Origin of the sequence: Spirosoma sp. SC4-14 (assembly GCF_037201965.1) — a bacterium.
Lineage (GTDB): Bacteria > Bacteroidota > Bacteroidia > Cytophagales > Spirosomataceae > Spirosoma.
Genome location: NZ_CP147518.1, coordinates 2,780,215 through 2,837,885, shown reverse-complemented (window position 1 = coordinate 2,837,885; position 57,671 = coordinate 2,780,215). Strand labels below are relative to the sequence as shown.

At 47.9% G+C, this 57,671-nt stretch carries 48 protein-coding genes (2 of these 48 only partly in view); 30 read left to right on the top strand and 18 right to left on the bottom strand.

What is annotated here, in order from left to right:
• On the top strand, positions 1–407 hold the 3' portion of the coding sequence (locus WBJ53_RS11420) for a cob(I)yrinic acid a,c-diamide adenosyltransferase (RefSeq protein ID WP_338876251.1). 145 nt of this gene lie to the left of the window's left edge; 407 of the gene's 552 nt are visible here — the last part of the coding sequence; its start codon lies off the left edge, out of view; the stop codon is at positions 405–407.
• A 164-nt stretch (positions 408–571) separates the two neighbouring features.
• On the top strand, positions 572–1,642 hold the full coding sequence (locus tag WBJ53_RS11415; protein ID WP_338876250.1) for a branched-chain amino acid aminotransferase: 1,071 nt from the start codon (positions 572–574) through the stop codon (positions 1,640–1,642).
• Between the two features lie 152 nt (positions 1,643–1,794).
• On the opposite strand, the gene WBJ53_RS11410 is transcribed toward WBJ53_RS11415, so the two are convergent.
• Positions 1,795–2,145, bottom strand: coding sequence for a hypothetical protein (locus WBJ53_RS11410; RefSeq protein ID WP_338876249.1), 351 nt, complete (start codon positions 2,143–2,145; stop codon positions 1,795–1,797).
• A gap of 243 nt (positions 2,146–2,388) precedes the next feature.
• Here WBJ53_RS11410 and WBJ53_RS11405 point away from each other — a divergent pair, with 243 nt between their 5' ends.
• The 3 genes from WBJ53_RS11405 to WBJ53_RS11395 are packed head-to-tail and all read left to right on the top strand — an operon-like array spanning position 2,389 to position 5,598.
• Entirely contained in the window at positions 2,389–2,982 is a 594-nt protein-coding gene (locus tag WBJ53_RS11405) for a hypothetical protein (RefSeq protein WP_338876248.1), read from the top strand.
• A gap of 25 nt (positions 2,983–3,007) precedes the next feature.
• Positions 3,008–4,411 carry an erythromycin esterase family protein gene (locus WBJ53_RS11400; protein ID WP_338876247.1) on the top strand — a complete coding sequence of 468 codons (1,404 nt, stop codon included), beginning with the start codon at positions 3,008–3,010 and terminating at the stop codon, positions 4,409–4,411.
• Positions 4,412–4,449: 38 nt separating this feature from the next.
• Positions 4,450–5,598 carry a hypothetical protein gene (locus WBJ53_RS11395; protein ID WP_338876246.1) on the top strand — a complete coding sequence of 383 codons (1,149 nt, stop codon included), beginning with the start codon at positions 4,450–4,452 and terminating at the stop codon, positions 5,596–5,598.
• Between the two features lie 5 nt (positions 5,599–5,603).
• Here the strand turns inward: WBJ53_RS11395 and WBJ53_RS11390 are convergent, their stop codons facing one another.
• Positions 5,604–6,179 carry a hypothetical protein gene (locus WBJ53_RS11390; RefSeq protein WP_338876245.1) on the bottom strand — a complete coding sequence of 192 codons (576 nt, stop codon included), beginning with the start codon at positions 6,177–6,179 and terminating at the stop codon, positions 5,604–5,606.
• Positions 6,180–6,401: 222 nt separating this feature from the next.
• Here WBJ53_RS11390 and WBJ53_RS11385 point away from each other — a divergent pair, with 222 nt between their 5' ends.
• Positions 6,402–7,334, top strand: a complete 933-nt coding sequence (locus WBJ53_RS11385; protein WP_338876244.1) for a sterol desaturase family protein — start codon at positions 6,402–6,404, stop codon at positions 7,332–7,334.
• A gap of 57 nt (positions 7,335–7,391) precedes the next feature.
• On the opposite strand, the gene WBJ53_RS11380 is transcribed toward WBJ53_RS11385, so the two are convergent.
• On the bottom strand, positions 7,392–9,155 hold the full coding sequence (locus tag WBJ53_RS11380; protein WP_338876243.1) for an ABC transporter ATP-binding protein: 1,764 nt from the start codon (positions 9,153–9,155) through the stop codon (positions 7,392–7,394).
• Positions 9,139–10,893: an ABC transporter ATP-binding protein gene (locus tag WBJ53_RS11375; protein ID WP_338876242.1), complete on the bottom strand. Its 1,755-nt coding sequence runs from the start codon at positions 10,891–10,893 to the stop codon at positions 9,139–9,141. The genes WBJ53_RS11380 and WBJ53_RS11375 overlap by 17 nt, the downstream gene beginning before the upstream one ends.
• A 286-nt stretch (positions 10,894–11,179) precedes the next feature.
• Between WBJ53_RS11375 and WBJ53_RS11370 the strand changes: the two genes are divergently transcribed.
• A complete protein-coding gene (locus WBJ53_RS11370) occupies positions 11,180–12,496 on the top strand; it encodes an MFS transporter (protein ID WP_338876241.1) in 1,317 nt (438 codons plus the stop codon).
• A 66-nt stretch (positions 12,497–12,562) separates the two neighbouring features.
• Here WBJ53_RS11370 and WBJ53_RS11365 read toward each other — a convergent pair whose 3' ends face one another.
• Both WBJ53_RS11365 and WBJ53_RS11360 read right to left on the bottom strand, forming a co-directional pair.
• Complete coding sequence (locus tag WBJ53_RS11365; RefSeq protein ID WP_338876240.1) at positions 12,563–14,527, bottom strand: SPFH domain-containing protein; 1,965 nt, start codon at positions 14,525–14,527, stop codon at positions 12,563–12,565.
• 278 nt (positions 14,528–14,805) lie between these two features.
• On the bottom strand, positions 14,806–16,242 hold the full coding sequence (locus tag WBJ53_RS11360) for a BamA/TamA family outer membrane protein (RefSeq protein WP_338876239.1): 1,437 nt from the start codon (positions 16,240–16,242) through the stop codon (positions 14,806–14,808).
• Between the two features lie 119 nt (positions 16,243–16,361).
• Between WBJ53_RS11360 and WBJ53_RS11355 the strand changes: the two genes are divergently transcribed.
• Positions 16,362–17,891, top strand: a complete 1,530-nt coding sequence (locus WBJ53_RS11355) for an MFS transporter (RefSeq protein WP_338876238.1) — start codon at positions 16,362–16,364, stop codon at positions 17,889–17,891.
• A 63-nt stretch (positions 17,892–17,954) separates the two neighbouring features.
• On the top strand, positions 17,955–18,896 hold the full coding sequence (locus WBJ53_RS11350; RefSeq protein WP_338876237.1) for a carbohydrate kinase: 942 nt from the start codon (positions 17,955–17,957) through the stop codon (positions 18,894–18,896).
• 79 nt (positions 18,897–18,975) lie between these two features.
• On the opposite strand, the gene mtgA is transcribed toward WBJ53_RS11350, so the two are convergent.
• Positions 18,976–19,806, bottom strand: coding sequence for a monofunctional biosynthetic peptidoglycan transglycosylase (gene mtgA / locus WBJ53_RS11345; protein WP_338876236.1), 831 nt, complete (start codon positions 19,804–19,806; stop codon positions 18,976–18,978).
• Between the two features lie 357 nt (positions 19,807–20,163).
• Here mtgA and WBJ53_RS11340 point away from each other — a divergent pair, with 357 nt between their 5' ends.
• Entirely contained in the window at positions 20,164–21,864 is a 1,701-nt protein-coding gene (locus WBJ53_RS11340) for a hypothetical protein (RefSeq protein WP_338876235.1), read from the top strand.
• A gap of 105 nt (positions 21,865–21,969) precedes the next feature.
• Complete coding sequence (locus WBJ53_RS11335) at positions 21,970–23,496, top strand: malate:quinone oxidoreductase (RefSeq protein WP_338876234.1); 1,527 nt, start codon at positions 21,970–21,972, stop codon at positions 23,494–23,496.
• Between the two features lie 82 nt (positions 23,497–23,578).
• On the opposite strand, the gene WBJ53_RS11330 is transcribed toward WBJ53_RS11335, so the two are convergent.
• Together WBJ53_RS11330 and WBJ53_RS11325 are read right to left on the bottom strand one after the other, a co-directional pair.
• Positions 23,579–24,652, bottom strand: a complete 1,074-nt coding sequence (locus WBJ53_RS11330; protein ID WP_338876233.1) for a hypothetical protein — start codon at positions 24,650–24,652, stop codon at positions 23,579–23,581.
• A gap of 89 nt (positions 24,653–24,741) precedes the next feature.
• The gene (locus tag WBJ53_RS11325; RefSeq protein ID WP_338876232.1) at positions 24,742–25,494 is read right to left on the bottom strand and encodes a LytTR family DNA-binding domain-containing protein; all 753 of its coding nucleotides are present in this window, start codon (positions 25,492–25,494) and stop codon (positions 24,742–24,744) included.
• 259 nt (positions 25,495–25,753) lie between these two features.
• Between WBJ53_RS11325 and WBJ53_RS11320 the strand changes: the two genes are divergently transcribed.
• Complete coding sequence (locus WBJ53_RS11320) at positions 25,754–26,404, top strand: hypothetical protein (protein ID WP_338876231.1); 651 nt, start codon at positions 25,754–25,756, stop codon at positions 26,402–26,404.
• Positions 26,405–26,552: 148 nt separating this feature from the next.
• Positions 26,553–27,188 (top strand): DUF2306 domain-containing protein, encoded by a 636-nt coding sequence (locus WBJ53_RS11315; RefSeq protein ID WP_338876230.1) that lies wholly within the window; start codon positions 26,553–26,555, stop codon positions 27,186–27,188.
• Between the two features lie 128 nt (positions 27,189–27,316).
• Here WBJ53_RS11315 and WBJ53_RS11310 read toward each other — a convergent pair whose 3' ends face one another.
• From WBJ53_RS11310 to ygiD, 5 genes are all read right to left on the bottom strand, one after another.
• Positions 27,317–28,873, bottom strand: a complete 1,557-nt coding sequence (locus WBJ53_RS11310; RefSeq protein ID WP_338876229.1) for a DHA2 family efflux MFS transporter permease subunit — start codon at positions 28,871–28,873, stop codon at positions 27,317–27,319.
• A gap of 105 nt (positions 28,874–28,978) precedes the next feature.
• Complete coding sequence (locus WBJ53_RS11305; protein ID WP_338876228.1) at positions 28,979–30,088, bottom strand: HlyD family secretion protein; 1,110 nt, start codon at positions 30,086–30,088, stop codon at positions 28,979–28,981.
• A gap of 20 nt (positions 30,089–30,108) precedes the next feature.
• Positions 30,109–31,440 carry a TolC family protein gene (locus tag WBJ53_RS11300; protein WP_338876227.1) on the bottom strand — a complete coding sequence of 444 codons (1,332 nt, stop codon included), beginning with the start codon at positions 31,438–31,440 and terminating at the stop codon, positions 30,109–30,111.
• Between the two features lies 1 nt (position 31,441).
• Positions 31,442–31,867, bottom strand: a complete 426-nt coding sequence (locus tag WBJ53_RS11295; protein WP_338876226.1) for a MarR family transcriptional regulator — start codon at positions 31,865–31,867, stop codon at positions 31,442–31,444.
• A 384-nt stretch (positions 31,868–32,251) separates the two neighbouring features.
• Entirely contained in the window at positions 32,252–33,133 is an 882-nt protein-coding gene (ygiD, locus tag WBJ53_RS11290) for a 4,5-DOPA dioxygenase extradiol (protein WP_338876225.1), read from the bottom strand.
• Positions 33,134–33,421: 288 nt separating this feature from the next.
• Between ygiD and WBJ53_RS11285 the strand changes: the two genes are divergently transcribed.
• The gene (locus WBJ53_RS11285) at positions 33,422–35,761 is read left to right on the top strand and encodes a glycoside hydrolase family 3 N-terminal domain-containing protein (RefSeq protein WP_338877183.1); all 2,340 of its coding nucleotides are present in this window, start codon (positions 33,422–33,424) and stop codon (positions 35,759–35,761) included.
• 77 nt (positions 35,762–35,838) lie between these two features.
• Here WBJ53_RS11285 and WBJ53_RS11280 read toward each other — a convergent pair whose 3' ends face one another.
• Both WBJ53_RS11280 and fumC read right to left on the bottom strand, forming a co-directional pair.
• Entirely contained in the window at positions 35,839–36,501 is a 663-nt protein-coding gene (locus WBJ53_RS11280; protein WP_338876224.1) for a hypothetical protein, read from the bottom strand.
• 71 nt (positions 36,502–36,572) lie between these two features.
• Positions 36,573–37,973, bottom strand: a complete 1,401-nt coding sequence (gene fumC / locus WBJ53_RS11275; protein ID WP_338876223.1) for a class II fumarate hydratase — start codon at positions 37,971–37,973, stop codon at positions 36,573–36,575.
• Between the two features lie 190 nt (positions 37,974–38,163).
• Between fumC and WBJ53_RS11270 the strand changes: the two genes are divergently transcribed.
• The 14 genes from WBJ53_RS11270 (at position 38,164) to WBJ53_RS11205 (ending at position 49,583) form a co-directional block, all read left to right on the top strand.
• Positions 38,164–38,580 (top strand): AraC family transcriptional regulator, encoded by a 417-nt coding sequence (locus WBJ53_RS11270; protein WP_338876222.1) that lies wholly within the window; start codon positions 38,164–38,166, stop codon positions 38,578–38,580.
• 70 nt (positions 38,581–38,650) lie between these two features.
• Positions 38,651–39,415 (top strand): SDR family oxidoreductase, encoded by a 765-nt coding sequence (locus WBJ53_RS11265; protein ID WP_338876221.1) that lies wholly within the window; start codon positions 38,651–38,653, stop codon positions 39,413–39,415.
• A gap of 143 nt (positions 39,416–39,558) precedes the next feature.
• On the top strand, positions 39,559–39,759 hold the full coding sequence (locus WBJ53_RS11260; RefSeq protein ID WP_338876220.1) for a hypothetical protein: 201 nt from the start codon (positions 39,559–39,561) through the stop codon (positions 39,757–39,759).
• Positions 39,760–39,977: 218 nt separating this feature from the next.
• Complete coding sequence (locus tag WBJ53_RS11255) at positions 39,978–41,354, top strand: histidine kinase (RefSeq protein ID WP_338876219.1); 1,377 nt, start codon at positions 39,978–39,980, stop codon at positions 41,352–41,354.
• Positions 41,355–41,518: 164 nt separating this feature from the next.
• Positions 41,519–41,761 (top strand): LuxR C-terminal-related transcriptional regulator, encoded by a 243-nt coding sequence (locus WBJ53_RS11250; protein ID WP_338876218.1) that lies wholly within the window; start codon positions 41,519–41,521, stop codon positions 41,759–41,761.
• A 114-nt stretch (positions 41,762–41,875) separates the two neighbouring features.
• Positions 41,876–42,790, top strand: coding sequence for a sugar phosphate isomerase/epimerase family protein (locus WBJ53_RS11245; RefSeq protein ID WP_338876217.1), 915 nt, complete (start codon positions 41,876–41,878; stop codon positions 42,788–42,790).
• 84 nt (positions 42,791–42,874) lie between these two features.
• The gene (locus tag WBJ53_RS11240; protein WP_338876216.1) at positions 42,875–43,450 is read left to right on the top strand and encodes a phosphatase PAP2 family protein; all 576 of its coding nucleotides are present in this window, start codon (positions 42,875–42,877) and stop codon (positions 43,448–43,450) included.
• A gap of 188 nt (positions 43,451–43,638) precedes the next feature.
• Positions 43,639–44,580, top strand: coding sequence for a ribose-phosphate pyrophosphokinase (locus tag WBJ53_RS11235; protein WP_338877182.1), 942 nt, complete (start codon positions 43,639–43,641; stop codon positions 44,578–44,580).
• A 90-nt stretch (positions 44,581–44,670) separates the two neighbouring features.
• Positions 44,671–45,240 carry a 50S ribosomal protein L25/general stress protein Ctc gene (locus WBJ53_RS11230; protein WP_338876215.1) on the top strand — a complete coding sequence of 190 codons (570 nt, stop codon included), beginning with the start codon at positions 44,671–44,673 and terminating at the stop codon, positions 45,238–45,240.
• Between the two features lie 243 nt (positions 45,241–45,483).
• On the top strand, positions 45,484–45,843 hold the full coding sequence (locus WBJ53_RS11225) for a DoxX family protein (RefSeq protein ID WP_338876214.1): 360 nt from the start codon (positions 45,484–45,486) through the stop codon (positions 45,841–45,843).
• A 13-nt stretch (positions 45,844–45,856) separates the two neighbouring features.
• Positions 45,857–46,381 (top strand): class I SAM-dependent methyltransferase, encoded by a 525-nt coding sequence (locus WBJ53_RS11220; RefSeq protein WP_338876213.1) that lies wholly within the window; start codon positions 45,857–45,859, stop codon positions 46,379–46,381.
• A gap of 21 nt (positions 46,382–46,402) precedes the next feature.
• Complete coding sequence (locus WBJ53_RS11215; RefSeq protein ID WP_338876212.1) at positions 46,403–47,038, top strand: TMEM175 family protein; 636 nt, start codon at positions 46,403–46,405, stop codon at positions 47,036–47,038.
• Positions 47,039–47,041: 3 nt separating this feature from the next.
• Positions 47,042–48,052 carry a bestrophin family ion channel gene (locus tag WBJ53_RS11210; RefSeq protein ID WP_338876211.1) on the top strand — a complete coding sequence of 337 codons (1,011 nt, stop codon included), beginning with the start codon at positions 47,042–47,044 and terminating at the stop codon, positions 48,050–48,052.
• Positions 48,053–48,212: 160 nt separating this feature from the next.
• Positions 48,213–49,583: a hypothetical protein gene (locus tag WBJ53_RS11205; RefSeq protein WP_338876210.1), complete on the top strand. Its 1,371-nt coding sequence runs from the start codon at positions 48,213–48,215 to the stop codon at positions 49,581–49,583.
• 84 nt (positions 49,584–49,667) lie between these two features.
• On the opposite strand, the gene WBJ53_RS11200 is transcribed toward WBJ53_RS11205, so the two are convergent.
• Positions 49,668–52,343 carry a sodium-translocating pyrophosphatase gene (locus WBJ53_RS11200; RefSeq protein WP_338876209.1) on the bottom strand — a complete coding sequence of 892 codons (2,676 nt, stop codon included), beginning with the start codon at positions 52,341–52,343 and terminating at the stop codon, positions 49,668–49,670.
• A gap of 268 nt (positions 52,344–52,611) precedes the next feature.
• Between WBJ53_RS11200 and WBJ53_RS11195 the strand changes: the two genes are divergently transcribed.
• A complete protein-coding gene (locus tag WBJ53_RS11195; RefSeq protein ID WP_338876208.1) occupies positions 52,612–55,638 on the top strand; it encodes an amidohydrolase family protein in 3,027 nt (1,008 codons plus the stop codon).
• Between the two features lie 82 nt (positions 55,639–55,720).
• Here WBJ53_RS11195 and ggt read toward each other — a convergent pair whose 3' ends face one another.
• Positions 55,721–57,424: a gamma-glutamyltransferase gene (gene ggt / locus WBJ53_RS11190; RefSeq protein WP_338876207.1), complete on the bottom strand. Its 1,704-nt coding sequence runs from the start codon at positions 57,422–57,424 to the stop codon at positions 55,721–55,723.
• 216 nt (positions 57,425–57,640) lie between these two features.
• Between ggt and WBJ53_RS11185 the strand changes: the two genes are divergently transcribed.
• Positions 57,641–57,671, top strand: partial view of an FAD-dependent oxidoreductase gene (locus WBJ53_RS11185; RefSeq protein WP_338876206.1) — the beginning only. Its footprint extends 1,631 nt past the window's final position; only the first 31 of its 1,662 coding nucleotides appear in the window; its start codon is at positions 57,641–57,643; its stop codon lies off the right edge, out of view.

Genomic DNA, 57,671 nt, shown 5'->3' with positions numbered 1-57,671 from the left:
TTAATGTTGATCGAAAAGCGTTTCTGAAAGAAATTCAGGACCGGCTCTTTACAGTTGGGGCAGAACTGGCCACCGATCCTGATAAAACCGTTAAACGAGCAATGCCAGCCATTATTCCGCAAGACGTGACATTGCTGGAAGAAGCAATGGATTCGATGGATACTGAATTGCCTGAGCTGCGGGCATTTGTGTTGCCGGGTGGTCACCAAGCCGTATCGTTCTGCCATCTGGCCCGAACCGTGTGTCGCCGTGCCGAACGGCTGATAATCGCCCTAAACAACGAATCGACAGTTGATGATCTGGTAGTACAATACATTAATCGACTGTCGGATTATTTATTTGTCCTGAGCCGAAAAATGGCACAGGAACTGGATGCCGAAGAAGTAGCCTGGAAACCACGCACCTAACTCCAAAACCAACTGCCAGTAGCGCGTTTAGGCGCAATAGTCAGCCCGCAAAATAAGGCTCACAAAAAAAAGTTGTCTTGACAACTAAATTAACTCAATCTAATTTTTTAGCTTTGTCGCAGGTGGTAGTAAAAGCCCCTAAGTCATTAGCCAATACCCTGATTATGACGACAGACGTCTTACAAATTGAATTACGGAAAGCGGAACGCTCCCGGATTCAGGAGGTAGATTTTAATCATCTGCCTTTCGGAAAACATTTCTCGGATCACATGTTTGTGGCCGACTTTATAGACGGTCAATGGCAGAATCTAATGATTGTGCCGTTCGACAACTTTACGCTAAGCCCCGCTCTGTCGTCGCTACACTACGGTCAGTCTATTTTTGAAGGCATGAAAGCCTTCAAAAATGATGCAGGCGAGGTAATGCTGTTTCGGCCCTATTCCAACTTCGAACGGATGAATGAGTCGGCCAAACGGATGTGCATGGCCACCCTGCCCGAAGAAGTATTTATGGGTGGCTTGGAGGCCCTGCTTCGCGTTGATGCAGACTGGGTGCCTAACACGCCCGACAGCTCATTGTATGTACGGCCCTATATGTTTGCTACAGACACATATCTGGGTGTAGCTCCGTCGAAAACCTATCGGTTCTGCATTTTCACCTGTCCGGTTGGTGCCTACTATTCAAACCCACCGAAGCTTAAGGTCGAAACCGAATACATTCGGTCGGCTCCGGGTGGTGTGGGTTATGCGAAATGTGCCGGCAACTACGCAGGGTCGCTGTATCCAACTCTGCTGGCTCAGCAACAAGGCTACGATCAGCTGATCTGGACCGATGCCCGCGAGCACAAATACATTGAAGAATCAGGCACGATGAATATCATGTTCATTATCGATGGTAAGCTGGTAACGCCAGCTACGTCGGACTCGATTCTGAAAGGTGTTACCCGTGATTCGATTTTGCAGATTGCCCGTAGCTGGGGCATGACCGTTGAAGAGCGGTTGGTCTCGATTGAGGAAGTGATCAATGGTATTGAAAGTGGTCGTTTAACCGAAGCCTTCGGTGCCGGAACGGCCGTGGGTTCATCGCCCTATTCACTGATTGGCTACAACGGCAAAGATTATATGCTACCTGAATTTGCACCGGAAGATTCTTTCGCTATTCGGGTCAGAAATTATTTGTCAGATCTGCGCACCGGTAAAATCGAAGATAGCTTCGGTTGGATGTATAAAGTGTAGTTTTTAGGGCTTTTCTACTAAAACAAACCCATTTAGGCATAGCAGAGTCCGTATAAAAACACAGCACAGGCTTTGTGTTTTTATACGGACTCTGCTTGTTTCTTTTGTAGCTCGACACATTACGGCTTCCTGTAGGAGCCCAATATCAGCAATTATTTTCTTCTGATGGCTAGCACTTCGAGTTTGGGCATATAATTCCAGTCGCCATAGTTGCAGACAGCCCGTAGATTACCACTTACAAAAACAGTATCTATATCATTTACTTTTCCTGTCAAAAATTCAGGATTGCAGTACGTTGCTACACCTGACACCTCACCCCGCTTAATCTCATCCACATTCAATAGCTGAATTATCCCTTGATTATGGATTGCCAAAGCATTGGTAAGCACTAGCCTGGGTGTACCCTGACAATCACAACCATAATTCACAGCCGCTTCCGGCTCCGGCTTATGGCATGAAAATGTGGTAACAATCAAAATCACCAGATAGACAACTGTCTTCACAACTTCAATTCGTATGCGATCCTGTACCAAAGTAGTACCAATACTTTAATTTGTCAATCGTGAAATTCCAGACCTTCATAGAGCTTATTCGAGGACTTTGTAGACCAGAATCAATCCAGATTGATGTCAAACAGCTGCCTCAAATTTAATTTAATAACTATTTAATTGTCTTTTTCCAGACTAAGTAAATATTCATATAATTTAGCCACATCAATAGGTAGCTACAACCAAATTGATGTGGCCATGAAAAATACTACACTACTCCTATCCCTGATCGTTATTGTTACGTTGTTCAACTCCTGCAAAAAGAACGATGTTCAGCCTCAGCTTAATCTTATCCAAAATGGTGATATGGAAGCCAGTCCATGGAATGATTGGGGTTTCGGTTTTGGAAGCAACCTGAATTCAAACCCCAATAATTATACGACAGAATACACAACAGAAGCGGCCAGCTCGCCTACCCACTCTATTAAACTAAAGTGTGACGCAGTCAAAAATGACACCACATTTTCTTATCTCTATCAGCGCCTTTTAGGCGGCACTATTTCCACCGGGGCCAAACTAACCCTAAAAATTAAAATCAAAACTGTAAATGTTCAAGGCAACGGAATTTCTGTAGCCATGCGGGGAGACAACATTGCGGCAGGCAAATCAACTTTTTTTACAACCACTCAAGGGACAACCGTAATTTCAGGGAGTAGCGATGCATTTACCGAATACACTGTTAGGTTAGATTCATTTCCTGCTAACACTGATTACCTATACATATTCTTAGTTTTTCTACCGAAAACAACAGGGACAGCTTACATGGATGATGCCTCTCTGATCGTCAATTAATCCCTGGAATAGCGTTTTTCCACCTATGACAGTTAACCAACGTTTTACCGTTAACCTCATCTGTGCAATGTATAACTATATCAATAATGCACGAGTGACAACAATTTGCTGTTTTCTTAGCTATTGCCTGCTATTAATCGGCTGCAAATCAACAACTCCTGACCCACTTCAAGATCTATCTACAGATCAAATTGCTACCGTTCAAGCTTTAAACAATGTTATTTTTCCTATTCAGGATGCTAACCCGTCCAGAGATTTTACAGACCTATCGCCACTGGACACGCTTTTAGCTAAAGCTCAGCTTGTCGGTATGGGCGAAGGCACTCACGGCACCCGCGAGTTTTTTCAAATGAAAGATCGCCTGTTCCGGTATCTGGTACAAAAACATGGCTTTCAGACAATCGCTTTTGAAGCTAATTTCGGACGCTCGGTTATTGTTAACCGATTTCTTCACGGCCAAACCTCAAACCTAGCGTCGGCTACAGATGCCGCTAAAAGTATGTATTTCTGGACGTGGTCTACTGATGAAGTTCGTGAGCTTCTTCAGTGGATGAAGGAGTATAACATGACTAAATCGGCTAATCAGCAATTATCGTTCTATGGCTTTGATTGCCAATATGCCGATGATGAATTTCCCCTGATTAGAGAGTTTCTGAGCAAAGTTGATCCTCTTTCCTTACCAAAAGCTGATTCATTGTCCAGCTTGTATAAACTTACGGCTAACAGCTCAGCCACTGATTCAATTCGACAACAGTATGGTCAGCAGATACAAAGTCTCTATAATTCATTTGTAAGAAATGAGAACAAATGGGCTAGCCAGGGAGGCCAACAAGACTACGAAATAGCCAGGCAGGCCGCTCGTATCCTGATCCAGCTACAAGATTTGACGAGTGGAGACAACTGTAATTATTTTATCAAGCGAGATAAGTACATGGCGGAAAATGTTCAGTGGATGTTAACGAATATGCATATAGACAAGGTCAGTTTATGGGCCCATAACTACCATATCTCATCTCTCTCCAATGGCTCTTGTAATCAGCCTTCTATGGGAGGCTATCTTAAAAATCAGCTAAAGGATAAGTATCTTACTATTTGCACTTTATTTACAAATGGAACCTTCACGGTTCGTGATGCATCGGCTAGCAATGCCCCTCTTACTCAATTATCGGCACACACGGGCGATGTCAAAACCTCCTTTAATAATCTGTTTGGAAAGGTAAAGTATGTCAACTTCGGGCTGAATTTAAATCAGGGTCAACTAGATCCGACGATAAAAAGCTGGCTAGATACCAATTCTCCCTTGCTGGAGGTAGGAGCCACTTTTGATCAAAGTAAGGCATCTCAATATTACAGTGTAACAGCTCTGAAAGGCCGATTCGATATACTTCTTCATTTTCGGGATACATCCCCATCGCAGCTACTCCCTTAATTTCACAGCTAAATCTTCATCTAAATCACTCCACTACCATGATTCGATTTTTTCTAGTACTGATTACACTGGCCTGCTCACTAGCCAATGGCTTTGGACAGTATAAGGTCTACAAGGACGAAAAAGGACAGCTATTGACCAGCGTCGATACGTATGGTGCCACTACAATCAAATCGACCGCCTACAATCAGGTTGTTTACATCGGTAGCCCTTTTTTAAACTATCCCATCTGGCAGGAAGGTACAATTCAACTGGACCGTTCGGGAAAACCAATTGCCTGTCGGATCGCCTATAATATGGCTACGAATGAAGTATTCTGCCAGCTAGGTGAAGACTCTACAACAAAAATCATTACGCCGGAAGTGTTTACAATCGATGGAACGGAATACGTTCGCCAACGAAATAATTTACTCGGAATCGATTATCGACTCTATGCCAAGGTTCTGCACAACGGCCCAACCCAGCTTCTGCAAAGCACAACAAAACAGTTGGAGCCCATGAATAGTACCGATGCGCTGGGCAACCGGCACAATCGGGAACTGAACCTCCAGGGAGTTTACCGTACTCTAACAAACCATTACATCCGCAAAGGAGATGCCCGTCCAGAATTAATTAGTTTAACAAAAAAATCGCTATTGGAAGCATTTTATGATCAATCAGAAGCCATAGCTCCTAAAATTCCCAACGGGGCCCTTAGCCAGTTTGACGTGATCGACGTAATCAATGCTTACGATTCGCTGGTAGCCGCAGCTCGGGTTGGCTCTTCCCCGCTCAGTCAGAATTCGCTGTTTACCCAATCGTTACATAGCCAGATCATTTACCCAGCCTGGGTTGGGAATCAGGGAATTTATAGCCGGGTTTATGCCGGATTTGAGATCGATTCGCAGGGTATTGTACGGAATGTAACCATCCTGAGTCCAACCAATGCCGGTTTTGGTTTTGCTCAGGAAGTTCAGAAGGCACTGGAAAAACTACCAAACCTCGACCCCACTTATCGAGGTTCGTATGTATTGCCTGTTACGTTTACCTATACCAATAAAAAAGAACAATCGGGGGCTCATGTTCCAGTCAATCAACTACCCGAAGAGCGCATGAAAGGACGTATGCTGTTAGACGAATTTACCGTTCCCTGGGTTGTTACGAAGCCAATAACCACTACCCGAGAGGTATGGGGCTATTATCCCTAGACTACTTATTTGGCCAAAGCGGTGGCGGTTCCGTTGCCAGTAGATTCCATGCTGATTTTTAGCCCAAAATCTTTGCCTTTCGAAACATCTTTCAGCAAAATGGACTGGCCTTTGGGGCCGGTCCATACCATTCCGTTGCCACTCGGCTTTCCTGTTCCATAGCGGGCATTAAAATAAGCTCCCAAGTCTTTCTGGAATCCATCAACCGATGGTCGGCTATTCAGGTATAAATCGACTTCAATGGCCGAAACTTTCTGATTGGCCTGGTAATACAACATATCAGCCGATTCGAGATTTTTGAATTCGACGGTATAGCCTGCATGTTTTTCGTCGTTTTCAAACAACTCGGCCTTTTCGGTGCTTTTCACCTCGGCAAAATCGTCGCCCAGGTTGACACCCCGCCAGTCGTTATTGGCATTTAACCCTAATTCAGCTAACCGATCAGTAATGGGTACATCGGTGGTTGCGGCTGTTGCGTTGGTTGAGCCACTAGCTTCTTCTTTAGTTTGTTTTGTGTCTCCACAATTCTGAAAAAATAGCGCAATGCCTAACAGAAAAACAATGCCGTACTGTTTGTTCATGATTCTATGATTGATCCAACAAAGTTAACGCTCATGGGCGACTTCTGACAGGAATTGTGATTTGGCCCGTAGCCTGTTAGTAATCTGGATTAAAACGCAATTAATTATAACTTTATGAAGTTTATATTATAATTTTCAGACAATGGACGGCAGTAGTCCATTGAAAAGCGTTATACTAGACCAACGAAGATATTCTACTGCCCCTATAGACAATTTTCTATTATGATTTTTTCCTTATTCGGTGCCGATAAAATTCCATTTGATAGTGTACACATCCTTGAGAAAAATATTCCGAATATAATCGTATGGGCCGTACCTTTCATGCTGTTTTTTACGGTAATAGAAATGGTCGTTAATTATTATCAGGAACACGAACATTACGAAAAGAAAGAAACAATTGGCTCTATTCTGGTTGGGCTCGGTAATCTGGTTGTAAGTGCAGGGCTTAAACTCGGCCTGATTTACTTATGTATCTGGATTTACAATCTTCTGCCCTGGCGGATGGAATTGCAGTGGTGGACACTTATTCCCTGCTACATCATTTACGATTTTTTCAGTTACTGGGCGCACCGCGTATCACACGAACAGCGGTTCTGGTGGGCAACCCACGTTGTTCACCACTCTGGCGAACATTATAACCTGACCGTCTCGTACCGGCTTAGCTGGATTCAGCATCTGAAAATCATCTTTTTCCTACCCGTTGCCTTCCTGGGCTTTCACCCAATTATTTTCTTCATTACCAACCAAATTGCGGTTCTGTTTCAGTTTTGGGTACATACCGAATACATTCGTCGAATGCCCGCCTGGGTTGAATATATTTTTGCAACGCCATCGAATCATAGGGTTCATCATGGATCGCAGGAAAAATATATCGACAAAAACTTTGGCGCAACGTTCATTTTCTGGGACCGAATGTTTGGCACCTACCAGCCCGAAGAAGAGCAGGTTATTTATGGTATAACGACCAACATTCCTAACAAGGCGAATCCGCTCATTATCAATTTCCACGAAGTTGCCGACATGATCAACGATGTGCGGAATGCCAAAGGGTTGCGCAAAAAGCTCTTCTACATCTTCGGAAGCCCAGTAAAAATCGCGGAAGAGAAGAAACAAGTGCTCATCAAAGCCCCCGAAGAGGCCGAAGTACCTGCATAATTATAGTCAATGATCATTTGCTGGCTATCCAATGACCATTGACTAATGACAATAACCTCAACTCACTCGTTTTCCGTGTAGCAGCATATCGACCGCATCGCTGAACGATCCGGCTTTGATTACCTCACCAGCATTGATGAAAAAGATCTCATCGGCACTCTCAATGGTATTGAGTCGGTGGGCAATGATAATGCGGGTTGTTTTTTCGGGTAGATTTTCCAGAATTTCACTTAGTAACTGCTCCGTAATCGTGTCGATATTCGCGGTGGCTTCGTCGAGAATCAGCAGATCAGGATTTCGCAATACGGCTCGCATGAAGGCAATAAGCTGACGCTGTCCCAGACTGATGGCATCGCCACTAGCCTGCACTTTCGTATCCAGCCCATCGTCGAACCGCTCCAGTAGCCCTTCCAGATTAGCGTCGTGGATTACCCGCGCCAACTGCTCATTTGTAAACGATTGGTATTGTTCGTTTCCGTATAGAATGTTATCGCGTACGGTTCCGGTAAACAGAAACGGTTCCTGCAAAATGAAGCCAATTTTCTGCGTACGATCCTGAGCACTGTAGGACCGAATATCCCTCCCATCGAGCCATACCATACCACTGCTGGGGTCATATAGCCGCGCAATCAGCGATGCAGTGGTTGTTTTTCCACCACCGGTGGGCCCAACAAGTGCATAGGTTTTACCTCGTTCGAGTTCAAAGCTGATATTATGAAGCACTTCGCGGCCATTAGGATAACTAAACGACACGTTCTCAAACGCCAATAAGGCCGAATTGAGTGCTTTGCCATTACTTTCGACTGTATGCAGATTGCTTTGCAGTGACAATAGTTGAGAAATTCGATCCCAACCCGCGAGGGCAATCTGAAAACCTGACCACAACGTAGCCAGTTGACGTAATGGGTTATAGAAGTTATTTACATACGACAGAAAGCTGATCAGCAAACCAATTGTAAACCGATCGATCGAAATCAGGTAAATGCCAAACGTAAGCACAATCAATTGCCCCATGTTGGCCGCAATACCATAAACTGGCATAAACACATTGTTGGCCAGGCCAGCACTGGTAGCAGCCCGGTAGTTCTGCTGATTAACGGCATCGAAGCGTTTTCGGAAATAATCGCGTCGGTTAAAAGCAACAATGACTTTAAAATTGTCGAGGCTTTCCTGGATTTCGGCACTCATCCCGCCAATGCTTTTCAGGCTTAGAGCATTTCTCCGTTTTACCCAGGCTGAGGTTGCTTTGGTAAAAATCCATACGATCAATGCTGGAATCAGTGCGGCTGCTCCCAGGGGCAGATCGATAGACAACAGAAATAGCCCCGATCCGGTCATAATAGCAATGCTACTGACAAACTGCATCAGCGATTGCGAAAAAAACTGATTCAGTTTGTCGGTATCGTTATTTACCCGCGAGATAAGGTCACCTGCCTTGTTCTGGTTAAAGAACGCAACGGGCAACTCCTGCAACTTGCTGAAAACAGCATTGCGCAGTCGAAATAGCGTTCGCTGACCAACAGTGCCCATCAGACGGGTTTGCATATAGTTCGTGCCAAAGGCTACCAGATACATACCAAACAGAAAGGCAGCATTACGCAACACGCCACCAAATTGCTTTGTTACCACATATTCGTCGATGGTGCGGCCAATCAGCATTGGTCCAACCAGAGTTAACACCGAATTGATCAGCACTGCCACAAACGCCATAATCAGCGTTTTCCGCTCATCGCTAATCAGGTCCAGTAATTTTCGGAGGGCTTTGTAGGTGGCGTTTTTTTCTTCTTTTTGCCCAACGAACTGGTTAAGATCGTAATTCATACTGGCTGGTGCTGCGTTGCGATTGATAAATCTGAACGTATTCGGGACTGCTATTCATTAACTCGGTATGAGTACCCTGGGCAATGATTTCGCCCTCCATAAGTAAAATGATCTGTTCATAATCTGCTACGGAGGCTATTTTCTGGGTTACCGAAATCAGTGTCAAATCGGGGTAATTCTGCCGGACATTCTGTAAAATCTTCTGTTCAGTACTGGCATCGACCCGGGCCGTAAAATCGTCGAGCAACAACACACTCGGATTCAACGCCAGTGCACGTGCCAGCATGATGCGTTGTTTTTGCCCACCCGAAAGGCTACTTCCGCGTTCAGAAACGACGGTTTGTAATTTCTCGGGCAACGACTCGACAAATGCCCGCAGTTCGGCCGTATCAATAGCCTTTTGCAGTGATTCGTCTGTAACGCTATCACTAAACGCAATATTCTCCCGAAGACTCATATTGAAAATGATACTGTCCTGAAAGACAAATCCAACCTGCCGATGAAAAGCATCTTCATCATAGTCGGCAATGGGAAGCCCATCGTAGCAAACAGCGCCTTCATTAGGCTCGATCAGTCCAGTGAGCAGAAACAGTAACTGACTTTTACCGGCCGCCGTTGGCCCAACAATGGCGGTTCGGGTGCCTGCTTTTATCGATAAGGATACGTCTTTGAGAGCGGGTTTTTCGCCGTAAAAAACAGATACCTGCTCTAATTCAATAGTTCCCCGAATAGGCTGATCGATGGTGCCGGTCTGGCTGGATTCGGAAGCCATCAATACCTGATTGACCCGCTCATAAGCCGCCGAAGCCTGAGCAATTACGCTACTCATAAAACCAATGACTATGATTGGAAAAATCAGCAGGGCCAGATAACTATTGAACGCGGCAAATTCGCCCAGTGTCATACTACCCGTAATCACAAAATGCCCTCCCAACACCAGAATGGTCAGTCCTGCCATGTTGGCGGTAAAACTAATAACGGGGATGAGAGCCGCAAATAGTCGAAGAATAGAAATACCAATATTTTTAGAATCGGTATTGGCAGCTATAAACTTATCATATTCAAGCTGTTGCGAATTAATTACACGAATCAGCGACGCTCCCAGTACGCTTTCGTTTATTACTTTATTAAGCCAGTCGATCACTTCTCGTCCGCGCATAAACAACGGACGAACTTTTCGCATCAGCATAAAGAAAGCACCACCGATGATAGGAACAATGGCCAGCACCGCCAACGCCAGTTTCCAGTTGATGCTGAGCAGCAGAATACTGGCACCAATGATGATACATAGCGACGAGACAATAGAAACAATAGCCTGTGAAACAAACGTTTTTACCGAATCAATATCCGATGTCAGGTTGGTCAGGAGCCGCGCCGGGCTAATTTGCTGAATATAGGCAAAGTTCTGCCGCGAGATTTTAGCCGCCAGTTTTGTGCGCAGATCCCGAGCTACAGCTTCCGAAGCATACGTTTGTACAACACTCTGTATATACGTAAAAACAAAAATGAACAGGGCAGCTCCCATGAACTCGACAATCATCGTTTTCAGTAAAAAATGCCCGGCAGCATACTGGTCGATTCCTTTCGAGATTAACATAGGCAACACCAGATTCACGCCGTTGCTAACCAGTGCCAGCACAATCAGCAGCAAGATAATTCGGGAATAAGGCGTTAACAGGGCCATCAGAGGAAACGATGGCTTGGGGCGTTGTTTTGGGGAGGATGTAGCGTTGGCCATACGGGTTGTATTCTACGCAGCCTTCAGACTCAAACTCGGCTGAAATGCCATTCCAAAGGTAGTCAGATAAGGCCACTCTTTCCAAAAAACCATACTCAGAAGCTGGTCATGAAAGTAGGTTAGGCACTTTTGCCGCTTTGATGTGCATAGGCCTCTGTCTGGTATGTACGACTTACGCATACGGAACAGAATAATGGCAGGCTGTTTTTTTGCACTAGTGCAGTGGCTATTTTCTGACCTACACGTTGTCAGTCATGGCTATCAACCCAATCACTCAATCCCGATAATGGAAAACAAATCCGGTAATTTCCGATGGAGCGTAGTTGCGCTACTTTTTTTTGCAACCACCATCAACTACCTCGATCGACAAGTGATCGGCCTGCTCAAACCGACGCTCGAAGACGAATTTAACTGGACAGAAACTGACTACAGTCGCATTGTTATGGCCTTTACAATGGCCTACGCAACCGGCTATCTGGTTTTTGGTCGATTTATCGATAAAATTGGCACAAAGTTAGGCTATACGATTTCGCTCATTGCCTGGAGTATTGCAGCCATGTTCCATGCTGTTGCCACAAGTACGCTGGGCTTTGGCATTGCCCGTGCAGCCCTGGGCCTGGGCGAGGCAGGCAATTTTCCGGCGGCCATCAAAGCAGTTGCCGAATGGTTTCCTAAAAAAGAACGGGCCTTTGCTACAGGTATTTTCAATTCGGGAACCAACATTGGTGCGGTGGTTGCGCCAGTAATGGTCCCCTGGATTCTGGGCGCTTATGGCTGGGAAGAGGCCTTCATCATTACGGGAGCAATTGGCTTTATCTGGCTCATTTTCTGGTTTATTTTCTACGAATCGCCCAATCGTCAAAAACGGGTGTCGAAAGCCGAATTAGCCTATATCCACAGCGACATTGACGCCGAAGAAAATGCAGCCCCTGTTCGTTGGGGCCGCTTGTTTGGCATTCGGCAAACCTGGGCTTTCGTTTTCGGCAAAATGCTGACCGATCCCATCTGGTGGTTTTTTCTCTTCTGGCTCCCCTCCTATTTTTCTACTACGTTTAATCTGGATCTGAAAAAGCCGAGTTTACCCCTGGTTATTGTTTACACGGCAACTACGATTGGTAGTATTGGCGGTGGGTACTTATCATCGTACCTCATTCGTCGGGGCTGGACCGTTTTCAGAGCCCGCAAGACCACCATGTTCATTTTTGCACTTTGTGTAGTACCCATTGTGGCAGCCCGTTATGCTACCGATATCTGGCAGGCAGTAGCCCTCATCAGTCTGGCAGCAGCTGCTCACCAGGCCTGGAGTGCTAACATTTTCACGACCGCATCGGATGTGTTTCCGAAGAAAGCAGTTAGTTCGGTCATTGGTATTGGCGGAACAGCCGGTTCCATTGGGGGGGTTCTGTTTCCAATGCTCGTCGGCTGGATTCTGGATACCTACAAAGAAGCTGGCAACCTTAATGGCGGCTACAATCTAATTTTCATCATCTGCGGCAGTGCATATTTAGTGGCCTGGGCCATTATGCACTTCTTTACCCCCCGCATGGAAATGGTTAAGCTCGATGAACCAGCCGAGTCGCCATCGAGGGAATTAGCGAATTAGCGATTGAGTGAATTAGCAATTGAGCGACTGGATAGAAGCTATTATTCGCTAATTCACTCAATTTCGTTATTCCTGCGCGTCAGGCTGGGGATCGATAGTGGTTTTTACGGGAACGATTTTTGTGGTTTGCCCGGTTTTTCGTTCTTCGATCTGTTCAAGCAGTTTGAGACCCATCAGCCCATTGAGCGATCCGTCGGAACCAGTACCGGCACCGTTGATCACAATGTCGGGAATGATGCGAATCTGTCCTTTACCAATTTCTTCGGTGATCTTGAAACGGGTAAAGTTTTCGTCGCCCATCGCTTTCACCTGCAATTCGTAGGCTTCGGCGGTCGAACGGCCAATGGCCAGAATTTTCTCAGCTTCAGCCGTACCGGTCTTGGCAATTCGTTCAGCTTCGGCCTCGGCGGTTAGCTTGGTAGCTTCGGCATCAGCTGCTGCCTGCCGACGACGCGCTTCGGCATTAGCCTCGGCCCTGATTTTGGTGGCTTCGGCCTCGGCACCAACCTGAAGTTTCAGGCTGCGTGCTTCCCCTTCCGATTTTTTCACCGCAGCATCGGCCGTACGCTGGGCTATTTCTACACTCTGCTGCGCCTTAACCACCTCACGCTGAATGTCGGCCAGCGCCGTTTCGCGCTCCATGCCTTGCCGTTTTTCCTGGGCCATTCGTTGCGTTTCGTAGGTTTTTTCCTCTTCCTGTGCAATTTTCCGATCGGTCAGGGTTTTCATCAGACTGTCGGGTGGCACAATATCACCAATCAACGTATCGACGGCGTTTACGTTATAAACTTCCAGCACTGCCCGAATATGTTCCCGAGCGGCTTCCTGCCGTTCTTTTCGGGTACTCAAAAAGGCGATTACGTCCGAATCCTGAGCTGAGTTTCGGAAATAGTTACCGATGGTTGGCTCCAGCACCTGCGACACAAGATTGGTCATGCTCCCAAACCGGGCAATCACTTTCGGGGCCTCAACGGATGGAATATGAATAATTTGAGCCACGTCGAGGTTGAACGGGAAACCGTCTTTTGACCGGACGGTAATGGTCGAGAGGTTGCGGTCGAGAGCATGAGCTTCTGTACGGGCATTGGCCCAGTTCAGCACCAGGTTGGTCGTTGGTACACCTTCGACTTTCATGGTGTAGCTGTTGATCGGGTATTTTCCTGGACCCAGCGGTTCCATCCAAACGCCCCGGAATCCTTTCCGAACAATGTTTCCGTGTTTAAACGACTCACCCGTCAGGTCTTCGCCATCTTCACCAATATATGAAATCACAACGCCAACATGCCCAATTGGTACTTCTGTCATCGGGATTTCTTCAATCTGCACCGCCCAGGGATTAATATAGTACGACCCAGCAAGCACCACCTGCGGCTGCAAGCCACGATTACCACCCTGTTGCAGAAAATAATCAATATTCTGGAAGTTGTTATGTCCTTCGATATGCCGTCCGGCAATCTGCCCCGGAGGCAAAGGAGCACCATCGAGCGTGGTAATAACGCCGACCATATTCTCATGAATAACGGTCATATCGGCAATCGTGATCGTGAAAGCATAGGGGTTGATCCGGTACGTTCCGGGCGTAAGTAAGGCCGTTTGTCGTCCTTTCTGCCCGTTGTTGGTCAGAAATCGTTCGGTATCCTGAAAATTGTCGCAGTCGACCCGACGGGCCAGAATATTACCCGTTGGCAATTCGGTGCCGTCGTTGGCTAGTACCAGGCCAATTTTTCCTTCAGGAATAACCGTAAATGGCTGCATGGCGATACCATACTGCCAGGGCCACATCCACCAGTACAGACCCGGAGCCAGTGTTTGCGCCTGATAACCGGCTTCGCCTTTCGTTGCAATGATCCGACCGTCGGGCAAGCCACGTGCGTCGCCCACCAACACATATTTTTTTGTAACCAGCCCGATTCGGTCTTCGGGCACAATTACCATACCGAACAGAAAGCGAAGCACCCATTTATAGAGTACAATCGCCAAAAAAAGCGCAACCACCCAGGCCCAGCCCGAAAGGAAAGGTACGAGTTCCATAATGAAAAATGATTTGAATGGTTAAGAATGAATGGATTAATTGGTCAGTTGCCTTCGGCGCCATTCGTTGTACTTGTCAAAACCAATGACCAGTAACTACTGACCGATGACTAGTGACCGATGACTAATTGGGAAACATGCCGATGCAGCTACATGGGAGTAGAGAAGATTGGGTTGATGCCTCAAATGTAGTGGGCACAACAAGGCTTAACCAACCAAATCGGGATGATTGGTTACCAGACAATCAGATTGTGCTGAGGAATTGATGAACGGAATACCTAAAATTGCTGCGCCAGATTGAAGAAGAAACCGGTGTTCCCCTGCCGGTTGATGGTACCGCTGAAACGCATGACAAAATTATAATACGTAACAATATCAAGGCTCATCCCCGTCCCTAACAGGAGTTGATTGGCCAATCGACTCTGATACTGTTCTGCCACCGTGCTACAAACATAACCAGCATCGCCAAAGGCCGTAATATAAGCTGCTATGGGCAATGTATTGAACTGTCGAATGTGAAGCCAGTTTAATTGCTTGCGGGTATTGAATAACTGATACCGAATGCTATTACGCCAGATAGCTGTCCGTTGGCCATCGATCACAAATAATTCATACCCCCGCACCATATCAACCGAATTACCTAAGCCCCGGAGGTTAAAATACGGTTGGCGCGTTGGCCATGTCGAACGGGCACGAACCGTACCTGTTGCATAAAACTTACCCCCCAATGGCCAATAGCGCGTCAGCGAAGCCGACACATCTAAAAAGTGAAAATTGTCGTGCGGTAAAATACCGGCCACTCCTACTACCCCCGTAAACAGCGTTCCGCGAAGTGGATAAGAAACGTTATCCCGCCGATCGTATCGGTAACCATAGCTGATCGACATATACTGCTGTTCGGTGCGCGAATCCAGAAAATAATCAGGATTCAACCGGGCAATGGTATCGGCGATGGTGTTTCGCGAGTAGCGCGTATCGAGTGTATGATAGTGATACAGACCACGCCGGTGGGTCAGTATGACGGCAGCATAGGCTCGCGAGCGCAACTGCTCTTCATTTTTCACATATACCCATTTATCGAACTGGGTTCGGTAGGGAATTTCTTTGTTGGTGCTATACGACAGGTCGACGCGCAACCCAATCCGCTGAGCCCGATCGATATACGGTTTTGAGTACGATAGCACCGTGCGCTGCAAAAACCCCCGTTCAAAAATTACCTGAAGGACATCGTTATTGCCCGTTACGTTTCGGTAGCTAAGTCGGGCGCCGTAAATTACCCGGCGCAGATCGCGCCCCCGGTCATACCACCATTCATTAAAATTACGGTCGGCCAGATCGAATACGGGGTAAGCAATCAGATACCACCGTTCCTTCATAGCTACGCTCAGGTCGAGCCACCCTACCTGTGTCGAATCATCGGGAGGTATCAAAATTGTTGACAAATCGACGGTTACAAACAGGTTAGTATTGCTGATGTTGCGCTGATCCCAGGCGAGCCTGCCTGGCAGTTCGGCCAGTCGTACAGTATCGCCAACGTGGAGGGTCATTTCCCGAAGAATTATTCGATCGCGGGTGCGGTAATTTCCCTGAAGTGTTACAGACCGAACAATCACTGACCGCGACGAATCTACCGGCGTACTGGCTGACGCACTCAAAACGGAGAGTAAAAAAGCCGCGAGCAGTAAAACGACCGGAAGCCGACAGTTCGGAGTCATGCTTAAATTTACGGCTTTTCAGAAAAATAAGACAAAAAATTCTCTTTATCCTTCAAACCTGTGTGTATTATTGTTGTCCATTCGTTAAAATTACAGCTAGTATATAACTTATTCTGTACATGCAGACTGAAAAAACTCAGAAACCCTCCGCCGTGACTAAACCTACATTGAGTTTTTGGCAAATCTGGAATATGAGCTTCGGCTTTTTGGGGATTCAATACGGCTTTGGCCTGCAACAGGCCAATATGAGTCCTATTTATCGCTACCTGGGTGCCGATGAAGCCTCTATTCCTGGTCTTTGGCTCGCTGGCCCATTGACAGGTTTATTACTCCAGCCTATCATCGGCGCGGTTTCGGATCGTAGCTGGTCGCCACGGTGGGGCCGTCGAAAGCCATTTATTCTGGCGGGGGCATTGGCTGGGAGCATTGCAATGATTTTTATGCCAAATTCGTCATATGTCTGGATGGCAGCGGGGTTGATGTGGATGCTCGATGCAGGCCTAAATTCAGCGATGGAGCCTTTTCGGGCGTTTGTGGGCGATATGCTCAATGACAAACAACGTCCGACCGGTTTTGCCATCCAATCGTTTATGGTTGGATTTGGGCAAACCTTAGCCAATTTGATGCCTTATTTACTGCCCCTGTTAGGTATATCGATGGTCATGTCAGAAGATCAACTAGCGAATGGAATTCCTAACTCGGTGCGATATCCCTTCTACATAGGAGCTGCTGCCATTCTGATCTCCGTGCTCTGGACAATCCGTACGACGAAAGAATATCCCCCCGTCAACGACAGCTACAAAGCGCCACACGTATTTACAGATAAAGAAAAAAAATCGATTACGTTCTGGCATCTGGCTTTAGCCTTAGGAGGAGCTATTCTGGCTTTCTTTTTTGCTGCCCGTATAGGAGGTTTTGCAGTCGGAGCGCTATGGGGCTTAGGTGTGTTAGCTGGCAGTTACCTGTTCCTGATGCTTCCTATTTTCAAAGAAGTACTGGCTTCGCTCTCGGCTATGCCAACCGTAATGAAACAGCTTTGGTGGGTCAAATTCTTTACCTGGTATGGCCTGCCGCTCATGTGGCAGTATCTATCGCTGGCAGCGGCTAAATACGCTTTCAACGCGCCCGATACGATTTCCAACAAAGCTGGTTTTGAAGAAGGCACCAAATGGGGAGGTCTTTGCTTTGCCATGTTCAGTATCTCCTGTGCCGTTATTTCGGTTTTTATTCCGCGCATTGCCAAGGCCATCGGTAGTGCACGCGCCACACACGCGCTGTTCCTGACGATAGGGGCAATGGGCTTTTTTCTGACGCTCACCTCCAATGATAAAATGGTCTATCTTGTTGGTATGACGATTATCGGGTTTGCCTGGGGCTCTATCATGTCGATGCCTTATCTCTTACTGGCAAGTGCAGTCCCCAAAGAACGGATGGGCGTTTATATGGGCATTTTTAATGGCTTTATCTGCGTACCACAATTTATTGGTATGCTTACCGTACCGCTTTATTACAAACCCCTGCTGGGCGACGATCCGCGCAACGCACTTGTGCTGGCGGGTATCTGCCTGTTGCTGGCAGCCGCTTCCTGCTTCCTGGTAAAAGAAACCAGAAAGCGCGATGAGGCAACCATCCCTATTGAATTTGGTTAGCATTATGTTCAACTCTATAGACTCGTTTGGTCTTCTGACTATCTTTCAGCGTATTCCTACTAAATGACAACCTCCACCCGCCCCTATACACTTCTTTCGGTTGGCGAACTACTGGCCGACTTTATTGGGCATTATGTATCGAGCAGTTTGCTGGATTCACTGGATTTTCGGCGCTATCAGGGTGGTAGTCCGGCTAATATGGCAGCCAATATGGCCCGTTTAGGCAACAAAACAGCCATGGTAGCCTGTGTTGGTAATGATAACATTGGCAAATATCTGGTCAGAGAGGTTGCCGAAGCGGGCGTCGATACACAGTCGATTGCCATCGACCCATTAGAACCAACTACCATTGTGCTGGTATCGCGCACGGCCGGAACTCCCGATTTTGTGGCCTACCGACATGCCGACTGCCAGATCAAATCCGAACAAATACCTGATTCGCTTCTGGCGCAGGTTCAGTTGTTTCATACAACCTGTTTTGCACTTAGTCGTAAACCAGCTCAGGATACCATTGTTGAAGCCGCCAAACGCGCACAGGCTGCGGGCTGCCAGGTTAGTATTGACGCCAACTATGCGCCTTCTATCTGGCCCGACCGCGAACAGGCATGGCGCGTACTGTCCGACTACTGCTCGGCGGGAGCCCTGGTGAAACTCAGCGAAGATGATGCCGCCCGGCTCTATGGTGAACCCCAGCCAACCGAACGGATTCTGAACGATTTTCACCAAATGGGAGCCACAATGATCTGTTTTACGCTCGGCCGCGAAGGTAGCCTGGTTTCGTATGATGGCGGTAGTCGGCAGGCTAGAATCCCTGGCAAAAAAGTCGATGTGGTCGACGTAACGGGTGCGGGCGATGCCTACTGGGCAGGTTTTCTGACGGCCTTTGTCGATGGACACACACCCGAGCAATGTGCTCAGGCCGGAGCCGTGCTGGCCCAGATGAAACTCACCCGGCAAGGACCACTCCCCGGCAAAATCGACCGGGCAGTATTGTATGAGGGGTAGGCTGGTTTATAGTTTACAGTTTTCGGTGGCTCCGCAGCAGTAAGATTCTGAATAGGCGGAGCCACCGAAAACCGTAAACTTAAAGATTTTGAATGTACTTCTGTCCGCCCAGATAGCGCATCTGACGGGAAATCTGAGTAGTCCGGCGCAAAATGTAGGTCGACGGGTTTTTAATGGAAAATTGAATTGGGTTTGGTAATACAGCGGCAATACGGGCCGCTTCGCTTCGGGTTAAGGTAGCAGCCGAATGCCCATAAAATCGTTGAGAAGCCGCTTCTACCCCAAAAGTCATTGGTCCGGTTTCGGCAACGTTCAGATAAACCTCCAAAATACGCTTCTTTCCCCAGATCAACTCGATCAGAACGGTGAAATAAACCTCCAGCCCTTTGCGAATATAGCTGCGGCCATTCCACAAAAACACGTTTTTAGCTACCTGCTGCGAAATGGTGCTGGCTCCGCGTGGCCGCTTCCGATGCTGATTTTCCTTGATAGCGTCCTGAATTTCATCAAAATCAAACCCCCAGTGTGTCGGAAAGGCCTGGTCTTCAGACGCCACCACGGCCAGGGCTGCTTCTTTGCTGATTTCGTCGTATGATCGCCATTTTTTATAAATGTGCGTTCCCTCCGATCCATCGGCGTCCATCCAGCGCGACACCATCAGGGGCGTTACAAACACCGGCACATATTTCAATGCCACAACGTAACCAAGTGATCCAAAAAACAGCCAGAGAAAAACCTTGATAAAAAACCAGTAGACACGCTCCAGAATTGGCCGGTCGCGAATAAACCGGCGTGTTTGTTGCCAGCGTCCACTTTTCTGAAGACGTTGAACCGGCGAATGATCCAACTTGGGACGAGGTTGCTGAGAAGCCGTCCTGAATGTATTGGCAGGGCGCTGAGAAGTATTCATAAAAGCGAATCTGTTACGCGAAAATGAAGATTTTTCCAGTAGCGTGGACGAAATTCATGCGCTTTTGTTTCAAAAGCTTATTCACCCGTCAGACTTATTCAGCCTCCGTTGCCCTGCTTCCACTTAACGCAAAAGGGGGGCTTTGCATTTTATCTATTGATTATCACTTTTATAATTAGTTTAATGTTCGCCCCTTAATATTGAGTAAACGGCAGGCAATTGACTCAAATCCCGTCAATAAACTGCTAGTGTTGTCAACTTAATTGCGGCTAAACCTGTTACCCCTCTCAAATAATTGTGTAAGCAGACTCCCGAAGAGTCTATAATTTACGGCCAAATTACGTTAGCCACCTATTCATGAATTCATTACCTTCTCCTCCGCTTACCCGCGCCCAGGAATCGCGCGTTGCCATCGAACGCCTATACATCACTATGCGTCATTTGTTCAACCGGGGTTTTTATAAGCCATCGGGCGTGTCGGGTGAAGAGATTCGTCGGGCATTGCTGACTCTGCAACCCGAAATTTATGGCCTCGTTGGCGATCCACAACGCGTTGAACTCGATGGCCTGGTGTATGTAATGGACCGATTACCGAAGGGCATCGAATCGTGTCGGATCATTTCGCTGGCCTCGCGCGAAGGCTTCGAACACTCCCATTTCCCGGTTCTGGTTCCTGCCAAGCGTCGCCGAAACTGCTACCGAATCGACAGCGAGCAAATGGTGATTGAGGTAACAAACGGTCGCAGTGAGATCTATGACATCCTGACCCACCTCACCTTCATGTTTATGGAGGCCGATAAAATCCGGCGCAATACCTTTCAGGACCGGGGTAACCGCACCCGCGAATGGGAGAAACTGGAAGCCATTGTACAGTCGGGCGGAACCGTGTCGGACGATGAGCGGGAGCTGGCGCTGATGTATCTGAGTTCCATTCTGGGTCGTACGTTCGAAGAAACTCAGCGAGCTTACGAGCGTTTTGCCGAAAATGCCGGAACCAATAGCGGACTTTTCCAGATTGTACACGGCCTGGGCAGTGTGTCGATCCGCGAAATTCGGGAACCTAGTATCGCCCGCGAAATCAACTTTACGCCCATGCTGCGCGAACGGATTGGCCAGCACCTCTACGGCGAACGATGGGCAACCCGCATCAAACAGTACATCTGGGAAAATAACCTTCAGGAGCGACCAATTCATATTATCAGTGCCAACCCGCACAGTGTCATGAACTGCCTCTATGGACCGGCCGCCCTTGCCGACTCAACAAGTTGGGAAAACCTCTACGATCTGGCCCTTAAACTGAGCCAGCCATCCCAGCGCGAACTGCGGAAACAGGTGATTGGTTATGCAACCCAGCATGGGATGCATATTCTGGAAGACATTGCCGGAACCAGTCTGCTGGTTCAGCTCATCGACACGGCCCATCTCGACACGGCCCAGCTTGCCCAAGAGATTGTTCACGACCCGGATCACATTCGAACCGCCAAACCGCTACTGCTCATTATGGACTATGCCTTTGGTGAGCAAGCTTTCGAAACGATGGACGAACTGCTAAAGCCTTACGAACGGGGTACTGAATCGTTTCCGCTCAATGTGGCCTCTATTTCAATTATTGGTAAGGCAGGCATCCTGACTGGTGAAAAAGGTGATCTGATGATTCCGACCTCGCACATATTTGAAGGAACAGCCGACAACTATCCGCTCGACAATGACTTCTGCAAGGAGGATTTCGAAGGGCACGGTTTAGGTGTATACGAAGGTGCCATGATTACCGTATTGGGAACGTCGCTTCAGAACAAAGACGTTCTGAGCTATTTCTGCCATTCGTCGTGGAAAGCCATCGGACTCGAAATGGAAGGGGCTCATTATCAGAAAGCCATCCAGGCTCAGGCCAGAATTCGGGGCAGTATTTCGCCCGATGTAAAAGTTCGTTATGCCTATTATGCCTCTGACAATCCACTCATTACGGGGGCCACGCTGGCCTCGGGCAGTTTGGGTACATTAGGCGTAAAACCAACCTATTTAATTACAGTAAAATGCCTGGAAAAAGTATTGCAATAGAACGTTTTCGTGCTGATTTCGGGAGTTATTTATCATAAGATAACGGTTCGGAACAAGCAATCTGCCAATTTTGTAGATAGAAAGAATACATACCAGCCTATCAACATGGCGAAACGAAATAAAGCAGTAGAAAAAGGTCCTGATGTTATCCTGATCGGGGCCGGTATTATGAGTGCTACGTTAGGGGTGTTGCTGAAAGAATTGCAGCCCAATCTAACTATTGAAATTTACGAACGGCTCGACAGTGCGGCTGCCGAAAGCTCCGACGCCTGGAACAATGCAGGCACAGGTCACTCAGCCTTTTGCGAACTCAACTATACGCCCGAAAAAGAAGACGGTAGCATTGACGGAACGAAGGCAATCAAAATTGCCGAATCGTTTGAACAATCGAAGCAATTTTGGGCGTATCTGGTCGAAAATGGCTTTTTAAAGGATGCTCCAAACTTTATTCGTTCTATTCCGCACATGAGTTTTGTGTGGGGCAATGAGAATGTGAATTACCTCAGGAAACGGTACGAAACGCTTCAGAAAAACTACCTTTTCCACGGAATGCAGTACTCGGAAGATCGCCACCAACTGGCTGACTGGATGCCGCTGGTTATGGAAGACCGTGATCCGTCGCAACCTGTAGCGGCAACGCGTATGGAAATTGGTACCGATGTGAACTTTGGCGCCTTAACGCGGGCCATGTTTCGGCAACTATACGATATGCCGGGCGTTCGGATTTATTTTGCTCACGAAGTACGCGACCTCTGGCGGTCGAAATCGCTGGGGGGCTGGAAAATTCGGGTCGAAAACGTAACAACCAATCAGGTGCGCGATGTGCAGACCCAGTTTATTTTCATCGGTGCGGGTGGTGGCTCGCTGCGTCTGCTCGAAAAATCCGACATTCCCGAAAGCCGTGGCTTTGGTGGTTTCCCGGTTAGTGGCCAATGGCTCAAATGCGTAAATCCTGATGTTATCGAACGCCATCAGGCCAAAGTGTACGGCAAAGCATCGGTAGGCGCTCCACCGATGTCGGTACCGCACCTCGACACACGCATGATTGAAGGTAAACGCGAACTATTGTTTGGTCCATACGCTGGTTTCTCGACCAAGTTTTTGAAGAGTGGCTCGTATCTGGATTTGCCAAAATCGATTCAGTTGAGCAATATGGCACCGATGCTGATGGCTGGGATGCACAATATTCCGCTCACAAAGTATCTGATTCAGCAGGTTATGCAGTCGCCCGAAGATCGATTGAATGCACTGAAAGAATATTATCCGGATGCCAAAATGGAAGACTGGGAGTTGGAAATTGCTGGTCAGCGAGTACAGGTCATCAAAAAAGACGAAGAAGAAGGTGGTGTGCTTGAGTTCGGAACGGAAGTGGTCAGTGCGGCCGATGGTAGCATTGCGGCCCTATTGGGTGCATCGCCGGGTGCATCAACTGCTGTTTCGATCATGCTTGACCTGCTGAAGCGTTGCTTTCCCAACCAACTGGCCACGGAAGCCTGGCAGCAAAAGCTGAAAGAAATGATTCCGAGTTATGGTCAGGTGCTGGCTAACAACCCCGAGCTTGGTCAGGAAATCCGTAAACACACCAGCGAAGTGCTGGGTTTAGGTGTTTATGAATTTACGCCTAACGAATAATCGAGCTATTAGTCGGAAAAGTACTAAGCGGTGCCACGGTTCAGAACCGTGGCACCGCTTTTGGTTATCAACTGGTTTTCAATTATTTCGGCACACCAACCAAGTATAAATCGAATCCGCCTTTACCTCCAGGCCGATTCGATGAGAAGATCATGAGCTGGTTTGAAAAATCAGTTGTGCCCGCCAGAATGGGTCGATATTCGTCAAACGACGTATTGATAGCGGGGCCAAAATTGACAGGACTCGACCAGTTATTTCCATTCCATTTACTATAATATAGGTCAAAGCCGCCATAGCCGCCGGGTCGATTTGACGTAAATACGAGCATATCGCCCATAATATAAGGGCATTTATCATCAGCCGTCGACGATAAACCGGCCACTCGCTCAACTGGCACATCGACCAGGCCTGGCAAACGAGCCTGCAATTCGGCGGGGGCTATTGCGGGTAGATCTGCCCTAAAAATGTCAAATGAACCACCTCGATTTGAGGTAAAGTAAATAGCACTGTAGTTATTACTGAAACTTGGATAGGCATCGTCGGCCGATGAATTCAGGAACGGTAGCGGCACCGGATCAGCAAACGATTTCCCTGCCAATGCCGTTGACGAACCCGGTATAGCGGATGTATTCGTTGAATTATCGCGGTAATTATGCATCAGATACACATCCAGATTTCCCTCTCGGTCAGAAGCAAACAGCATTAGGTATTCACCATAATGCCGGTTAAACCCATCGTTGATTAAATCATGATCGTACGATTTAATCAGTGGTCCCAGTTCGTTGGCCGTTGAGTTTGCCTTTTGTGCCGCCCAGCTAACGGGAGTTAGTTCCTCAACAACGTCCAGCCAGCCATAGGGTTTGTTATCTAGTGTAAAGGCACCCGTACGCCGATCAAAGCTGTAGTTAAGCCATTCCCAGACAAAGTTAAAATCGCTCCGCCCACCTCGTTTTGACGAAAAAACCAACGGCATCACCTCACCAAAAAATGGAAGTGCCGAATTATAGTCATCATCTACAGAATTAACATCGCCCAGGTTAGTAATCGTTTCTGGAAATGTTCCCCGACTATACCATTCCTGAGAAACATGCTCCCGGAAACATCCAGCTAATGACATCAGCAGAAAAATGCCAAACAGTATACGATTTATGCTCATAAACAAGCTGTTTGAAGTGGGATTCCAAACGGATAATTAGGGTTGGAAACAGGTGTTCTGACCCGTTTTATTTCTCCTGCTTATGCGCCTTATTCAGTAGTAAACTGCTCGGCCACATAGCGTTTATACACTTTACCAATCCGTAGCTCTTTTGTACCAACCCAGACCATGTCTGCCTCAGATCGGTCGACGTGTGCGGTGTTCACAATATATGACCGGCTAATTCGCACAAACTGCCGTTTGGGCAATCGCTTTTCGGCTTCTTTCAGCGTCAGTCGGGTTACGTACGTTTTGGGTTTCGTGATCACTTTTACATAGTTTTCCAGACTTTCGATATAGAGAATGCTGTCATAGGCAATAGGCTGACGAACGCCATCGACCATACACCCAAAATAGCCAGCGTTTTCTGAATGTGGTTCCGTTTCGGTTAGGGGTATCCTGTTCTCCTGCCGATTTGCATACAGGTATCGATACGTCATATACACGCCCAGCCCCGTAACGGTGTATACCCAGAAATTGACGATAAAAGGCAACGTTCGCTGGATACCAAATTCAGTATGCAGGATAAAATTCATATTGAACGAACCGAGAGCCATTAACAGAAACATCCAGCCCAGATAAGCCCCTTTACGTCCCAGCAGAAAGAATCGCTCAAATAGCATCCGGTTATGAAAAACCAGCCAGCCATATAGCAAGAGCAGGTATAGATAAGGAGATAGTTTCGAAAACCCCGGTCGCTGATCTATCGCATAGAGATCGGTGAGGTAATGAACGACCAGCAAAGCCAGCAGCCCCAGCAAATTCCTGACAACAATATGATCGAGCAGCTTCTTGCGTTTCATTGCTCTAATTTACAATCAGATGGCCGTTGTCAATTATACGTAAACTAGATTTTTGACAGAATTTGCGGGACAAAACAGAATTTCATTTAGGAGTAAATCAGGGTAATCTTGTAAATCCAGCCCAAATACGCCCCTCAATATTGTGACGAAAGGCGTTTGTCACAACTAAAAGTAACTGACCACTAAAACTCTGAACTTCTGGCGAAGGCTACCCAATTTTGACGTCATCCGGTTCAGCACAACAACCGGGCTTTTCGCTATGCAAACGCTTCATACAGTTAATCTCGTTATCCATGTTTCCCTGGGCACTCTTGGTTTACTCCTTGGTCTGATTACGCTGATCTACCAGAATCAGTATCAACGGCACATACGTTTCGGGCGTTATTTTTTGTATGCGCTAACGGTTGTCGTGGCCACAGCTCTGATAGGTATACTTTTCTTTCGGTCAAATCCTTTTTTGTTGATGCTAACGCTGCTGGGTGGCTATGTTGGCTATTCAGGCTACCGTTCCGTCCGACTCAAGGAAAAACGAAGCTCACCTGCCGATACATTACTGACAATTAGTGTCTTAGTAGCCAGTATTCTCTATGCACGGTCAATACAACTAGCAGCTGGCAGTTGGTCGCCTGCGGTCATTTATTCAACAATGTCGGCACTGTGGCTCGTAACAGGCTACGACCTAATAAAGCACTTGTGGCTTTATCAGCGATTACAAAATTGGTGGCTATACGAACATATCTACAAAATGATGTCGGCCTACAGTGCACTTGCATCCGCTTTTTCGGGTACTGTTCTGTCTCATTTTAAGCCCTATAGCCAGATTCTACCGTCTGTTGTATGTATTTTATTTATCATATATTTCATTCGGAAACAGATAGAGAAACGAATGCTTACTAACCTTGGCGATTGAGAAAAACTGAGCGCTCAGATAGTTATTGACTATGGACGACTAACCCCCTGCTGTTCAACCCATAAACCGACCTCTTCTTATTAATTTTCATCATCTGGCAACTTCAATCAGTACATTTGGGTAGCCATCCCTTAACACAGCCATACCGATGACGACTTACCTACAAAAACCGCTGCTCTATATTGGCTACGCACTTATCACACTGGTGGCCTTGTATGTGCTGATGTACTTTGTACCCAGCTTTCAGATGCCGTTTCTGGATCATAAACCCCTCCACAATGTTGTCTGGCGCCTTGCCTTCTGGACGCACGTTGGCCTGGGAGCCTTTGCGTTAGCGTTAGGTCCCTTTCAGTTGTCGGTCAAACGGCGGCTTCGCAATGTGGACCGCCATAGGGCACTCGGCAAAGTGTACATTCTGAGTATACTTATAGCCAGTATATGCGCTTTCTACGCTTCCTTTTTTGCCGATACGGGTTGGATAGCGAGTTTGGGGTTTGCCTGTCTGGCGGTGGTATGGTTCTCTACAACGCTACGTGCCTATCAGGCTATCCGAAACGGGCAGATCGACCAGCATAGAGCCTGGATGTATCGAAGTTATGCCGCAACCCTGGCGGCCGTAAGCCTGCGCCTTATTTTGCCATTCGAATTAGCCGTTCTGCATTTACCCTTTACGATAGCCTATCCGGTGGTTGCCTGGTTATGCTGGGTTCCGAACCTGATTATAGTCGAATGGTGGCTCAGGCAGAAGCAGTCAGGTACAATGGCACCGCCGACGCGAATCTAAGCCTCATACACCTGGCTCGTAAACGATCATGGGCTTTTTTCCAAAGCTTCACAAAAAAACAACGGACGGCCAGCAGGCCGTCCGTTGTCCGAAACCAAATAAACAGAACAAAAAACACAACATCTCACTTACTCCATCACCATTTCGGTATGTGCAGGAGCCTGTATTTTCTTACCAATAAACAATAATAACATCGGCACGCAGACCAGAAAAAACGCACCGATAATCAAAAACGCATCGGCATAGGTCATCACCAGCGCCTGCTTCATTACCGTTCCCTGAATAAGGCCGTATGCTTTGCCGGTTGCGGTCATCAAGGCATCCCCCTTAGACAGAAACAGATTCGTAAACTGCCGAATCCGCTCGGCCGACAGAGGGTTATAGATCGAAATATTGTCCGACAACCGCGACGCATGAAACACGGTGCGCGTCGAAATATAAGTCGTCATGATGGCCGTTCCGAACGTACCGCCCAGTTGCCGAATCATATTCGACAGGGCCGATCCCTGCGGGATTTCTACATTTTCGAGGTCGGCCAGGGTAATGGTCGTTAACGGAATAAAGATCATGCCCATGCCAATACCCCGAATAATCAGCGGCCAGAAGAAATAGTCCGGGCCTGCATCGAGGCTAATGTTCGACAGGTCGAAACAGAACCCGAAGAAGAGCAGAAATCCGATGGCCGAATACCAGATCGGCGAAATTTTATTCTTACTCATCATGCCGCCAATGATCGGCATCATAACCCCCGTCATGAGCGAACCCGGCATCAGCAGCCAGCCAGTCTGACTAGCCGTAAAGCCCAGAATCGTCTGACAAAAGACAGGAATAATAAATACGGAGGCAAACAGACCAAAGCCCAGAATAAAGTTAAACAACGTACCGACTGCAAATCGCCGACGGCGTAGTAAGCTCAGATCGAGAATAGGCATTTTAACGGCCAGTTCGCGCCAGATAAAGCCAATCAAACCAACAACCGCAGCAATCGACATGCCGACAATAAAGCTCGAATCGAACCAGTCTTTTTCTTCGCCTTTTTCCAGAATGATCTGCAACCCGCCGATACCCATTGTCAGTAAGATCAGCGCCAGCCAGTCCATCTTCCCAGCCACTATTTTCTCATCTGGTTCTTTGATATAGGCAAACGTCATCACAGTCGCCAGAATGCCAAACGGGATGTTGATGTAGAATACCCAGTTCCACGACAGGTTATCGGTAATATAACCACCCAGCGTAGGACCAATCGACGGGCCAATGATTACGCCCATCCCGAAGATCGCGTTAGCAATACCCAGGTCTTCTTTCGGAAAAGTTTGAATCAGAATCGACTGCGCCGTTGTCAGCAAACCACCCCCACCAATTCCCTGAACGACCCGGAAAAATACCAGCTCCCATACGTTGGTCGACAAGCCGCAGAATATCGAAGCAATCGTAAACAGCACAATCGACGCGGCAAAATAATTTCGACGGCCCAGCTTGGCACTCAACCAGCCCGACATTGTAATCATGACGGCACTGGCAGCCGCATAGCCCGTTACAACCCAGCTAATATCGCCCAGCGATGCGCCCAGGTTTCCCATCATCTGGTTGAGCGTCACGTTAACGATGGACGTATCGATGGTTTGGAGCAGAGCCGCTGTAGTAACCGTCAGGATGACAATCCACTTATCAAAGCCTAATTTCATGGTTCAAGGTTTTTCATTTATGGTTTATGGTTTACGGTTGCTTCGCCTATTAGCACACACCCTTCTCGTGCAGCGCAACCATAAACCGTAAACCATAACCTATTTTTATTTCTGCAAATCCACGGCTACCGTTACGCTCATACCGGGGCGTATTTTGGCATAGAGTGGATTGTTTTTGTCAATATCGATCCGAACCGGCACCCGCTGAACAACTTTCACATAGTTACCCGTAGCATTGTCGGGAGGAAGCAACGAAAATTTAGCGCCCGTTGCCCCCGCAAATGAACCGACGGTTCCGGTGAGTTTTTCACCACCAAAAGCATCGACATCGATATCAACTTTCTGGCCGGGTTGCATTTGGTGCAATTGCGTTTCCTTGAAGTTGGCCGTTACCCACAAATCGGAATGACCAACCACCGAACAAACGGCCTGGCCGGCCTGCACTAACTGGCCAATCTGCACCGACCGTTTCGATACAATACCCGAAGCCGGAGCCCGAACGATGGTGTATGAAAGCTGTAATTTGGCCATATCCAGATCGGCCTGACGTTGCTTGATTGCCGCCTGCGCTACCGAAATCTGACCTTCTGTTGCCCGACGCTGCGAACTGGTCACCGATGTTTGTGTACCAGCAGCCGCCACCTGCGACTGAGCCGTTTGGAGTTGAGCCTGAGCCGCCTGCAACTGAGCCTGGGCCGCATCGCGCTCGGCCTGCACAACATCGAACTGCTGTTGGGGAACGGTTTTTTCGGCCAGCAATCGGCTATACCGTTCAAAATCCTGATTGGCTTTACGAGCCCGTGCCTGAGCAGCCGCTACATTAGCCTGGGCCGTAGCTACCTGATCGCGAGCGGTTTGCACACTTGCCTGTGAGCTTTGTACCGTTGCCGAAGCCACATTTACCTGCGACCGCGACACACCAGCAGCCGCCATTGCACTTTGCAGAGCCGCTTCAGCCTGATCGACCCGTATCCGATAATCAGAATCGTCGAGCACAAGCAATGTATCCCCTTCTTTTACTGACTGATTATCTTTAAAACGAATCTCTTTTACGTAGCCACTTGCCTTTGGAATTACGGGATTAACATCGCCGTCAATCTGAGCATCGTCGGTTGTTTCATGACGTTGTAGGTAGCGAAACTCGCTATACCCAAAAAAGAGGGCAATGGCCAGTATTACGACACCCCCTACACGAAATAAAGTTTTCTTATCCATGATTGTTGTTCGAAACAAGATTAGTTGAGATTTGTCCCCGTAGCTTTCAGCAGGCGCTGGTAGGCCAGTTGTGCATCTACGGTTGCATTAATGACGTTGAGTTGGGCCTGGAGCAGAAAACTGTCGGCTTCGAGCAAATCCGTTGAGCCAACCAGACCATTCCGAAATCGCGATTCGGTCAAACGGTAGTTTTCCTGAGCCTGCCCTAAGGCCGTACGGATTACGTTCTGTTGTTCCAGAGCCAGTTGATAGTTGTTATAAGCCGTAACGACTTCGCTGCGAATCTGATCGGTTTGTTGCTGGCTTTGCAGATTAACCTGATCAATGGCATTCTGAGCACTATGCAGTTTGCCTTTCAGGTTATAGAGCGAACCAATGTTATAGGTCAGCCCCGCGCCAACGTTCCAGGCACTGATAAATGTGGCCGCTTCCGGAATTACTTTCGCTGTTGGGTTGATGTAGTTATAACCGACCGATACGCCCAGATGAGGATACATACTGCTTTTAGTGTTTCGCAGCATTTCCTGGGCCGACTGCACGCGCAAAGCATTGGCCTGAACTTCGGGACGAGTCTGAACCGCCCGCGCCAGAAACGAACTCAGTGATTCGGCCGTAGCGGTCGGATTGGTTAGCAGCGTATCAACAGCAATTTGTTGATCGTCGGGCAAGCCAACCAGCAAATTGAAGTTATAGAGCGCGGTTTGACGAGCTTTCTCAACCTGAAGACGGCTTAGCTGCAAATTGTTTTTCTGTAATTGAATTTTCAGCACTTCGTTGGCCGTCACAATTCCTTCTTTCTGAAGGTTGTTCGCTTCGCGCTCTTTTTCTTCAAACTGTTTGATATTCTGCTCGATAACACCAACCGACCGCGCTAGTTTGACAATGTTGTAGTAAGCGTCGGTTACGGTATACACCAGTTCGGAGCGGTTGCGCTGCGCATCCAGATGGCTGGCTTTTGCCAGTAACTCGGCCGAATGTTCAGCCGATTTTTCGGCAAATCCACCAAAAACTTCCTTACTAATGGTGACGCCACCCATTGTGGCATTAAAGGCACCTGCCGGTATCGTTAAGGCCGATTTACCATCGCTACCAGCGCCCAGCGAAAACGGCCCCGTCAGGCTATAGCGCGCATACGACAGCGACGCATTGGCCTGCGGAAGGCTACGGTCTTTAGCTTCCTGCACATGAGCTTCGGCGGCCTGAATACGCGAATCGGCCAGCTTTATTCCTTTATTATTCTGCAAGGCCAGTTGAATTGCCTTGTCGAGCGGCATCACGGTTGGTGCTGATTGAGCAACCGCCAGGCTTAGTCCTGTCAGCCATGAACTAACCAGCAATAGGTACTTCCTCATGTTAACGTTGTCTAATTTTATCAAGTAGTGTATTCATCGTCTGTACTTCCTCCTCGGTCAAATGACTGATGATGGACTCAAAATCTTTAAATTCTAAAGCCACGCGCTCTACAAACCCAGCCGATTCGTTGGTAAGCCGTAAGTTTACCCGACGACGATTTGTAGGGTCTACTTCGCGCACGACCAGGTTCTTGGCAACCAACCGATCGATCAACCGGGTCATGTCGGAGTTCATATCGGTCATTTTTTCTTTTAACTCCCCTGCGGTCAAACTTTTGGGAAAGACCTCGGCAAGCAGGCGAAGCGCTTTATACTGCTGCACCGATAAATCGAACGGGGCCATCTTCTGCTGAAAATGATTGAAAATGTAGCCATCCGTCTGGTGCAGATTAAGAATTAAGCGATGATAGTCGTTACGGTATTCCATAGTTTCCAATCAAAGGACAAATGTATAACCAACATTTGTTTAAACAAGTTTTGTGTAAACGAACAATCTTAAGCAAATACTCACTATAGTATTAATCCAATAATTAATTTACAGATCATAAAAAATAATTAATACACAAACCATTAATTACCAATAACTTATCAATAAAAATTCTTTCCGCAGCTTATCTTATGTACGATTAGTACCCCGTATAATTAATAAAATTTTAATGATATTTTAAGATGAAGATAATTTCATTTTACTCTGAAACAGCTAAGCCGAGGCAATGTTACATCTAACTAAAATCCTATTTCCTCACTAACACACAAGGCTCAGAGGTCGACCTCTGAGCCTTGTGCATGACTGGTAAAGTAAACTGTATAATCAGGTATTTGCAATCCTGACCGATGTCATCGTCAGCGATCCAGCCACGGCTTTGTCATTGAAAAATGAAACCGTGTCGCGCTTGCCCTGAAGCGCCAGCGTGTACAACAGCGGCAGATAATGATCGGGCGTCGGGATAGCCAGGCGAGCCTCCTGCCCTAACCGCTCATAATGAATTAAATCGTCGTGAGTGCCATTTATAATTAGTTTCTTGAACGTATCATTCATATGAATTGCCCAATCGTGCCCATAGGCTTCGTTAAAATCGCCCGATTTGGGTAACGCCAGCATGCGCAGATTATGCACCATATTGCCACTCCCCAAAATCAGCACCCCCTTCCGGCGAAGCGTTGCCAGTTCTTTTGCCAGCTCATAATGATACTGAGCATCCTTCGTATAGTCGATACTTAGTTGCAGCACCGGGATATTGGCGTTAGGATACATTTGCCGAACCACGCTCCACGTGCCATGATCGAGCCCCCAGTCATGATCGAGTCCAACAACCGTCGAATGAATCAGTCCGGCGGTTTCTTTGGCCAGAGTTGGACTGCCAGGTGCCGGATATTGCACATCGAACAATGCTTTGGGAAAGCCCCCAAAATCGTGGATCGTTTTCGGAAAATCCATTGCGGTGATGTGCGTTCCACGACTCAGCCAGTGTGCCGACACAACCAGAACTGCCTTAGGAACCGGAATTTCCTGAGCCAGTTGTCTCCAGTACTGGCTAAACTCGTTATTTTCAATACCGTTCATGGGCGATCCGTGACCCACAAACAGAACGGGCATTTCAGGGCCTTGCTCAGCAAGTTCGTCCGTAAACTGCTTAAAACCCGTTAATGTTGTTGCACCTATCATGGCTGTTAAAAAGTCTTTCCGCTTCATCGGTTAAGATACAAGCTAGTTTCTGTGTGTTCGTACCGAATGGCTAAGTTACCCGCAAATACAAACCACTACATTATATGTATATACACACAAAAATCCATTATTTAGTTCATTCTGGCCAAATAGCTATAACCGCTATAGCCGAACGAAGTTTTTTTGCATTAACCCTACGGTATTGCATCCAGTCTCGACAAAAAGTAATTATTTTGAGCACTCATTCCGTATTTCTTACACATTGTAACATAATCCGTAAGAATTCGGACTTACCCAATACCACTCTAACCTATGATGAACCATACCCTTACTATTAGTGGCCTGCTCATGCTCTTTTCGGCCTCAACCACCGTAGGGCAAAACTGGACTGAAACCAAAACCGGTAGTTGGACCAAAGTAACCAACAAAGGTGGGCAGACGCTTGGCTACTCCCCGGCATCGGGCGTGAAGATACTGACCGTGAACGGCTTCGCCTTTAAAGACCTCAACAAAAACAACAAACTCGATCCTTACGAAGACTGGCGGCTACCGGTATCTGCCCGTGCCAAAGATCTGGCAGCCAAATTATCGGTCGAACAAATTGCCGGATTGATGCTCTATAGCCGTCACCAGCCCATTCCTGCAGCGGCTGGCGGACCGTTTGCCGGAACCTATGGCGGAAAAGTATTTGCCCAAAGCGGTGCCAATGTGTCGGACCTGTCAGATCAGCAACGCGAATTTCTGACCAACGATAACCTGCGGCATGTGTTGATCACGTCGGTCCAAAGCCCTGAAGCAGCCGCTCAATGGAACAATAATGCGCAGGCACTGGTAGAGGGACTTGGTATGGGTATTCCGATCAATAGTAGCTCTGATCCCCGGCATGGTACCCGCGCCGATGCCGAATACAACGCCGGAGCCGGTGGTTCTATCTCGATGTGGCCGGGTTCGCTGGGGCTGGCGGCAACGTTCAATCCTGAGCTAGTCAATAAATATGGCCATATTGCCGCTACCGAATACCGGGCATTAGGTATTGCAACGGCCTTATCACCGCAGGTCGACCTGGCTACTGATCCGCGCTGGAATCGGGTTAGCGGTACATTTGGCGAAGACCCGAAACTGGCAACCGACATGGCCCGTGCCTACATCGATGGTTTTCAAACTTCGACCGGTGCGAAGGAAATCACGGGTGGCTGGGGCTACAACAGCGTCAATGCCATGGTGAAACACTGGCCGGGTGGCGGCTCGGGCGAAGGTGGGCGCGATGCGCACTACGGCTATGGCAAATATGCGGTTTATCCCGGCAGCAACTTCGAATCGCATTTTCTACCCTTCATCAACGGTGCTTTTAAACTGGCCGGAAAAACGAGCAAAGCGGCTGCCGTGATGCCTTACTATACGATTTCGTTCAATCAGGATAAGAAATACGGCGAAAACGTCGGCAACAGCTATAACAAATACATTATCGGCGACCTACTTCGTGGAAAATACAAATACGATGGCGTGGTTTGCACCGACTGGCTCATTACGGCCGACGAAACGGCTGTCGATGTTTTTCTGACTGGCAAATCGTGGGGTGTCGAAACGTTAACGGTGCCCGAACGCCATTACAAAATCCTGATGGCCGGAGCCGATCAGTTTGGCGGCAACAACGATGCTGGTCCGGTAATTGAGGCCTACAAAATGGGCGTTAAAGAAAAAGGAGAAGCGGCTATGCGTGCCCGGTTCGAACAATCGGCGGTTCGGTTGCTGACCAATATTTTTCAGGTTGGCTTGTTCGAAAATCCGTATCTGGACCCAACGGTTTCGCGCACTATCGTCGGGAAATCCGATTTCATGCAAGCTGGCTATCAGGCGCAGCTACAGTCGGTGGTAATGCTGAAAAACAACGCCAAAACGTTGCCCTTGACGAAAGGAAAAACCGTTTACATTCCCAAGCGTTTTACACCTGCCGGACGCAACTTCCTTGGTATGGAAACACCCGAAAAACTGGAATATCCGGTAAATCTGAACATCGTGAAAAAATATTTCACGGTGACCGATAACCCCAACGAGGCCGACTATGCGCTGGTGTTCATCCAAAGCCCCAATTCGGGGGGTGGTTATAGCAGTGATGATGCCAAAGCGGACGGAACAGGTTACGTTCCCGTCAGCCTTCAATACGGCGACTATACGGCTCACAATACCCGCAACCCAAGTATTGCCGGTGGCGACCCGCTCGAAAAATTCACGAACCGGACCTACAACGGCAAAACGGCCAAAACCATCAACAGTACCGACCTGGGCATGGTAACCGATACGTATGCCAAAATGAAGGGAAAGCCTGTAATTGTATCGCTGCTGGTTTCGAACCCAACTGTTGTGGGTGAGTTTGAAAAACAGACGAATGCCTTACTGGCTCATTTTGGCGTTCAGGATCAGGCGCTGATGGATATTCTGACCGGAGCCAGCGAACCATCGGCCTTGTTACCGATGCAAATGCCTGCCAATATGCAAACCGTGGAAGCGCAGGCCGAAGATGTGCCCCGCGACATGAAACCCTACGTCGATTCGGCCGGAAATGCCTACGATTTTGGCTATGGGCTGAACTGGAAAGGCGTTATTGAGGATGCCCGTACGGCTAAGTACAAAAAAGCTCCACTGAGCATAAAGTAAATGAGTGCAACAAATCCGCTATAAAGCAACCCGCCGGAAGGTCATTCTTCCGGCGGATTTTTATTTGGGCCTAAAAGCTATTCAGCTATCTCAAACTTAAAAACTTTACCATAGTCGTTAAACGGGTAAACCTTGTCTGTTCGGGTCAGTCGAAATCCATTATTTTTTAATCGTTCAATCAGCGTTTCTTCAGTATACATCGGCTTCCGACAATCGATGTGTTTCTTACCGGGTCTCCGAGCAAGAAGTTCCGCAATAAATAAACAACCTCCTTTTTTCAAATTGCCTTTAATACTTCTGAGCATCTCGTCAGGAAACTCAAATTCGTGCAGGCTGTTCTCGATGATGATTTTATCAAAGAATTGAGCCGGAAGTTTTGTCTCTTTAGTTCTTCCCCGTATAGGAATAAACGATGCGGTGCAAGCCAGGCCAGTCACAGCGTATAATCTTCGGGTAGTTGCCAAAAGTATATCAGGTTCCAGGCAGACTGGGTTTATATCCTGGAGATAAAACGTAAGACTATCGGCCATCATGGAATAGATTATTTCCCGATTCGCACTCCCGGCGCCTATACTGGCTATACGCTCATGCTTATGAAAATCATAGATAGGCCGATAGCTTTTTAGTATTGAGTCGATGATCCGTTGTCGAGCATAATAGTCATTTACACAGTCCTTGTCCTGAGACCTGGCACTACCTATAACGAGAAGAAAGATCAGTAATACAGCTAAATAACGCATTAGAAATAAATAGCCGAAGTGTAGCCGAAACAACTTTCGGCTACACTTCGGCATGAGTTAGTTGAGGTCTGTTACTTAATATCCCCAACCATATCTTCGGGTTTAACCCACTCGTTAAATTCCTCTTCGGTGAGGTAACCTAGTTTCAGAGCGGTTTCTTTTAGGGTAGAGCCGGTTTTATGAGCAGTCTGGGCAATTTCGGCCGCTTTGTAATAGCCAATTTTCGTGTTCAGCGCCGTAACCAGCATCAGCGACGAATCGACGTGCTTTTTGATATTGGCTTCGATTGGCTCGATCCCTTCGGCACACTTATCGTTGAACGATACGCACACATCGCCAATTAGCCGGGCCGAGTGCAGGAAGTTGTAGATCATGACCGGCTTGAATACGTTCAGCTCGAAATGGCCCATAGCACCACCGAAGTTGATGGCCACATCGTTCCCCATTACCTGCGCGGCTACCATCGTCATGGCTTCGCATTGCGTTGGGTTTACCTTACCCGGCATGATCGACGAACCTGGCTCATTATCAGGAATGTGTAATTCGCCAATACCAGCCCGTGGCCCCGACGACAGCATCCGAATGTCGTTACCAATTTTCATCAGACTGGCAGCCACTGTTTTCAGCGCACCGTGGGCTTCCACGATGGCATCATGAGCCGCCAGTGCCTCAAACTTGTTTTCGGCCGTAACGAACGGCAAACCCGTCAGACTGGCAATGTGTTTGGCTACGTTTTCGGAGTAGTTCGGTGGCGTGTTGATGCCCGTACCTACGGCCGTTCCGCCAAGTGCCAGTTCGCTCAGGTGTGCCAGCGAGTTGTTGATGGCCCGCAGACCATGGTCGAGCTGCGATACATAACCCGAAAACTCCTGCCCTACTGTCAGCGGAGTGGCATCCATGAAGTGCGTCCGGCCAATTTTAACGATATGCATAAACTGCTTCGATTTGGCAGCCAGCGTATTGCGCAGTTTGGTAATACCCGGAATGGTTACGTCGAGCAGGATTTTGTAAGCCGCAATATGCATGGCCGTCGGGAATGTATCGTTCGACGACTGCGACTTATTAACATCATCGTTTGGATGCAGAAACTTCTTCTCGTCGGTAAGCTGGCCACCGTGCAATACGTGTGCGCGGTATGCCACCACTTCGTTGACGTTCATGTTCGACTGCGTACCCGAGCCGGTTTGCCAAACCACCAGCGGAAACTGATCGTCCAGTTTACCATCCAGAATTTCGTCGCAGACCTGACCAATCAGATCACTTTTTTCTTTTGGTAATACACCCGCATCAAGGTTGGTTAATGCAGCCGCTTTTTTAAGATAAGCAAACGCCCGGATAATCTCGCGGGGCATTTTATTAATGTCCTGAGCAATTTTGAAGTTTTCGATGGAACGCTGGGTTTGTGCGCCCCAGTAGACATTGGCCGGAACCTGTACCTGGCCCATCGTGTCTTTCTCGATGCGGTATTCCATGTATAACGAACGATATAAGAAGTTAGACAAAAAACTGCCTGTCAATTTTAGCGGCAAAGGTAGGGCGGGAGTTGTGTATTCCCATGCTATTCATTGGGTTTATACAGGCATATCGGGCTTTGCCGGTACATTGCCGATCAAAAACCATCCGTAAATGGTTACTTTTATCAGCGAATCTGCTGGCAACACTATGGCAACTTATAAACTACCGCAGAAAATTGCGGCCCGACAGCACGAGATCACGGCCGATTTTTTGAAACTGCTGGACCGGCATCTGGCCGATATTGTGGAAGGGCGCGTCACGGATATGTACGAAATTCGGGACATTGCCGACGAAATGCACATCCATCCTACCCACCTTAGTAATACCATTAAGCTGACAACCGGCAAATCGCCCTGCTATTTCTTCGAAAGTAAGATTATGGTCATTGCCCGAACCATGCTGCAGGACCCGCACCGAACCATAGCCGATATTGCAGCTACGCTCACCTTCGACCCGTCGAACTTTACGAAGTTCTTTAAACGGTTTCAGGGTGTAACGCCAAAGCAGTATCGGGAAGAAATCTGGCAGGGCGAATGGAAAAAAACTGAACTACTCACCATTTAATCTGAAACTCTCACCAGAAACCGCCTGATCGTATTCCGCAATTTTGTGCCGTCAATTAACAACAAACAAGATGGCAACGGAAAACAAAATTGCAGTAGTAACAGGTGGAAGTCGCGGATTAGGCAAAAATATGGCGCTGCGACTGGCAGCCAGCGGAATAGATGTTATTCTGACCTATCGGTCAAAACAGGAAGAAGCCGAAGCCGTTGTCCGGGAAATTGAACAAACCGGCCGAAAAGCTGCCGCCCTTCAACTGGATACGAGCCTTGTGAGCACATTCGATGCTTTTCTGGAAACGGTTTCTTCGCTACTTAACGAAAAATGGGGACGTAGCACAATCGATTTTCTGGTCAATAACGCCGGTATCGATGCCGCTTCGCCTTTCGCTCAAACCACAGAAGAAGACTTCGACAATCTGTTCAATATTCATCTAAAAGGCGTCTATTTCCTGACTCAAAAAGCCCTTCCGCTCCTGGCCGACAACGGCGGCATTGTCAATGTATCGACGGGACTGACCCGCTTTACTACCCCAGGCTATGCCGCTTATGCAACCATGAAAGGCGCAATTGAAGTGTTCACAAAATACCTGGCCAAAGAATTAGGGGCACGTGGCATTCGAGCCAATCTGGTAGCACCGGGCATTATCGAAACCGACTTCACAAAAGCCGCCCGCGAAGCACACCCCGGTCTGGAAGCCTATATTTCATCACAGACGGCACTGGGGCGTTTCGGCCAGCCCGACGATATTGGGGGCGTAGTCGCTTTTCTGTGTTCGCCAGATGCCCGCTGGGTGAATGCACAACGCATCGAAGCATCAGGCGGTATGTTCCTATAATTGAACAACTTACCCAATCTTTTTTCATAGAATAAGGGCTATAAAGCAGTTTCCCATAAATGCGCTAAAAAAAATGGTTAAACGACGGGTTACTTTTCTTTTACTATAGGATTAATGGAGAAACAATTAACAACCTTAATTCTATGAAAATCGTGGCTAAATATGCATTCTTCCTGCTTTCGATGATGGCCCTAACAACAGCCTGCTCAAGCACGAAAACCGAATCGACCGAATCGTCGACTACAGTAACGGATTCAACAACTATGTCGTCGGATTCGGCATCGACCATGTCGACCGACACGACAATGACAACCGATACGACGAAAAGAGATTCCATCAAGTAATCGATTTTAGCAATAGCACAAAAAGAAAGGCTCTCCGCAATGGGAGCCTTTTCTTTTTATGCATGATTCTGGGCATGCCGCAGCTCCGCACGTAGCGGCTATTGTCTCTTTTTTTGCCGGTGACACAGCCTTTTTGCCGTTGATTAATTAGTTGATGATTTGTACATGCAACTTTTTTAGTTTTATGCACTCTTTTTAGTCCACAGTTATTAAAGACTATGGTTTACGAAACCTGGCTCTTCCTCTTTCTGGGCATGATGGCAGCAATTCTACTGTACAACATTGTGCAATGGGCCTTCTATCGCGAACGTATTTATGGTCTTTATACCGTTTATCTGCTAATCTGGTTTATTTACTTCCCCTTACGGTCGGCAGACGATTTGCCCGAGAAAACCTCCGATTTTGTGCGGATCACCGGCCCTATGCTTGCCTATCTGGTTTATTACGACTTTACCATTGCTTTTCTGAATCTGCGGCAATATCGCCCACACCTGCTGTCTCTTTTTCGATTCATACAGTCAGGACTTGGCCTCTATATTGGGATTGAACTCATCGTTTGCTTCCTGACGGATTATTGGCAACAGCCCGTTCATGAACTTATTCATACGGTAGTGCGAATCAGTATGGCTCTCTTATCGGGCTACCTTGTCGCTATCATTTATAAGCGTAGAGATCCCATTACCCGTTTTTTCATCACCGGATCGGCTATGCTGGTATCAGGAGCCTTAGTAGCCATGATTCTGACAATGGTTTTGCCAGACTTCGGCCCGGCCTTCTGGCGAACTCCACTAACCTACCTGCAAATTGGCATACTCCTCGAACTACTCTTTTTTTCGCTGGGCTTAACCTATCGCCATCGGCGCGCAGCCGTCAAGAAGGCCCTATTCGAACAGGCACTCGCCCGAGAACGAGAGCAACGGCAATACGAACAAAACAGAGCCGGGCAAACCCTGCAACAGCTACAGCATGAAGTAGCCGAGATGCAGATGCGGGCATTACAGGCCCAGCTTAGCCCTCACTTTCTGTTCAATAGTCTTAATTCGCTGTCGTCACTCATTGCCGACAATCCGCCAAAAGCCGAGCGCTTTGTTGATGAACTCTCCAATGTGTATCGCTATTTGCTCCAGGCCAGCGACCACGAGCTCATTCCGCTGGCGAGAGAATTGACGTTTATTGGCTCCTATTATCATCTACTAAAAACGCGATACGGTCAGGCAATTGATCTCGAAATTTCGGTGGATCAGACCTACCAGAAAAGCCTGCTTCCGCCCATAACGCTCCAGCTTCTGGTCGAAAATGCGGTAAAACATAATGTTGTCTCGGTCAAAGCGCCACTGCTCATAAAAATATTTACCGATAACGAGGGCTTCCTGATCGTTCGCAATAATCTACAACGCAAACAGGTCAACCGGCTCCTGTCAACAAAAAAAGGGCTTCAGAACATCAACCGAAAATACCAGTTACTGAACCAACCAACCATCGACATTGCCGAGCGTGACCATTCCTTCGATGTAATCGTCCCCTTAATTCCGGAAGCCAGTCCGGTCGTTTTCCAGTCTACTGCCTATTCGCTCAGACAGCGGCATCAGACCTGACTACCCATTTAACAAATGGTATGCATCAGGCATCTATAACTCCTTAAAAGTGATCATTTTACAATGTGTTACCGTTAGCTCACTTCATTTTGAAATAGGGGTAATAGCCGTTTATTTACAGATAGTTAGCCAGATTTCTCGCTAACCTGTAAACCACCCCTTTTATGAATACCATCCTCCCTTTTCAACCCCCGCTGGTTGCTCCTCTTTTTAAGTTAAGCAACCGCGAACTTCATTTTATTCAACTGGCCTGTACAGAACTTACATACGTTCAAATTGCCGACCGTATGCACGTAAGTCCGCGCACGGTAGATGGCTATCGCGAAGCGCTCTTTGAGCGATTACAACTAAAAAGCCGGGTAGGGCTAGCGCTCTGGGCCGTACGAATGGGCCTGGTGACACCCTAACCTTTTTGGCAATGATTAGACAGAACGTAAAGAACTACCCTACTGCCGATAGCGCAACGAGTCTCCGAACAATCGCCTATCTTAGCGTCTTATTTCTTTACGTTCTGTTTTCTTATGCTCAACCTTGGCTTTGTATCGGCAATTCTGGCCGATTATGATTTGAATGGGGTTCTTAAATTTGCCTCCGAACACAACTTTAAGTGTGTAGAAATAATGTGCTGGCCCAGTGGCAATGCCGATGCCCGCCGGTATGCCGGTGTAACACACATCGATGTCGACAACCTGAACACCGAGCAGGTTCATGCGCTTAGCCAACAATATGGCGTGTCGATTTCGGGGCTGGGCTACTATCCTAATCCGCTGGACCCCAACCCCGAGCAGGCGGCATTCTATCGGGAACATATCAAAAAAATTATACGGGCAGCCGCTAAGTTGGGTATTCCTGTCGTCAATACATTTATAGGGCGGAACCCATCGCTGAGCATTTCCGAAAACCTGAAACTCTATGCCGAACACTGGCCAGCCATCGTAAAAGAGGCTGAAGAGAACAATATCAAAATCGGTATCGAAAACTGCCCCATGTGGTTTACGGACGACGAATGGCCCGGCGGCAAAAATCTGGCGACAACACCTGCCATCTGGGACCGAATGTTTGAGATTATTCCGTCGCGGGCGCTTGGGTTAAACTACGACCCCAGCCACCTCATCTGGCAGATGATGGACGAAGTAAAACCAATTTACGATTACCGCGACCGTCTGCACCACATTCACCTCAAAGACGTAAAACTCTATCGCGATAAACTAAACCGGGTAGGTATTATGGCCAACCCGCTGGAGTATCATTCGCCCAAACTGCCAGGCCTGGGCGACGTTCGCTGGCGGGATTTTTTTGCGGCCCTGACCGATGTGCGCTACCGTGGCCCTATATGCATTGAAGTAGAGGATAAAGCCTATGAAGGCAGCGCCGACGATGTTAAAACGGCTATTCTGACCGCCCGTAATTACCTCAGCCAGTTTCTTGTGTTGTAAAAACGTTTACGGTTGCTCCGCATCAAAAGCAAACTAATAGGCAGAGCAACCGTAAACCGAATACTGTAAACCGAATTTCCCACTTTGCGCGACGCGATCAATCAACTTGATACGGATCTCTTTCTCTGGCTAAATGGCCTGTATGCTTCCTGGCTCGATCCGATTATGATCTTTGCCACGGAGCGTAATAGCTGGTTTCCGTTTTATGCAGCCCTAATCATCTGGTTAGCCTACCAGTATCGAAAGCAGGCAATCTGGATGGTGTTGACACTAGTTGCGGCCGTTGCTATCAGCGACCAAACGGCATCGGCACTGCTTAAGCCGCTCACGCTGCGACTCAGGCCCTGCCATGTTCCGGCTCTTCAGCGAATGATTCATCCAGTAATGGAATGCGGTGGGCAATATGGCTTTGCCTCATCTCATGCAGCCAACACATTTGCCCTGGCAACGGGCTTATGGCTGATGACTGGTAAACAACATTCCTGGACGAAATGGGTATTCTTGTGGGCGGCCTTCGTTTCCTACAGTCGCATCTACGTAGCGGCTCATTATCCGTTGGATGTACTGGCAGGTGCCGGTATTGGTGTCCTGGCAGCAACACTCTGCGTTATTATTCTGCGGTCGCTACAACATCGGTATAACCATCAGGCAAAGGCATAAGGGCTACAATACACTGCTTTTGGCAACGTATTCACGCAAAACAGTGTATCGTAGTGCCCCAGGCTCATTTACAGCCCGAACAGACTGATTACCAAACTCATAGTATCTTTATTCAAATAAACTTATAGAGTATCATCGGTAAACTGCTTAAATTTTTCGTACCTTTGCGGGAAATTTGTCAGGTACTGATGGCTTCCTTCAATCCGGTTAAGATTTTTTCAGGAACTCAATCGACTTATCTAGCCGAAAAAATTGCACACTATTACGGTAAAGATTTAGGTGGATATACTTGTCGGCGCTTCAGCGACGGCGAGATGTCGCCTAGCTTTGAAGAATCTATCCGTGGGTGCGACGTATTCCTGATTCAGTCGACCCCCCCTCCAGGGGATAACCTGATGGAATTACTTCTTATGGTCGATGCGGCTCGGCGAGCGTCAGCACACTATGTTACGGTTGTAATTCCTTATTTCGGTTATGCCCGCCAGGATCGTAAAGACAAGCCTCGGGTTTCGATTGCCGCCAAGCTGGTTGCCAATATGCTGGCTGCATCGGGAGCCGATCGATTGATGACGATTGACCTTCACGCCGGGCAAATTCAGGGCTTTTTCGATTTTCCGGTCGATCATCTGGAAGGCACATCGGTTTTTGTACCCTACATTAAAAGCCTGAACCTCGAAAATCTGGTTATTGCTTCGCCCGATGTTGGTGGTGCCAATCGCGCCCGTACATTTGCCAAGCATTTCAATGCCGACATTGTTCTGTGCGACAAGCACCGGAAACGAGCCAATGAAATTGCCTCCATGCAGGTTATTGGTGATGTTGAAGGAGCCAATGTTGTGCTCGTCGACGATCTGATCGATACGGGCGGCACAATGGCCAAAGCGGCTCAGATTATTATGGATAAAGGAGCCGCATCGGTTCGGGCCGTGTGTACACATCCAATCATGTCGGGTAAAGCACACGAGAATATTTCGAATTCGGTGCTGGAAGAATTAGTTGTTGCGGATACGCTCCCGCTGAAGGAGTCGAACCCAAAAATCAGAGTGTTGTCGGTAGCGGAGCTTTTTGCCAAAGCCATCGGCCGCATTCGCGACCATGAATCTATTAGTTCACTGTTTATAAAAAATTGAGTGAGTTGCTGAATGATTGAGTGATTGAACTATTCAGTCGGCCAGTTATTCAACAAGTCAGTCATTCAACAAGTCAATCATTTCAAACTCATGAAAAAAATCGAGATTGTAGGGTATAAACGAGCGAATCTCGGCCGCGCGGAATCACAGGCGATTCGGGCCGAGGGCAATGTTCCGTGCGTGTTATATGGCGGAAATGAACAGATTCATTTCTATGCGCCAGTTATTCTATTTCGTCAATTGATCTACACACCAAATGTTTACGAAGTATCGCTGAACATTGAAGGCGATGTGTACCGTGCTTTACTTCAGGAAGCTCAGTTCCATCCAGTGAGCGACAGTCTGTTGCACGCTGACTTCCTTCAGATCATTGATAATAAACCTGTTAAGCTGGCTGTTCCTGTTCGTCTGGTCGGTACGGCTCCGGGTGTCCAAAAAGGTGGTAAGTTAGTAACCCGTGTTCGGAAACTGCGCGTGAAAGGTATGGTTGAAAATATTCCAGACTTTATCGACGTCGACGTAACGGGTCTTGATTTAGGTAAATCGGTTCGTGTTGGTCAGATTCAGGTGCAAAATATCGAACTGCTCGAACAAATATCGAACCCAGTAGCCAGCATTGAAATCCCACGCGCACTGCGCGGTCAGGTTTCGGCCAAATAAATCGGCCTGTTCTGGCAAATAAACTAATAGATACAGCAAAGCCCTCCTGAGCAATCAGCGAGGGCTTTTTGTTTGCGCTCTCGTTAAAAATAATAACCATAAATTCGGAAAAGCTCACCATAATCAACCGCCGAAAGTTGCCAATCTTTGTTGCAGTGAGCAATAGCCGAATTGCGCAATTCGGCTATTGCTGTTCTTATATTCGCTTCCCTTTCCTTCATATACTCAAAAAACAGTTAAACTATGGCCCTGACAATCAAAATACTAAATACGATCCTGATTCTTTTTGCCTTATATATGGGTATAAAACAAGGCTGGGCCATGCTCACCGGCAAACCCGAAATAACCGCTATGTTCAGCAAATGGGCAATCGGAAAAACGGCCCTGATGATTTTGGGGGCTTTTACCATTCTGGGCGCCGTATTAGTGCTTTTTCCGCCAACTTTTGTCTGGGGTAATTTTATAACGGCGGCTGGAATACTCGTCATTATTGCCTTTCATCTGAAAGATCAGGATTTGAAAGGCGTAGCCATTGAGCTTCCTTTCTTTCTCTTATCGCTACTCATTATCTATCTTCAACATCCACTCGTAAACAGGCACTAAGTGTCTGGAAATTATGCAGCTTACTGACGCTATTTCGCTGATTGAAACCACTGATTATAGACAAAATCAGGCCACACAGTGGGCCGACCTGGGTTGCGGGAAAGGGCTATTTACGAAGGCGCTGGCGAGTTTCCAGAAACCGGGTAGTGTGATTTATGCCGTTGATACCGACCGCTCGGCACTTCAGTCGATCAGTAGGGAAAACAGTGTGAGAATTGAACCGGTTTGGCTCGATTTTATACAGGATGACTGGCCTTTCCAAAATCTGGATGGTATACTTATGGCCAATTCGCTCCACTATGTAAACGACAAAAAAGGCTTTCTGCAAAAAGCGATACAACACCTTACCGACTCCGGCAGCTTTCTGATTGTAGAATATGACACCGAAAAAGCCAATCCGTGGGTTCCCTACCCAATCGGTTTTCGCTCGTTGGGTCAGTTGTTTCATAGCTTAGGTTTCGGTTCCATCAAAAAAGTAGGAGAGCGGCCTTCCCTTTATGGCCAGGCGCATATGTATGCGTCGTACATTAGCAGATAATGCTTTTCTGTAGCAACCCTCATGTCGACCTATAACAAAATATCGGGGCAGCGTATACAACGAATTGAGGCCTTGAGTGATGGTTTGTTTTCCATTGCCATGACCATTCTGGTATTCGACCTCAAAGATCCGGTTAGTGACACGCTGCAATCAAATACCGAACTGCTGCTTTCATTGAAAAGTCTTCTGCCTAAACTACTCACCTATTTTCTGAGTTTCATGACGCTGGGAATTTTCTGGACAGGTCATTCCACGCAGTTTAATTATATCGTAAAATATGACCGGAACCTGTCGTGGTATTCGCTGTTTTTTCTCTTATTCGTATCAATTATCCCCTTTACGACCAATATCCTGAGTAATCATATCGCCAATGAATTATCAATTGGCATTTATTGGTTTAATATTTTCGCCTTAGGCACTATGCTGTTTATTCACTGGGACTATGCCTACAAACACGATTATTTATCTCTCCACGACGAGAAGAAGATACTTGTTGACCAGGCCGTCAGGAGCCGCATCCGAACGGCCCAAAGTCTCTATTTTTTTTGTGCACTCCTCTGTTTCGTCAGCACTTATTTAAGCATTGCCTGCATTATCGCCATCCAGCTTAATTATGCGCTGGGTATTGTTTCTTCTCAAACACAAAGACCCGAATAACCTATGCACACTGGCCGTAACTATACGTTTAAGGAACTCATTCTCTGGACAAGACGAGACATTTATGTTCTTACTGGCATAGCCGTTCTGGCTACGGGTCTGTATGCCGTTGCTGGCTGGAACTGGCTGTCTATTCCATGGGTGCCAGTCGCCTTAATGGGAACTGCGGCTGCATTTATTGCCGGTTTTAAGAATAGTGCCACCTATGCCCGTGCCTGGGAAGCCCGGCAAATTTGGGGTGGTATCGTCAACAGCAGTCGAACCTGGGGAATTATGGTGCGGGATTTTATTCGTTCGCCCTCAGCAACGGCATCCGAGCGGCTGCTTGTTCACCAACAGCTCATTTACCGGCATATTGCCTGGATGACCGCCCTTCGGTATCAGCTACGCGAATCGCGTAGCTGGGAAAATATTTTCACGAAACGCTATAATACCGAATATGCTTCACGCTACACAATTCCGGAGCGGGTCGGCAATCTGAACGATGAGCTTCAGCCGTTGCTGTCGCCCGATGAGGTGTCGTATGTGTTGAGCAAGAAAAACCGGGCTACCCAACTCATTAGCTTACAATCGAAGCAATTACAGACCTTATCGGATCAGGGCTGGATTACCGAATTACAGTATGTGCAGCTTGAATCGCTTTTGAAAGAGTTCTACGACCATCAGGGAAAGAGCGAACGAATCAAAAATTTTCCTTACCCGCGTCAGTTCGCCACCATCAACCAGTTTTTCATTCGCCTGTTCGTGATCATGGTTCCGTTTGGGCTGCTGAAAGAGTTCGACAAACTGGGCGACAATCTGGTTTGGTTAACCATTCCTTTTAGCGTAGTAGTTTCGTGGGTTTTTACGACCCTCGAAAAAATTGGCGAAAGCACCGAGAACCCATTCGAAGGTGGCCCCAACGATACGCCCATCACCTCGATGAGTCGAACTATTGAAATCGACCTGCGCGAAATGCTCGACGAAACTAACCTTCCACCAGCTATTCAGGCCGTGAATAACATTTTGATGTAATTAAAGAGCCGTTATCAAAGGCTATAACCGGGTCAAAACCAGAAAAAAGACCGTAAAGTACGATGGGCCTTTCGTGGGTATCTAATTCAGGGATAGTCAGTTGAAAAAACTGCTAAAAAACTGGTTATTAGGGTAAAACTTTAACCGAGTTATACCCACCATGAAAAAATCACTACTCCTTATTCCTCTGGTTTCTATTCTGGTATCGGCCTGCTGCCTATTTAAGCCCTGTTCCGATAAACGGATTACCGAAGCCTGGTTATTTACCGATGGCCTTCCTGGCCAGGGCTACACTACAGAAGCACTCGTAGCCGACGCTTCTGAAAATTTGTATGTAGCCGGAATTGGCTTTGGCCAGACACTCTTTTGCCAACAAACCCAGGTGACAGGTACCCATTTTAGTGGCGTTGTCCTGAAATTTCATCCAGATCGTACCTGTGAATGGTATTATCAATTTATGCCAAAAAACACAGATAATCGCGACGATCGTTGTTTTGCGAATAAGGTTGTAGTCGACAAGGATCAGAACATACTGGTTTGTGGCGGATTCTACGGTTCACTGACCTACAGAGAACAGCTTTTGTTTCCTTACGACTCACTATTCCGGGGCTTCATTGCTAAATTGGATAAAAACGGCGGGCTACTTTGGGCAAAAGAGTTTCGAACAGCAAAAAATACATCTCTGGAGCAGTTGCTCGTGCTGCCTAATGGAAATTTTGTAGCTCAGGGTTCAAACATCAGTAAAAATGGCCATACTGGTGACGATGATACATTTCTGGTTGCTTTCGATCCGAATGGAACGAAGCTCTGGGAAAAGCCAATTAACACAGCTCTCTTCGACAATGCCGACGACCTGCGCCTGAGTAAGCATAACACGTTCTATTCGCTCACCGTGGGCGGAGAACGTTTTAGCAACAGCAGTAGTATCCTGATTAAAGAATGGGATTTTGCCGGTAATGAACGTTGGTCATTTGAGCAGCCTTCAGGCGCATTGACTCAGAAAGGCTTTCTGGCCGTAGACGAAAACGATAACCTGTGGTTTGCCACTACTTTCACAGCCGAACGAACGCCGTTTATTTTTGGTAAAGACACGTTACGGACAAGCCAGAAAGAAGATAGTTATCTGGCTAAGTTTGTGAATCGCCAGCCTGCTTTCTCAACTGTATTGGCAGGCAGCGATGTTGATTATATGACAGGACTATACGACGGAGCCGGTGGCAACATGGCGCTAACCCTTAATCACGGCACGAATCTAACCGCTTTTGGCAAAACCTATACAATATCAACTCCTTATGCATTTACGCAGTTAAGTTTTCCGGCACTGAAACCTGAACAGGCGACTGCAACAAGTTATGGAGTATCATTTGAAGACCCAGGCTTCCCACGTAACTCGCAGATACTGACACAGGTCAGCCGAAATGGCAATGAATACCTCGCTGGCAGAATTAGCGGCACTCTCATTGCCGGAACCGATACACTACGCACCCGAGCCATTTGGGGAAGCTTTATCATTGCCAAACGGAAGAAGTAAGTGGTTTACGGTATTTGGTTTACGGTTGCTCCGCCTGTTAGCACACATCCTGCTCTGGCAGCGCAACCGTAAACCATAAACCGATTATTTCTTCGTCACGCGAATTGAAATCCGGCGATTTTTGGCACGGCCCTCTTCAGTGTCGTTAGAGGCTACGGGATGCTCCTGTCCATAGCCTTCGGCTTCCAGACGGTTGTTGTCAATACCCATCTTTTCTAACTCAACCCGAACGGAGTTAGCCCGATCCTGCGAGAGCTTTAGATTGCTGGCGGCATTGCCCGTATTGTCTGTATAACCGCCCAGTTTGATGTTCACTGCCGGAAACGCTTTCAGAATTTCGGCAATATTTTTCAGTTGCTCCTGCGACTGTGGTTTCAGCGTAGCGCTACCGGTTTCGAACAGCAACCGATCGAAATCGAACCAGGTCGTTTTGTCGACGGGCTTATCGCTCTCGATAAATTTCAGCAGGTTGTTTTCGATACCATTTTCCGGGATATTGAGTTCGGTGCCGCTCGACAGTTTCCGCTTCATGAACTCACCCAGATTGGCCGCCGTTGGATCAGTTTCGGCCATGCCGTCTGGTGTATCACCGGCAGGGAGCAGCACTTCATCGACCTCGGTAACAATTACCTCACCGGTATGGTTGGCAGGCTTAACGGCGATATAGGGCGCAATGACCAGCGATACAATCGACATTAGCTTAATGAGGATGTTCATTGATGGTCCTGATGTGTCTTTAAACGGATCACCCACCGTATCGCCCGTTACCGATGCCTTGTGCGGTTCTGATTTTTTGTAGAACATTTCACCGTTGATCATAACACCCTTTTCGAACGATTTTTTGGCATTATCCCAGGCACCACCGGCATTGTTCTGAAAAATCCCCATCAATACGCCCGATACCGTTACACCGGCCAGCAAACCGCCCAACACTTCAGGGCCAAACGTAAAGCCCACAATAACCGGCACTGAAAGCGCAATGGCTCCCGGCAACACCATCTCCCGAATAGATGCCTGCGTTGAAATAGCCACACATTTTTCGTATTCGGGTTTACCAGTTCCTTCCAGAATACCCGGAATTTCGCGGAATTGGCGACGAACTTCTTCCACCATCTTCATGGCGGCACGACCCACGGCCGCAATCGCCAGCGAGGAGAAAATGAACGGAATCATGGCCCCTACAAAGAGTCCTGCCAGCACGTTTGCTTTGTAAATATCAATCGTCGAAATACCAGCAATGCCCACAAAAGCAGCAAACAACGCCAGAGCCGTTAGCGCAGCCGATGCAATAGCAAAGCCTTTGCCTGTAGCCGCCGTTGTGTTGCCAACCGCGTCGAGAATATCGGTGCGTCCCCGAACTTCTTCGGGCAGATAACTCATTTCGGCAATACCACCCGCATTATCGGCAATAGGTCCAAACGCGTCGATCGCCAGTTGCATGGCCGTTGTTGCCATCATGCCAGCGGCCGAAATGGCCACGCCATATAAACCCGCAAATTCATACGACAGGTAAATACCAGCCGCCAGCACCAGAATCGGTAATACGGTCGACTCCATCCCTACGGATAAGCCACCAATAATGTTGGTAGCCGCTCCTGTAGCCGACTGCCGGATAATTGACAGTACCGGACGGCGTCCCATTGCGGTATAATATTCCGTAATGATAGACATCAGAGCACCTACAACCAAGCCGGTAACGATAGCGTAGAACACATCCATCCGCGTAAATGTAACTCCACGAATTTCCATTGTAACATCGGGCAGGTAGTTTGTGACCAGGAAGTACGACGCAATCAGCGTTAGAATAATTGATGCCCAGTTGCCAAAATTCAGCGCGCCCTGTACACTGCCGTTGTCATCTTTTACGCGCACGAAGTATGTAGCCACAATCGAGAAAATCAGTCCAACACCGGCAATCACCATTGGCAGTACGATAGGTGCATGTCCAAAAATATTAGCCTCGGCTGGAATCTTGATTTCACGTCCAAGAACCATAGTAGCCAGAATGGTAGCTACATACGAACCGAACAAGTCAGCCCCCATACCGGCTACATCGCCCACGTTATCGCCCACATTATCGGCAATGGTTGCCGGGTTGCGCGGATCATCTTCCGGAATACCGGCCTCTACTTTACCAACGAGATCGGCCCCAACGTCGGCCGCTTTTGTGTAAATACCACCGCCTACCCGGGCAAACAAAGCAATGGATTCAGCACCAAGAGAGAAACCTGCCAGTACTTCGAGCGTTTTCTCCATTGGCAGCCCGTTCACGTCGCCATTAGGGCCAACATATAAGTTGTAGAGTACAATAAATAAACTCCCAAGACCCAGCACAGCCAGACCAGCCACCCCGATACCCATAACGGAACCACCCGTAAACGATACCTCCAGCGCTTTAGTCAGGCTGGTTCGGGCAGCCTGAGCAGTACGCACATTGGCTTTGGTGGCAATGGTCATACCAATATAGCCCGCCAGCGCGGACAAAAATGCCCCAAGCACAAAAGACACACCAATGAGGGGGCTTGAATTTTCGACTAAAGAACCGGAATAAGCCAGCAAAATAGCAACAATAACGCCAAAATAGGTCAATACACGCCACTCTGCTTTGAGGAAGGCCAGGGCACCGTTGGCGATATACGTAGCGATTTCCTGCATGCGGTCGTCGCCAGCATCCTGCCGCGAAACCCACATAAATTTGGTAAACATTAGCAGCAAGCCAACAATACCTAGTGCGGGAACTAGATAGACACTATAATTCATGCGATTAGTTAATAGGTTATAAGTGAATTTAGAAATAGGAATGCCTACAAATATAGAATTTGCCCCTGCATAACCCAATGTAAAAAACAAGTTACGTAGACTTTTTTTAAGGATAATTACGGTTTTTCAAGGGAATTTTTGGTGAACACCCCACAAATCAGTTCGATGTTTGGAAGTATAGCTTTGGGTGCGTAGGTTCAGAAACCGAATAAGTAGAATTAATCATACTTCTCGTAATCAGCAAGTTGTCCTTCCTCCTATGAAACCTATGCGACTTCCAACCGTACTTCGAGTAGCCCGTTCAGGCTTAATTCTATTTTTTCTTCAAATACATCAAATACGAGCAAGCGGGATCGATTCAATCCGGGTAACCGTCACGGAAGGCACTAATATGGCCGCCGATTTGTCGCCCGATAAGACTAAACTAGTCATCGACTTACAGGGAACACTCTGGGTTTTGCCCATAACGGGAGGTGTAGCCAAACCCATTACCGATAATCTGGGCGACTGCCGCCAGCCAAGCTGGTCGCCCGATGGAAGCCAAATTGCCTTTCATGCTTTTTGGGACGGTCGGTACCACATCTGGACGGTTCCGGCAATTGGGGGTAAACCAAAGCAGCTAACTTCAGGACTTCAGGACGACCGCGAACCGTACTGGTCGCCCGATGGTAAACATATTGTATTCTCATCGGATCGGAGTGGTAATTACGACATTTGGCAACTTGCCGTAGCCGATGGCAAACTCACTCAGCTAACTACCGATTCGGGAAACGATTTCAATCCGGCTTTTTCAGCCGATGGCAAACAGGTTGCTTTTGTGTCGGATCGGACCGATGCCCCCGGCGTTTATGTGCTGACTCCCGATGCTGCTTCGCCCAACACCACCGAAAAGCTCATTTCGCCATCCACCGCTAAACTTGCTGGCCCTTCGTGGCAACCCACCGGTTCACACCTGTACTATAACGCACTGACCAAATCGCAAAGTGGCCTGGAAGCAGTATCGATAACCGACGGCAAAACCCAGATGCTCACCGATGCCACAGAAGATGTGTTTCCGTTCCGGGCTAGCTGGCTTTCGCCCACCGAATATGTTTTTACCTCCAGCGGATTACTCAAGCGTCGGAAAATAGGTAGCGCTACGGCACAGACCATTCCGTTTCAGGCAATCATTTCGCTCCCCCGAACTACCTATAAACGCAAAACGTATGATTTCGACAGCCAGACGGCGCAAGCGGTTAAAGGCATTAAGGGGGCCGCTATTTCGCCCGATGGTCAACAGATTGCCTTTGCGGCTCTGGGTGATTTGTGGCTACTGGCTAAGGGCACTAAACGACCCGAACGATTAACCCAGGGGCCAACGATGGAACTTGAACCAAGCTGGTCGCCCGATGGCACGAAGTTGGCGTATGTGTCGGATCGAAATGGGAATATGGATGTCTGGATTCGGGATTTAAAAACGGGGCAGGATCGCATTCTGGTTAATATGGCCGACGATTTACATTATCCGATCTGGTCGCCGGATGGCAGCAAAATTGCTTTTTATCAGAGCGACCCACGCAATGCCTGGGGCCGCAGCACACTCTATACGGCCGATGTCACCTACACAGCCGATGTAACGGTTCCTAAAACGCAAAAACTGCACGAATCGGTGTTTGTGCCCAGTCAGGCCAGTTGGTCGGCCAACGGGAAGACCATTGCCCTATCGGCCCTTCATCCCTATTCGTCGCGTTACCGCGAGGGCGTCAGCGAAGTATTGCTGCTATCACTCGACGGCAAAAACGATCGGTACGTTACGCCTGCTCCAGGACATAGTTTGGCAACCCGTGGCCAGAACGGCCCCGTATGGTCGCCCGATGGTACCAAAATGGCTTACGTGCTTGATGGACTCCTTTATGTTACCGATGTAAAAGCAGACGGCTCTATTGTTGGAACGCCCCGCCAGCTCACCAGCGAGCAAACCGATACCCCCACCTGGACTGGCGACTCAAAAAGCCTGCTGTTTCTGGCCACCGATGTATTGAAACAGGTCTACCTGGCCGATGGCCATGTCGAAACCCACCCGATGGAATTGACCTGGCAAAGCAGTCAGCCAACGGGGGTTGTGGTGGTCCATGCCGGTCGACTCTTCGACGGAAAAGCCAATACATACCGCAACAATGTCGACATCCTGATTGATGGTCATCGAATTAAGGCGATCGAACCACATAAAACGGGTCGGGCGGGCAAGTTGATCGACGCATCGACGAAAACCATTATTCCTGGTTTGTTTGAGATGCACACGCATCAGCATTCGATGGTTGGCGAAAAAATCGGGCGGCTCTGGTTATCCTTCGGCATCACGTCCGTTCGGGAGCCGGGTGCCGATCCCTACGATGCCCTCGAACGCAAAGAGTCATGGGCTAGTGGCACCCGGCCCGGCCCCCGGCAGTTTTTTACGGGTGGCCTTACCGACGGTACCCGTATCTACTATGGTGCCGCTACCAGCATCAATTCGGACGAACAGCTCGACCGCGAACTCAATCGCTCCGTAAAATTGGGCTATGATCTGATCAAAACCTACGTGCGTATGCCCGACGCCATGCAACAACGGATTACGGCCTTTGCCCATGCCAATGGAATGCCCGTATCATCGCACGAGATTTTTCCGGCTATGCGCTACGATGTTGATGCGGTTGAGCATATCGGCGGAACCAGCCGCCGGGGCTATTCGCCCAAGATTACGGCAATGAATCGGAGTTATCAGGATGTCATTCAATTGCTGGCCAAATCAGGAATGAACATTACGCCTACAGCTTCGTTGCAGGGAGGTTTTTCGGTATTGGGCACCAAAAACCCGAGCCTTTACAACAACCGGCAGTATAAGGCCTTTTATTCCGAAGAATATAGCAATGCCCTACAGGCTAGTGCCGCACAGTACGCTAAAATCAGTCCGGGCTACCTGACTAACTTCGGTAACCTACAGAAAGGCGTAAAAGCGCTGATCGATGCTGGTGCGCATGTTACCACCGGTACCGACAGTCCGTTTGTCCCGTATGGACTTAGCCTGCACACCGAACTTCAATCGTTTGTAGGAGCCGGACTAACGCCCTACCAGGCACTGCGTTCGGCTACTCTCTGGGCAGCCGAAACAGTAGGCGTCAGCAAAGACTTAGGATCAATTGAGCCCGGAAAGCTGGCCGATCTGGTCATTGTCAATGGCGATCCACTCAGCAACATAACCGATGCGCTGAATGTGGAGCAGGTTATCAAAAACGGGGAAGTGTTTTTGATCGACCAGTTACTGACACGGCCGTAATGTTTTTGGTCATTAGTCATTAGAATAAACCGGATGACTAATGACCAATTAACCAATTACGCCGAAGGCAACTGACCAATAACTAAAACCCAGCGGCCTGGCCGTCTTTTCGGGACTCGGTAGCGCCGTGGTAAACTTTATTTCGGGCATCGTACATAATGGCCTGATAACCGCCATAGCCGCCTATTTCATAGCCCATTTTGTGCCCACGACGCATTAGCTCCCGGATGGTTTCGTACGGATAGCCCGACTCAAGTGTAATCATCCCCGAATCTGTCATCTTCTCTCCGGTTGGTTCCGACGAGCCGTGATGGTCGATACGGGGAGCGTCCCCTGCTTCCTGCGGGTTCATGCCGTAGTCGATCATGTTCATAATGATCTGCACATGACCAAGCGGCTGAAAACTCCCCCCCATAACACCAAAGCTCATGAACGGCTCACCATCTTTTGTAACAAAAGCGGGTATGATGGTTTGAAATGGCCGTTTATGTGGCGCAAAAGTGTTGTTCTGTCCATCGATCAGGCTATATAATTCCCCACGGTCCTGCAACATAAAGCCAAGTCCATCAGGAACCATCCCCGACCCAAAACCCCGGTAATTACTCTGAATTAGCGATACCATATTTCCTTCATCGTCTGCCACGGTCAGATAAATGGTATCGCCCTGTTTGAGCGCTGGATTTCCGGCATCGACACGGCTGGCCGCCCGGTTCATATCAATTAGTTTCCGACGATTGGCGGCATATTCTTTAGAGATTAGCTCCCGTACCGGAATCTGCGCAAAAGCCGGATCGGCATAGTATCTGGCCCGATCTTCGAAGGCTAGTTTTTTAGCCTCCACAAAGCGATGAATATGCTCGGGACTACCCCACGGAATCTGCGAAAAATCGTAACCCTCCAGAATATTCAGCATTTGCAACGTGGCAATTCCCTGACTGTTAGGCGGCAGTTCCCATACATCGTAGCCCCGATAGTTGGTCGAAACTGGCTCTACCCATTCGGAGGTATGATCGGCCAGATCTTTAGCGCTCAGATACCCACCCATCTTTTTCATGAATGCGTCGATAGTTTGGGCAATTTCACCTTTGTAAAAGGCATCACGTCCTCCTTTGGCAATTTTTTCGAGCGTGTTGGCCAATGCCGGATTCGTAAAGACCTCGCCCCGTTTCGGAGCAGCACCATTCGGCGCATAAGTTTCTTTTACGTTCGGATACTTGCTAAACCGACTGATCATACTAGTCCAGTAAAAAGCCGCTTCGTCATGAACAGGATAGCCTTCTCGGGCATATCGAATAGCGTGCGACAGAATTTTGGGCATGGGCGTTCGACCAAATCGCTTGTGGAGTTCAAACCAGCCATCCACACAACCGGGTACTGAAACCGGTAAAGGCCCATCTGATGGAATATGCGTAAGGCCCCGTTTCTGAAATTCGGCTAGTGTTAGCGTGTATGGCGATCGCCCGGATGCATTGAGACCGTATAATTTCCGATCTTTTGCCGACCAGACAATGGCGAACAGATCGCCCCCAATACCGTTGACGTGCGGTTCAACGAGTCCTTCCATTGCATTGGCAGCAATGGCAGCATCAATGGCGTTGCCACCCGAACGCAAAATGTCGACAGCAGCCTGGGTTGAAAGTGGATGCGACGTACAGGCCATGCCATGGCGAGCCATCACCACAGCCCGTGTGGCAAAGGTTTTTCCGCTTAATCGGTCCTGAGCCCGAACAAATGGCGATACGCTGCCCACGATAAGAAAGGCAGTCGTCCATACAATGTGTTTCATGAAGATGAATGTGTTGATTGAGTTCTGTATGTAGCAAAAGGCAGTTCCTGCCCCGCAAATCAGGTTGTGCTAGATCGCTATTAAAAATAGCGATTAAATTAGTCAGGCAAGGTTTTGGCAGGGATAATACCCACAAAAACGGGTAAAACCAGTAGAAAAATGGCTTATTTGCTCGTTACATCAACGTATCCTCATTATTTAAACAAACCTGCGTGCATGAATAAACCAAGTTTTGCTATTCTGCTCC

What these genes read in the sequence shown, in the direction of transcription:
- WBJ53_RS11210 (WP_338876211.1), top strand. Translation starts at nt 47,042, where the DNA reads ATGCACACTGGCCGTAACTATACGTTTAAGGAACTCATTCTCTGGACA.
- WBJ53_RS11215 (WP_338876212.1), top strand. Translation starts at nt 46,403, where the DNA reads ATGTCGACCTATAACAAAATATCGGGGCAGCGTATACAACGAATTGAG.
- WBJ53_RS11405 (WP_338876248.1), top strand. Translation starts at nt 2,389, where the DNA reads ATGAAAAATACTACACTACTCCTATCCCTGATCGTTATTGTTACGTTG.
- WBJ53_RS11265 (WP_338876221.1), top strand. Translation starts at nt 38,651, where the DNA reads ATGGCAACGGAAAACAAAATTGCAGTAGTAACAGGTGGAAGTCGCGGA.
- ygiD (WP_338876225.1), bottom strand. Translation starts at nt 33,133, where the DNA reads ATGAAGCGGAAAGACTTTTTAACAGCCATGATAGGTGCAACAACATTA.
- WBJ53_RS11260 (WP_338876220.1), top strand. Translation starts at nt 39,559, where the DNA reads ATGAAAATCGTGGCTAAATATGCATTCTTCCTGCTTTCGATGATGGCC.
- WBJ53_RS11395 (WP_338876246.1), top strand. Translation starts at nt 4,450, where the DNA reads ATGATTCGATTTTTTCTAGTACTGATTACACTGGCCTGCTCACTAGCC.
- ggt (WP_338876207.1), bottom strand. Translation starts at nt 57,424, where the DNA reads ATGAAACACATTGTATGGACGACTGCCTTTCTTATCGTGGGCAGCGTA.
- WBJ53_RS11195 (WP_338876208.1), top strand. Translation starts at nt 52,612, where the DNA reads ATGCGACTTCCAACCGTACTTCGAGTAGCCCGTTCAGGCTTAATTCTA.
- WBJ53_RS11305 (WP_338876228.1), bottom strand. Translation starts at nt 30,088, where the DNA reads ATGGATAAGAAAACTTTATTTCGTGTAGGGGGTGTCGTAATACTGGCC.
- fumC (WP_338876223.1), bottom strand. Translation starts at nt 37,973, where the DNA reads ATGGAATACCGCATCGAGAAAGACACGATGGGCCAGGTACAGGTTCCG.
- WBJ53_RS11310 (WP_338876229.1), bottom strand. Translation starts at nt 28,873, where the DNA reads ATGAAATTAGGCTTTGATAAGTGGATTGTCATCCTGACGGTTACTACA.
- WBJ53_RS11250 (WP_338876218.1), top strand. Translation starts at nt 41,519, where the DNA reads ATGAATACCATCCTCCCTTTTCAACCCCCGCTGGTTGCTCCTCTTTTT.
- WBJ53_RS11280 (WP_338876224.1), bottom strand. Translation starts at nt 36,501, where the DNA reads ATGCGTTATTTAGCTGTATTACTGATCTTTCTTCTCGTTATAGGTAGT.
- WBJ53_RS11360 (WP_338876239.1), bottom strand. Translation starts at nt 16,242, where the DNA reads ATGACTCCGAACTGTCGGCTTCCGGTCGTTTTACTGCTCGCGGCTTTT.
- WBJ53_RS11350 (WP_338876237.1), top strand. Translation starts at nt 17,955, where the DNA reads ATGACAACCTCCACCCGCCCCTATACACTTCTTTCGGTTGGCGAACTA.
- WBJ53_RS11400 (WP_338876247.1), top strand. Translation starts at nt 3,008, where the DNA reads ATGACAGTTAACCAACGTTTTACCGTTAACCTCATCTGTGCAATGTAT.
- WBJ53_RS11200 (WP_338876209.1), bottom strand. Translation starts at nt 52,343, where the DNA reads ATGAATTATAGTGTCTATCTAGTTCCCGCACTAGGTATTGTTGGCTTG.
- WBJ53_RS11375 (WP_338876242.1), bottom strand. Translation starts at nt 10,893, where the DNA reads ATGGCCAACGCTACATCCTCCCCAAAACAACGCCCCAAGCCATCGTTT.
- WBJ53_RS11325 (WP_338876232.1), bottom strand. Translation starts at nt 25,494, where the DNA reads ATGAAACGCAAGAAGCTGCTCGATCATATTGTTGTCAGGAATTTGCTG.
- WBJ53_RS11365 (WP_338876240.1), bottom strand. Translation starts at nt 14,527, where the DNA reads ATGGAACTCGTACCTTTCCTTTCGGGCTGGGCCTGGGTGGTTGCGCTT.
- WBJ53_RS11245 (WP_338876217.1), top strand. Translation starts at nt 41,876, where the DNA reads ATGCTCAACCTTGGCTTTGTATCGGCAATTCTGGCCGATTATGATTTG.
- WBJ53_RS11385 (WP_338876244.1), top strand. Translation starts at nt 6,402, where the DNA reads ATGATTTTTTCCTTATTCGGTGCCGATAAAATTCCATTTGATAGTGTA.
- WBJ53_RS11300 (WP_338876227.1), bottom strand. Translation starts at nt 31,440, where the DNA reads ATGAGGAAGTACCTATTGCTGGTTAGTTCATGGCTGACAGGACTAAGC.
- WBJ53_RS11370 (WP_338876241.1), top strand. Translation starts at nt 11,180, where the DNA reads ATGGAAAACAAATCCGGTAATTTCCGATGGAGCGTAGTTGCGCTACTT.
- WBJ53_RS11285 (WP_338877183.1), top strand. Translation starts at nt 33,422, where the DNA reads ATGAACCATACCCTTACTATTAGTGGCCTGCTCATGCTCTTTTCGGCC.
- WBJ53_RS11270 (WP_338876222.1), top strand. Translation starts at nt 38,164, where the DNA reads ATGGCAACTTATAAACTACCGCAGAAAATTGCGGCCCGACAGCACGAG.
- WBJ53_RS11315 (WP_338876230.1), top strand. Translation starts at nt 26,553, where the DNA reads ATGACGACTTACCTACAAAAACCGCTGCTCTATATTGGCTACGCACTT.
- WBJ53_RS11380 (WP_338876243.1), bottom strand. Translation starts at nt 9,155, where the DNA reads ATGAATTACGATCTTAACCAGTTCGTTGGGCAAAAAGAAGAAAAAAAC.
- WBJ53_RS11335 (WP_338876234.1), top strand. Translation starts at nt 21,970, where the DNA reads ATGGCGAAACGAAATAAAGCAGTAGAAAAAGGTCCTGATGTTATCCTG.
- WBJ53_RS11295 (WP_338876226.1), bottom strand. Translation starts at nt 31,867, where the DNA reads ATGGAATACCGTAACGACTATCATCGCTTAATTCTTAATCTGCACCAG.
- WBJ53_RS11330 (WP_338876233.1), bottom strand. Translation starts at nt 24,652, where the DNA reads ATGAGCATAAATCGTATACTGTTTGGCATTTTTCTGCTGATGTCATTA.
- WBJ53_RS11255 (WP_338876219.1), top strand. Translation starts at nt 39,978, where the DNA reads ATGGTTTACGAAACCTGGCTCTTCCTCTTTCTGGGCATGATGGCAGCA.
- WBJ53_RS11320 (WP_338876231.1), top strand. Translation starts at nt 25,754, where the DNA reads ATGCAAACGCTTCATACAGTTAATCTCGTTATCCATGTTTCCCTGGGC.
- WBJ53_RS11390 (WP_338876245.1), bottom strand. Translation starts at nt 6,179, where the DNA reads ATGAACAAACAGTACGGCATTGTTTTTCTGTTAGGCATTGCGCTATTT.
- WBJ53_RS11230 (WP_338876215.1), top strand. Translation starts at nt 44,671, where the DNA reads ATGAAAAAAATCGAGATTGTAGGGTATAAACGAGCGAATCTCGGCCGC.
- WBJ53_RS11235 (WP_338877182.1), top strand. Translation starts at nt 43,639, where the DNA reads ATGGCTTCCTTCAATCCGGTTAAGATTTTTTCAGGAACTCAATCGACT.
- WBJ53_RS11415 (WP_338876250.1), top strand. Translation starts at nt 572, where the DNA reads ATGACGACAGACGTCTTACAAATTGAATTACGGAAAGCGGAACGCTCC.
- WBJ53_RS11205 (WP_338876210.1), top strand. Translation starts at nt 48,213, where the DNA reads ATGAAAAAATCACTACTCCTTATTCCTCTGGTTTCTATTCTGGTATCG.
- WBJ53_RS11355 (WP_338876238.1), top strand. Translation starts at nt 16,362, where the DNA reads ATGCAGACTGAAAAAACTCAGAAACCCTCCGCCGTGACTAAACCTACA.
- WBJ53_RS11220 (WP_338876213.1), top strand. Translation starts at nt 45,857, where the DNA reads ATGCAGCTTACTGACGCTATTTCGCTGATTGAAACCACTGATTATAGA.
- WBJ53_RS11225 (WP_338876214.1), top strand. Translation starts at nt 45,484, where the DNA reads ATGGCCCTGACAATCAAAATACTAAATACGATCCTGATTCTTTTTGCC.
- mtgA (WP_338876236.1), bottom strand. Translation starts at nt 19,806, where the DNA reads ATGAATACTTCTCAGCGCCCTGCCAATACATTCAGGACGGCTTCTCAG.
- WBJ53_RS11340 (WP_338876235.1), top strand. Translation starts at nt 20,164, where the DNA reads ATGAATTCATTACCTTCTCCTCCGCTTACCCGCGCCCAGGAATCGCGC.